49 protein-coding genes and 3 pseudogenes (1 of these 52 only partly in view) are annotated in these 57,671 nt (G+C 72.1%); 37 read left to right on the forward strand and 15 right to left on the reverse strand.

Annotated elements, in window-relative coordinates; genetic code table 11:
* From KUM40_RS41400 to KUM40_RS18175, 4 genes and pseudogenes are all read left to right on the forward strand, one after another.
* Positions 1 to 190, forward strand: a pseudogene (locus KUM40_RS41400) (ATP-binding protein); the annotation flags it as partial.
* 80 nt (positions 191 to 270) lie between these two features.
* Positions 271 to 573 carry a hypothetical protein gene (locus tag KUM40_RS18165; RefSeq protein WP_217167031.1) on the forward strand — a complete coding sequence of 101 codons (303 nt, stop codon included), beginning with the start codon at positions 271 to 273 and terminating at the stop codon, positions 571 to 573.
* Between the two features lie 630 nt (positions 574 to 1,203).
* Complete coding sequence (gene ltrA, locus KUM40_RS18170) at positions 1,204 to 2,976, forward strand: group II intron reverse transcriptase/maturase (RefSeq protein WP_217167032.1); 1,773 nt, start codon at positions 1,204 to 1,206, stop codon at positions 2,974 to 2,976.
* A 236-nt stretch (positions 2,977 to 3,212) separates the two neighbouring features.
* Positions 3,213 to 3,731 (forward strand): hypothetical protein, encoded by a 519-nt coding sequence (locus KUM40_RS18175; RefSeq protein WP_217167033.1) that lies wholly within the window; start codon positions 3,213 to 3,215, stop codon positions 3,729 to 3,731.
* Position 3,732: 1 nt separating this feature from the next.
* On the opposite strand, the gene KUM40_RS18180 is transcribed toward KUM40_RS18175, so the two are convergent.
* Complete coding sequence (locus tag KUM40_RS18180; protein ID WP_217167034.1) at positions 3,733 to 4,194, reverse strand: ASCH domain-containing protein; 462 nt, start codon at positions 4,192 to 4,194, stop codon at positions 3,733 to 3,735.
* 152 nt (positions 4,195 to 4,346) lie between these two features.
* Positions 4,347 to 5,792, reverse strand: a complete 1,446-nt coding sequence (locus KUM40_RS18185) for an NAD(P)H-hydrate dehydratase (RefSeq protein WP_217167035.1) — start codon at positions 5,790 to 5,792, stop codon at positions 4,347 to 4,349.
* A 97-nt stretch (positions 5,793 to 5,889) separates the two neighbouring features.
* Between KUM40_RS18185 and KUM40_RS18190 the strand changes: the two genes are divergently transcribed.
* On the forward strand, positions 5,890 to 6,528 hold the full coding sequence (locus KUM40_RS18190; RefSeq protein ID WP_217167036.1) for a helix-turn-helix domain-containing protein: 639 nt from the start codon (positions 5,890 to 5,892) through the stop codon (positions 6,526 to 6,528).
* 30 nt (positions 6,529 to 6,558) lie between these two features.
* Here KUM40_RS18190 and KUM40_RS18195 read toward each other — a convergent pair whose 3' ends face one another.
* Positions 6,559 to 6,930 (reverse strand): holo-ACP synthase, encoded by a 372-nt coding sequence (locus KUM40_RS18195; RefSeq protein WP_217167037.1) that lies wholly within the window; start codon positions 6,928 to 6,930, stop codon positions 6,559 to 6,561.
* A gap of 82 nt (positions 6,931 to 7,012) precedes the next feature.
* Between KUM40_RS18195 and alr the strand changes: the two genes are divergently transcribed.
* From alr to KUM40_RS18215, 4 genes are all read left to right on the forward strand, one after another.
* The gene (gene alr, locus KUM40_RS18200; RefSeq protein WP_217167038.1) at positions 7,013 to 8,188 is read left to right on the forward strand and encodes an alanine racemase; all 1,176 of its coding nucleotides are present in this window, start codon (positions 7,013 to 7,015) and stop codon (positions 8,186 to 8,188) included.
* 49 nt (positions 8,189 to 8,237) lie between these two features.
* Complete coding sequence (locus KUM40_RS18205) at positions 8,238 to 9,488, forward strand: alpha/beta fold hydrolase (protein ID WP_217167039.1); 1,251 nt, start codon at positions 8,238 to 8,240, stop codon at positions 9,486 to 9,488.
* A 102-nt stretch (positions 9,489 to 9,590) separates the two neighbouring features.
* Positions 9,591 to 10,154 carry a tRNA (adenosine(37)-N6)-threonylcarbamoyltransferase complex ATPase subunit type 1 TsaE gene (gene tsaE / locus KUM40_RS18210; RefSeq protein ID WP_302180874.1) on the forward strand — a complete coding sequence of 188 codons (564 nt, stop codon included), beginning with the start codon at positions 9,591 to 9,593 and terminating at the stop codon, positions 10,152 to 10,154.
* Between the two features lie 156 nt (positions 10,155 to 10,310).
* Positions 10,311 to 10,511 (forward strand): hypothetical protein, encoded by a 201-nt coding sequence (locus KUM40_RS18215; RefSeq protein WP_217167040.1) that lies wholly within the window; start codon positions 10,311 to 10,313, stop codon positions 10,509 to 10,511.
* A gap of 40 nt (positions 10,512 to 10,551) precedes the next feature.
* Here KUM40_RS18215 and KUM40_RS18220 read toward each other — a convergent pair whose 3' ends face one another.
* Positions 10,552 to 11,106: a hypothetical protein gene (locus KUM40_RS18220; RefSeq protein ID WP_217167041.1), complete on the reverse strand. Its 555-nt coding sequence runs from the start codon at positions 11,104 to 11,106 to the stop codon at positions 10,552 to 10,554.
* 198 nt (positions 11,107 to 11,304) lie between these two features.
* On the opposite strand from KUM40_RS18220, the gene tsaB reads away from it, so the two are divergent.
* The 8 genes from tsaB (at position 11,305) to KUM40_RS18260 (ending at position 18,023) form a co-directional block, all read left to right on the forward strand.
* Positions 11,305 to 11,958, forward strand: coding sequence for a tRNA (adenosine(37)-N6)-threonylcarbamoyltransferase complex dimerization subunit type 1 TsaB (gene tsaB, locus KUM40_RS18225; protein WP_217167042.1), 654 nt, complete (start codon positions 11,305 to 11,307; stop codon positions 11,956 to 11,958).
* Positions 11,959 to 12,011: 53 nt separating this feature from the next.
* Positions 12,012 to 12,497, forward strand: coding sequence for a ribosomal protein S18-alanine N-acetyltransferase (gene rimI / locus KUM40_RS18230; protein WP_217167076.1), 486 nt, complete (start codon positions 12,012 to 12,014; stop codon positions 12,495 to 12,497).
* Entirely contained in the window at positions 12,490 to 13,581 is a 1,092-nt protein-coding gene (tsaD, locus tag KUM40_RS18235; protein ID WP_217167043.1) for a tRNA (adenosine(37)-N6)-threonylcarbamoyltransferase complex transferase subunit TsaD, read from the forward strand. Before rimI ends, tsaD begins: the two co-directional genes overlap by 8 nt.
* Positions 13,578 to 13,850: a hypothetical protein gene (locus KUM40_RS18240; protein WP_217167044.1), complete on the forward strand. Its 273-nt coding sequence runs from the start codon at positions 13,578 to 13,580 to the stop codon at positions 13,848 to 13,850. The genes tsaD and KUM40_RS18240 overlap by 4 nt, the downstream gene beginning before the upstream one ends.
* Before the next feature lie 84 nt (positions 13,851 to 13,934).
* On the forward strand, positions 13,935 to 14,990 hold the full coding sequence (locus tag KUM40_RS18245; RefSeq protein ID WP_217167045.1) for a LacI family DNA-binding transcriptional regulator: 1,056 nt from the start codon (positions 13,935 to 13,937) through the stop codon (positions 14,988 to 14,990).
* Positions 14,991 to 15,164: 174 nt separating this feature from the next.
* Positions 15,165 to 16,220, forward strand: a complete 1,056-nt coding sequence (locus tag KUM40_RS18250) for an LCP family protein (protein ID WP_217167046.1) — start codon at positions 15,165 to 15,167, stop codon at positions 16,218 to 16,220.
* 110 nt (positions 16,221 to 16,330) lie between these two features.
* Positions 16,331 to 16,687, forward strand: a complete 357-nt coding sequence (locus tag KUM40_RS18255) for a YciI family protein (protein WP_217167047.1) — start codon at positions 16,331 to 16,333, stop codon at positions 16,685 to 16,687.
* A gap of 79 nt (positions 16,688 to 16,766) precedes the next feature.
* Positions 16,767 to 18,023, forward strand: a complete 1,257-nt coding sequence (locus KUM40_RS18260; protein WP_217167048.1) for an RNA polymerase sigma factor — start codon at positions 16,767 to 16,769, stop codon at positions 18,021 to 18,023.
* On the opposite strand, the gene KUM40_RS18265 is transcribed toward KUM40_RS18260, so the two are convergent.
* Positions 18,020 to 19,309, reverse strand: a complete 1,290-nt coding sequence (locus KUM40_RS18265; RefSeq protein WP_217167049.1) for a methyltransferase domain-containing protein — start codon at positions 19,307 to 19,309, stop codon at positions 18,020 to 18,022. The two genes, KUM40_RS18260 and KUM40_RS18265, sit on opposite strands and share 4 nt — an antisense overlap.
* Between KUM40_RS18265 and KUM40_RS18270 the strand changes: the two genes are divergently transcribed.
* The 4 genes from KUM40_RS18270 (at position 19,292) to groL (ending at position 23,496) form a co-directional block, all read left to right on the forward strand.
* Positions 19,292 to 20,308 (forward strand): polysaccharide deacetylase family protein, encoded by a 1,017-nt coding sequence (locus KUM40_RS18270; protein WP_217167050.1) that lies wholly within the window; start codon positions 19,292 to 19,294, stop codon positions 20,306 to 20,308. The genes KUM40_RS18265 and KUM40_RS18270 overlap by 18 nt on opposite strands.
* Complete coding sequence (locus KUM40_RS18275) at positions 20,305 to 21,060, forward strand: polysaccharide deacetylase family protein (protein WP_217167051.1); 756 nt, start codon at positions 20,305 to 20,307, stop codon at positions 21,058 to 21,060. The genes KUM40_RS18270 and KUM40_RS18275 overlap by 4 nt, the downstream gene beginning before the upstream one ends.
* Before the next feature lie 363 nt (positions 21,061 to 21,423).
* Positions 21,424 to 21,732 carry a co-chaperone GroES gene (gene groES, locus KUM40_RS18280; protein ID WP_003974211.1) on the forward strand — a complete coding sequence of 103 codons (309 nt, stop codon included), beginning with the start codon at positions 21,424 to 21,426 and terminating at the stop codon, positions 21,730 to 21,732.
* 141 nt (positions 21,733 to 21,873) lie between these two features.
* A complete protein-coding gene (gene groL / locus KUM40_RS18285) occupies positions 21,874 to 23,496 on the forward strand; it encodes a chaperonin GroEL (RefSeq protein WP_217167052.1) in 1,623 nt (540 codons plus the stop codon).
* Positions 23,497 to 23,649: 153 nt separating this feature from the next.
* On the opposite strand, the gene KUM40_RS18290 is transcribed toward groL, so the two are convergent.
* Positions 23,650 to 24,600: a hypothetical protein gene (locus KUM40_RS18290; protein WP_254395285.1), complete on the reverse strand. Its 951-nt coding sequence runs from the start codon at positions 24,598 to 24,600 to the stop codon at positions 23,650 to 23,652.
* 579 nt (positions 24,601 to 25,179) lie between these two features.
* A complete protein-coding gene (locus KUM40_RS18295; RefSeq protein WP_217167054.1) occupies positions 25,180 to 26,130 on the reverse strand; it encodes a hypothetical protein in 951 nt (316 codons plus the stop codon).
* Positions 26,131 to 26,715: 585 nt separating this feature from the next.
* On the opposite strand from KUM40_RS18295, the gene KUM40_RS41405 reads away from it, so the two are divergent.
* Positions 26,716 to 27,195, forward strand: a complete 480-nt coding sequence (locus tag KUM40_RS41405) for a hypothetical protein (protein ID WP_254395302.1) — start codon at positions 26,716 to 26,718, stop codon at positions 27,193 to 27,195.
* Between the two features lie 345 nt (positions 27,196 to 27,540).
* Here the strand turns inward: KUM40_RS41405 and KUM40_RS41410 are convergent.
* From KUM40_RS41410 to KUM40_RS18315, 4 genes and pseudogenes are all read right to left on the reverse strand, one after another.
* Positions 27,541 to 27,807 (reverse strand): annotated as a pseudogene (locus KUM40_RS41410) (ATP/GTP-binding protein); the annotation flags it as partial.
* A gap of 73 nt (positions 27,808 to 27,880) precedes the next feature.
* Positions 27,881 to 28,204, reverse strand: coding sequence for a hypothetical protein (locus KUM40_RS18305; RefSeq protein ID WP_217167055.1), 324 nt, complete (start codon positions 28,202 to 28,204; stop codon positions 27,881 to 27,883).
* 19 nt (positions 28,205 to 28,223) lie between these two features.
* A complete protein-coding gene (locus KUM40_RS18310) occupies positions 28,224 to 28,997 on the reverse strand; it encodes an SDR family oxidoreductase (RefSeq protein WP_217167056.1) in 774 nt (257 codons plus the stop codon).
* 54 nt (positions 28,998 to 29,051) lie between these two features.
* On the reverse strand, positions 29,052 to 29,720 hold the full coding sequence (locus KUM40_RS18315) for an MOSC domain-containing protein (protein WP_217167078.1): 669 nt from the start codon (positions 29,718 to 29,720) through the stop codon (positions 29,052 to 29,054).
* Positions 29,721 to 29,816: 96 nt separating this feature from the next.
* Here KUM40_RS18315 and KUM40_RS18320 point away from each other — a divergent pair, with 96 nt between their 5' ends.
* A complete protein-coding gene (locus KUM40_RS18320; protein ID WP_217167057.1) occupies positions 29,817 to 30,737 on the forward strand; it encodes a LysR family transcriptional regulator in 921 nt (306 codons plus the stop codon).
* Positions 30,738 to 30,780: 43 nt separating this feature from the next.
* On the opposite strand, the gene KUM40_RS18325 is transcribed toward KUM40_RS18320, so the two are convergent.
* The gene (locus tag KUM40_RS18325) at positions 30,781 to 31,119 is read right to left on the reverse strand and encodes a WhiB family transcriptional regulator (protein ID WP_029394253.1); all 339 of its coding nucleotides are present in this window, start codon (positions 31,117 to 31,119) and stop codon (positions 30,781 to 30,783) included.
* A 381-nt stretch (positions 31,120 to 31,500) separates the two neighbouring features.
* Here KUM40_RS18325 and KUM40_RS18330 point away from each other — a divergent pair, with 381 nt between their 5' ends.
* The 4 genes from KUM40_RS18330 to KUM40_RS18345 all read left to right on the forward strand — a co-directional run bounded on the left by KUM40_RS18330 (position 31,501) and on the right by KUM40_RS18345 (position 35,917).
* Positions 31,501 to 32,112 (forward strand): response regulator transcription factor, encoded by a 612-nt coding sequence (locus KUM40_RS18330; protein ID WP_003948568.1) that lies wholly within the window; start codon positions 31,501 to 31,503, stop codon positions 32,110 to 32,112.
* Between the two features lie 292 nt (positions 32,113 to 32,404).
* A complete protein-coding gene (locus KUM40_RS18335; protein WP_019329587.1) occupies positions 32,405 to 32,992 on the forward strand; it encodes a sigma-70 family RNA polymerase sigma factor in 588 nt (195 codons plus the stop codon).
* A gap of 162 nt (positions 32,993 to 33,154) precedes the next feature.
* The gene (gene guaB / locus KUM40_RS18340; protein WP_217167058.1) at positions 33,155 to 34,660 is read left to right on the forward strand and encodes an IMP dehydrogenase; all 1,506 of its coding nucleotides are present in this window, start codon (positions 33,155 to 33,157) and stop codon (positions 34,658 to 34,660) included.
* A 132-nt stretch (positions 34,661 to 34,792) separates the two neighbouring features.
* Positions 34,793 to 35,917: a GuaB3 family IMP dehydrogenase-related protein gene (locus KUM40_RS18345; protein WP_217167059.1), complete on the forward strand. Its 1,125-nt coding sequence runs from the start codon at positions 34,793 to 34,795 to the stop codon at positions 35,915 to 35,917.
* Positions 35,918 to 36,550: 633 nt separating this feature from the next.
* On the opposite strand, the gene KUM40_RS18350 is transcribed toward KUM40_RS18345, so the two are convergent.
* Positions 36,551 to 37,759: a nucleotide sugar dehydrogenase gene (locus KUM40_RS18350; protein WP_217167060.1), complete on the reverse strand. Its 1,209-nt coding sequence runs from the start codon at positions 37,757 to 37,759 to the stop codon at positions 36,551 to 36,553.
* Between the two features lie 365 nt (positions 37,760 to 38,124).
* Here KUM40_RS18350 and KUM40_RS18355 point away from each other — a divergent pair, with 365 nt between their 5' ends.
* The 9 genes and pseudogenes from KUM40_RS18355 (at position 38,125) to KUM40_RS18395 (ending at position 54,929) form a co-directional block, all read left to right on the forward strand.
* Positions 38,125 to 39,831, forward strand: coding sequence for a glycerol-3-phosphate dehydrogenase/oxidase (locus KUM40_RS18355; protein ID WP_217167061.1), 1,707 nt, complete (start codon positions 38,125 to 38,127; stop codon positions 39,829 to 39,831).
* 160 nt (positions 39,832 to 39,991) lie between these two features.
* On the forward strand, positions 39,992 to 42,214 hold the full coding sequence (locus KUM40_RS18360) for a serine/threonine-protein kinase (RefSeq protein ID WP_217167062.1): 2,223 nt from the start codon (positions 39,992 to 39,994) through the stop codon (positions 42,212 to 42,214).
* A gap of 153 nt (positions 42,215 to 42,367) precedes the next feature.
* The gene (locus KUM40_RS18365; protein WP_217167063.1) at positions 42,368 to 45,463 is read left to right on the forward strand and encodes a protein kinase; all 3,096 of its coding nucleotides are present in this window, start codon (positions 42,368 to 42,370) and stop codon (positions 45,461 to 45,463) included.
* A gap of 145 nt (positions 45,464 to 45,608) precedes the next feature.
* The gene (locus KUM40_RS18370) at positions 45,609 to 47,450 is read left to right on the forward strand and encodes a serine/threonine-protein kinase (protein WP_217167079.1); all 1,842 of its coding nucleotides are present in this window, start codon (positions 45,609 to 45,611) and stop codon (positions 47,448 to 47,450) included.
* 84 nt (positions 47,451 to 47,534) lie between these two features.
* Positions 47,535 to 48,686, forward strand: coding sequence for a serine/threonine-protein kinase (locus KUM40_RS18375; protein ID WP_217167080.1), 1,152 nt, complete (start codon positions 47,535 to 47,537; stop codon positions 48,684 to 48,686).
* Between the two features lie 81 nt (positions 48,687 to 48,767).
* A complete protein-coding gene (locus KUM40_RS18380; RefSeq protein ID WP_217167064.1) occupies positions 48,768 to 50,492 on the forward strand; it encodes a serine/threonine-protein kinase in 1,725 nt (574 codons plus the stop codon).
* Positions 50,492 to 51,280, forward strand: a pseudogene (locus tag KUM40_RS18385) (serine/threonine-protein kinase); the annotation flags it as partial. The gene KUM40_RS18380 and the pseudogene KUM40_RS18385, both read left to right, overlap by 1 nt.
* A 170-nt stretch (positions 51,281 to 51,450) precedes the next feature.
* Positions 51,451 to 53,064, forward strand: a complete 1,614-nt coding sequence (locus KUM40_RS18390; RefSeq protein ID WP_217167066.1) for a succinic semialdehyde dehydrogenase — start codon at positions 51,451 to 51,453, stop codon at positions 53,062 to 53,064.
* Between the two features lie 74 nt (positions 53,065 to 53,138).
* On the forward strand, positions 53,139 to 54,929 hold the full coding sequence (locus tag KUM40_RS18395; protein WP_217167067.1) for a GMC oxidoreductase: 1,791 nt from the start codon (positions 53,139 to 53,141) through the stop codon (positions 54,927 to 54,929).
* Between the two features lie 137 nt (positions 54,930 to 55,066).
* Here KUM40_RS18395 and KUM40_RS18400 read toward each other — a convergent pair whose 3' ends face one another.
* A complete protein-coding gene (locus tag KUM40_RS18400) occupies positions 55,067 to 56,107 on the reverse strand; it encodes an LAETG motif-containing sortase-dependent surface protein (protein WP_217167068.1) in 1,041 nt (346 codons plus the stop codon).
* Positions 56,108 to 56,517: 410 nt separating this feature from the next.
* Positions 56,518 to 56,871 (reverse strand): chorismate mutase, encoded by a 354-nt coding sequence (locus tag KUM40_RS18405; RefSeq protein ID WP_217167069.1) that lies wholly within the window; start codon positions 56,869 to 56,871, stop codon positions 56,518 to 56,520.
* A 332-nt stretch (positions 56,872 to 57,203) separates the two neighbouring features.
* On the opposite strand from KUM40_RS18405, the gene guaA reads away from it, so the two are divergent.
* A protein-coding gene (gene guaA / locus KUM40_RS18410) for a glutamine-hydrolyzing GMP synthase (RefSeq protein WP_217167070.1) crosses the window boundary here: on the forward strand, positions 57,204 to 57,671 show its beginning. Its footprint extends 1,113 nt past the window's final position; the window shows 468 of its 1,581 coding nt (coding positions 1-468); its start codon is at positions 57,204 to 57,206; its stop codon lies beyond the right edge, outside the window.

A 57,671-nucleotide genomic window follows, 5' to 3' on the forward strand; every position in this document is an offset into this window, starting at 1 on the left:
ATGGGACGCGGACCCGTCCCCGCCCGAGCCGCCGCTCCCGTTCGACCGGGGGCTGGACGCCGAGGAGGGACGGGGGCTGGCCCTGGTGTGGGCCTGCGCCGACGTATGGGGCTGGCAGCCGCTGGCCAGGGAGGGCAACCGCGGCAAATACATCTGGTGCGAACTCGGCTCTTCGGGGTCGGCGGCGTGAACGTTTCGTCGCCGCTCGAAAGGGTGAACGTACCGCGATCACCCGACAATCCGGTCCTACTCCAGAAATAGATTGCGCGCATGGTCACATCCACCCACGAGACCTCGCACCGGATCTTCCAGGATCATCCGGAGGTTCTCGCACCCATCTTCGAGGCGTTGGGTCTTCCGCCGCCCGCCAAGGCGGACATCGTGCCGCTGACCCCCGACGCCACGGAGCTGAAGCCGCTGGAGCGCCGTGTGGACACGGTGCTGCGGGTCGAACCGTCGGAGGGGGAGCCCTTTCTCCTCGCCGTCGAGGCCCAGACCCGTAAGGCGCCTGACAAGGGCGTCAACTGGGCGTATTACGTCGCCTACTGTGCGACACGATGTCGCTCGATTTGAGTAAGTGAGGCCGCGTGAAGGGTAGTTGATGCGGCCGAACTTCTGGTCTGTACTCGGACCGGTCCCCGCGCTCACATGCGTCGCTGGTAACGGCGGGGTGTGAAGCTGAACGTTCAAGCCCAAGGGTGCCCTGGCCATCGGGGAACTACAGGTGAGGGGAAGGCTGGACGGACGAACGCAAGTGAACCCCTGATGATGCCTCGTGAACGTAAGGCCGTGCGATGGCATGCGTGCGATGGTCACAGGATCTGGGCGTAGAGAAGCGTCAAGCGAACTCTGGGGAGGTATGCCCAGAGTGCGAGTACCGCTGATCCCGGGGTAAAGGGGGCGTCCACCCCAGCCGTATCTCAGTGGAGTGGAACGTGGAAACCCCGTCGAGGTCCGGGTGAATCCCCGGTAGGCCGACCGCGAGGAAGGCTCAAGTCCCCGGCGGGAACAGGATGATCCAAAAAGCAAATGCCGGCAAGCCGAAAGGTGAGAGGAAAACCGGGCGGGCCTTCACCCGTTTCGGCATAACTCGCCGAATACGGGCCCAGGTGGCTCGACCCGAAAGGGAGCCCACGTGGATCAGGTGAGCCTTTGATGAACCCTGGACAAGACCACTGGAACCGAAGGATAAGTTGGACGCCAATGGCAGACTTCACGGGATCGGCTCCGGCTGGATCTCCTAACGCCTTGGTGAACGGACCGGAGGGCGTACGCTTTCATGACTGGCACAGCATCGACTGGGCCTCGTGCGAGGAGAACGTACGGCGGTTACGGCAGAGGATCTTCAAGGCGACGCGGGAAGAGGACTGGAAGAAGGTCCGAAACCTGCAGAAGCTCATGCTGCGGAATCTTAGTAACACGCTGGTGAGCGTGAAGCGGGTGACGCAGCAGAGCAGCGGCCGCAAGACGGCTGGTATTGACGGGGAGCGAGCCCTCACGCCGAAAGCGAGAGGGAAATTGGCGGCAGAGATCCATCAGTCGTCCAGCCCCTGGAAGGCCAGACCGGTCAGGCGGGTGTTCATCCCGAAGAGCAATGGAAAGCAGCGTCCACTGGGAATCCCGGTCATCCGGGACCGGATCCTTCAGTCCCGCGTGAAGAATGCGCTGGAACCAGAGTGGGAAGCGCGGTTCGAACCAAGGTCGTACGGGTTTCGGCCCGGCCGAAGCTGTCAGGACGCCATCGGAGCGATCTACGTGACCGCGCGGGGGAAGTCCCCCCAGCGGCTGTGGGTCCTGGATGCCGACCTGTCAGCAGCGTTCGATCGCATCGATCACCGTCATCTGATGTCCTCGCTCGGACAGTTCCCCGCCAGGGACCTGATCGAGGGATGGCTGAGGGCAGGCGTGATCGACAGGGGGAGGATCGCACCGACCGACGAGGGAACACCTCAAGGCGGAGTGATCAGCCCCGTACTGCTGAACATCGCCCTGCACGGGATGGAACAGGCCGCGGGGTGCCGGTATGTGCAGCACGTGACCCGTGGGTTGCGTGCCGCGCCGGGCACTCCGGTGCTGGTGAGATACGCCGACGACTTCGTCGTGCTGGGGCACAGCGAAGCCGAAGTGCGTCAGGCCAGGCAGCGGCTGGAGAAATGGCTGGAACCGAGAGGCCTGCGCTTCAACGAGGAGAAGACACAGATCGTGCACCTCGCGAAGGGCTTCGACTTCCTCAGTTTCACCATCCGGCGGATACGCGGCAGCCTGATCATCAAGCCGAGCGCTACGGCCTGCGCGAGGCTCCGGGAACGGATGCGGACGGAAGTGAGGGCTCTGCACGGGGCCAACGTGGAAGCCGTCCTGCACAAGCTCGTCCCGATCGTTCGTGGATGGGCCGCCTACTACCGGGGAGTGGCGTCCAGCGAGACATTCACGTCGCTGGACCACTACATGTGGCGGTTGACCTGGAAATGGGCCAGACGTCGCCATCCGGAGAAGTCGAGGTATTGGGTTGCGGCCCGTTACTTCGGCAGATTCCATCCGTCCAGAGAAGACAGATGGGTGTTTGGCAACCGCGACAGCGGCGCCTTCCTCCCGAGGTTCTCCTGGACGAAAATCATCCGACGGCACATGGTCAAGGAGGCGGCATCACCGGATGATCCCGCTCTCCAGGACTACTGGCGGGAACGCCGACGCAAGAAGGCGGCCCCGCCCATGGACAGAATGAGTCTCGTCCTGGCAGTCAGACAGAAGGGTCTCTGCCCGCTCTGTCGGCAACCGCTCATCGCCGGAGCCGAGTACGAACCGGACAGCCCACGAGAGTGGATCGACTGGTTCGCGGCATCGAAGAAGTTGCTCCATAAGCACCACTTCACCTACCGGCGAAACGGTGGAACGGATGAAAGGAAGAACCTCCGCCTCGTGCACTCCGAATGCCATCGGCAGCATCACGCTGGAGATGGCAAACGGACCGAATGAACTGCAGGCCCACGAAGCCCTGGTGGCTTGCTTGAGCCGGATGCGGTGAAAGTCGCACGTCCGGTTCTGAGGGGGCCGGGACCCAGCAATGGGTCCCGGCTACCCGACTGCGGGCGAAGTTCGACCTGCCGGTGCTGCTCGTGGCCGTGTGCCGCAGCAGGGCCACGGCAAGCTGGGCCGCGGGCCCCTTCGAGTGCAAGGTCGGGCCCTGGTCGAGCCAGGTCACCCGCCCCTTCGTGCTCGGCCCGGACAGTGTTTCGGAGATCACCGACGAAACGCTGGTGGCACAGGAGCCGGCGCTGGCGACGTTCTCCGCGATCGTGCACAGCGAGAGCCGGGGAATCGACGCCATACTGAAACTACTTGCCCGCGGAATGCGCTCGTTCGACGTGGCCACGGCCAAGTACTGGTCGGAAATGCTGGAAGTGGGCTTGGAGAACACTCCGGCCCGAGACAGGTGGAGGGAGCTGGAAAAGATGGTCATTTCTTACTTCCCGGGTCGTGGGACGGTCTTCGAGGAGGCGTACTACGACGGGGAGGCCAAGGGCATGGCCAAGGGCATGGCCAAAGCGGTGTTGCGGGTTCTTGAGAATCGTGGCCTCGCTGTCCCCGACGACGTACGCGCCCGCGTCAGTGACTGCACGGATCTTGCCCAACTCGACGACTGGCTCGACCGGGCCGGAACGGTCGAGCAGGCGGAAGAGCTGTTCGCGGGGATGCCGGACGAGGCACAGGAAGTGCCGAACCCGGAGTGAGTCACCGTTCCGTGGGCTGAAGCACGGCGACGAGCCGGAAGCGCTCCAGTACCGCCGGCGTCGAGTCGTCCACGGTGAAGTCCGGGTCTCCCAGCGCCGCGCGCATCTCCTCGCCGTGCCAGAAGTGCTCGTGGCCCGCACGCCACTCGGCCACGCTCGTGTACCCCTCGCCCTCGTCGACCGCGTGGGCGAGGTCCACCTGGCCGACGGGGACCACGCGTACGTCCGTCACTTCGATGACCGCGACCGGGAGGTCCCCGGAGTCGACGACCACCTCGCGGCTCCCGACCTCCGGCAGCGGTTCGTCCTCGAGCGCGTAGTCGGCGACCAGGCCGGTCGTGGAGGTTTTCGAACCGTCGAGGATCGCCGCGACGAGCTGGTCGCGCAGGGGGCCGGGGAAGGCGAACTCGGCCCTGGGGAGCGAGTCGAGGTCTGTGGGGGTCGGGTTCGCGTCGGGGGCCATGCCGCCACACTACTGGCGTGGTGCAGCCGGTATGCGGGGGCGAGGGCCCGGATTGGACACTTTGTCCCGGCAACACGCCGACCTGAGCGTCGTTTTGGCGGGACGAACTGTCCAATCGTCCCGTGCACACGCGGCGCCGGGCGTCGAGCACGTCAGTCCCCCCGCACGTTCCGCCACGCCCGGGGGATCGCCCCCGCCACGTCATGCGCACCCGCCGGTGCCCCCTCCGACGCGAACCGGCCCGCCAGACCGTGGAGGTACGCCGCCGCGCTCCCCGCGTCCAGCGCCGGCAGACCCGTTGCGAGCAGGGAGCCCGCGAGGCCGGACAGCACGTCTCCGCTTCCGGCCGTGGCCAGCCATGACGTGCCCGTCGCGTTGACCCGGACCGGGCCCCCGTCCGGCGCGGCCACCAGCGTCGTCGAGCCCTTCAGCAGCACCGTCGCCCCGTACCGCGCCGACAGTTCGCGCACCGAGGTCAGCCGCGCGCCCTCGACCTCCTCCCGGCTCACCCCGAGCAGCGCCGCCGCCTCCCCGGCGTGCGGGGTCATCAGCGTCGGTGCCGTGCGCGCCCGTACCGCGTCCGCGTCGGCCAGCCGCAGGCCGTCCGCGTCGATCAGTACCGGCACCTCCGTCGCCAGCACCTCCGCCACCGTCGCCGCGTCGTCACCGGCCCCCGGTCCGACGACCCAGGCCTGTACCCGCCCCGCCCGCTTCGGCCCCTGGTCGGACACCAGCGTCTCCGGGAAGCGGGCGATCACCGCGTCCCCGGCCGGACCGACGTACCGCACCGCCCCGGCCCCGCCCCGCAGCGCGCCCGCGACGGCGAGTACGGCCGCGCCCGGGTAGCGGGCCGACCCGGCGGCGATGCCCACGACTCCGCGCCGGTACTTGTCGCTCTCGGCCGCCGGAACCGGCAGCAGGCGTGCCACGTCCGCGTGCTGCAAGGCCTCCAGTTCGGCCGCCTCGGCCGGCAGGGGCAGGCCGATGTCCACCAGGCGCACCGCACCGGTGTACTCCCGCGCCGGATCGATCAGCAGCCCCGGCTTGTGCGTCCCGAACGTCACTGTCAGGTCGGCCCGCACCACGTCCCCCCGCACCTGCCCGGTGTCCGCGTCGACCCCGCTCGGCAGGTCGACGGCGACGACGGTCGCCCGTGAGCGCGCGGCCGCGTCCGCCAGCGGCACCGCCTCCGCTCGCAGGCCGCCCCTGCCGCCGATCCCGACGACGCCGTCGAGGACCAGATCGGCCCGCGCGATCACCTCCTCCACAGCCGCCCCGGCGACGCGCCCACCCGCCCGCCGCAGCGCCGCCAGGCCTCCGCCGTGCGCCCGCTGGGGCGCGAGCAGCACCGCCGTCACGCCCGCGCCGCGCCGGGCCAGCCGCGCGCCCGCGTACAGGGCGTCGCCGCCGTTGTCCCCGCTGCCGACGAGCAGCACCACCCGGCTGCCGTAGACCCGCCCGGCCACCCGGCCCAGTACCTCCGCGCAGGCGGCGGCAAGACCGGCCGCGGCCCGTTGCATCAGCGCCCCCTCCGGCAGCCGTGCCATCAGCTCCCGTTCGGCGTTCCTGACCGTCTCCACGCTGTACGCAGTCCGCATGCCGTCGAGTCTTCCCCGTACGCCGGGAACACGCACGGCCCGCCCCTGCGGGATGCGGGATGCGGGATGAGGGCCAGCGGTGGGGGACAGTGGTCCCATGAGCGGCGGCGGCAGCGACGACGAGACGGCACAGGTGATGACCTCGCTCGGGGCACGCCTGCGCGCCATCCGGCAGGCCCGCGGGCTCACCCTCGCCCAGCTCACCGCCGCCACCGGCATCTCCGTGAGCACCCTGTCCCGGCTGGAGTCGGGGCAGCGCGAGCCGGGGCTGCGGCACCTGCTGCCGCTGGCCAGGGCCCACCGGCTGCCCCTGGACGAACTCGTCGGTTCGCGGACCGGCGACCCCCGGGTCCATCCCCGCCCCTTCACCCGGCACGGCCAGACCTGGGTCCCGCTCACCCGGAATCCGAACGACGGCCTGCACGCCTACAAGCAGATCCTCCCCGCCCCGGCGACCCCGCGGACCGAGTGGACACCGCGTCCCGAACAGGGGTCGCACGAGGGCCACGAGTGGCTCTACGTCCTCTCCGGCCGGCTGCTCCTCGCCCTGGGCGACCACGACCTCGTCCTGGCGGCCGGCGAGACGGCGGAGTTCGACACCCGCGTCCCGCACGGCATCGCCAACGCCGGGGACCAGCCCGTCGAGTGGCTCGCCCTGTACGGCGCGCAGGGCGAGCGCATGCACATCCGGGTCCGGCCGACCGCCGACCGAACGCCCGACACCCCCACTCCATAACCCGCCGCCGGCACGCCCCCCGGGCAGGCCCTAGCCCTCCGCGATCACCACCGCCGACGCCACCCCCGCGTCATGGCTCAGCGACACGTGCCAGGACGCCACCCCCAGCTCCGCCGCCCGCGCCGCCACCGACCCCGTCACCCGCAGCCGCGGTCGCCCGCTGTCCTCGACGTACACCTCGGCGTCCGTCCACAGCAGGCCCGCGGGCGCGCCCAGCGCCTTGGCCAGCGCCTCCTTCGCCGCGAAACGGGCGGCGAGCGAGGCGACGCCCCGGCGCTCACCGCTCGGCAGCAGCAACTCGCTCTCCAGGAAGAGCCGCCCCGCCAGAGCCGGTGTGCGTTCCAGCGACGCCCCGAACCGCTCGACCTCGGCCACGTCGATCCCGACCCCGATGATGCTCATGCCGGGCACCTTAACGAGTGCCGGGCGACGTCGGGCGGCGTCGGGCGAGGGTGGCCGGGTGCTCTGAGAGACTGGGGGCACGATGAGTGAGAGAGCTGCTCGGCGGGACGCGGACGCGGTACTGCGCGCCCGGGCCGAGATCGACCTGGCCGCCCTGCGGGCCAACGTACGCGCACTGCGCGAACGGGCCCCCGGGGCGGCTCTCATGGCCGTCGTCAAGGCCGACGCCTACGGCCACGGCGCGATCCCCTGCGCCCGCGCCGCCGTCGAGGCGGGCGCGACATGGCTCGGCACCGCCACCCCGCAGGAGGCCCTCGCCCTGCGCGCGGCGGAGGCGGGGCTGCCGGACGACGTACGGATCATGTGCTGGCTGTGGACACCGGGCGGGCCCTGGCGGGAGGCGGTCGAGGCCCGTCTCGACGTGTCCGTCAGCGGGATGTGGGCCCTGGAGGAAGTCACCGGGGCGGCGCGAGCGGCCGGGGTTCCCGCGCGCGTGCAGCTCAAGGCCGACACCGGACTCGGCCGCGGCGGCTGCCAGCCCGGCGAGGACTGGGAGGAGCTGGTCGGGGCCGCCCTGCGGGCCGAGAGGCAGGGGCTGCTTCGCGTCACCGGGCTCTGGTCCCACTTCGCCTGCGCCGACGAGCCCGGCCACCCCTCCATCGCCGCCCAGCTCACCCGCTTCCGGGAGATGACGGCCTACGCCGAGCAGCAGGGCGTACGCCCCGACGTGCGGCACATCGCCAACTCGCCCGCCACCCTCACCCTTCCCGACGCACACTTCGACCTCGTACGCCCCGGCATCGCGATGTACGGCGTCTCGCCCAGCCCCGAGATCGGCATCCCCGCCGACTTCGGGCTGCGCCCCGTGATGACGCTGGCCGCCTCCCTGGCCCTGGTCAAGCAGGTCCCCGGCGGCCACGGCGTCAGTTACGGGCACCACTACACCACCCCGGGCGAAACCACCCTCGGCCTCGTCCCGCTCGGCTACGCCGACGGCATCCCGCGCCACGCCTCCTCCACCGGACCCGTCCTCGTCGACGGCAAGTGGCGCACGGTCGCGGGGCGGATCGCGATGGACCAGTTCGTCGTCGACCTGGGCGGGGACCGGCCGGAGCCGGGCGCCGAGGCGGTGCTGTTCGGGCCGGGCGACCGCGGCGAGCCCACCGCCGAGGACTGGGCACAGGCGGCGGGCACCATCGCGTACGAGATCGTCACCCGGATCGGAAGCCGCGTCCCGCGCGTCTATGTGAACGAGTGACGCGTCCGGCGGTATCCGCACAGTGGCCCGGCGAAGAGGAGCGGTGTACGTGAGCGAGAGCAACGGGGAGGCCGTCGCGGCGGCCGTCGGCGCAGTCGCCGCCGGCGGCTGGCGCCGGGCGACCGGGATCGCCGGGGTCGCGATAGGCGTGGTCGCGGCGGGCGCCGCGGCCGGTGTGGCGATAGAACGGCTCACCGTCGGCCGCGGGATGCGCCAGAAGGCCCGGCTCGCCCTCGACTCGGCGGGACCGTACGGCGGGCTGCGCGGCACGCCCGGCAAGGCGTACGCCGAGGACGGCACCGAGCTGTACTACGAGGTCGACGAGGTCGACGACATCGATGCCGTCGACGGCATCGACCCGGAGGCGGGGTCCGCGCCCACCCGGCGCCGCCGGCGGCTGTTCGGCCGCAAGGCACCCGCCCCCGTGACCGTCGTCTTCAGCCACGGCTACTGCCTCAACCAGGACTCCTGGCACTTCCAGCGGGCGGCCCTCAGGGGCGTCGTGCGCACCGTGTACTGGGACCAGCGCAGCCACGGCAGGTCCGGGCGGGGCGTGTCCCAGGTGCGGGACGACCGGCCGGTCACCATCGAGGATCTGGGCCGCGACCTGAAGGCCGTCATCGACGCCGCCGCGCCCGCCGGACCGATCGTGCTCGTCGGGCACTCCATGGGCGGCATGACCATGATGGCGCTGGCCGACGCCTTCCCCGACCTGATCCGCGAGCGCCTCGTCGGCGTCGCCCTCGTCGGCACGTCCTCCGGGCGGCTCGGCGAGGTCAGCTTCGGACTGCCGGTGGCCGGTGTCAACGCGGTCCGGCGGGTGCTGCCGGGCGTGCTGAAGGCGCTGGGGCAGCGGGCCGAGCTGGTGGAGAAGGGGCGGCGGGCGACGGCCGACCTGTTCGCCGGGATCATCAAGCGGTACTCGTTCGCGTCCCGGGACGTCGACCCGGCCGTGGCCCGGTTCGCCGAGCGGATGATCGAGTCGACGCCGATCGACGTGGTCGCCGAGTTCTACCCGGCCTTCACCGATCACGACAAGACCGAGGCCCTCGCCCACTTCGCCGACCTGCCGGTCCTCGTGCTGGCCGGTGTACGGGACCTGGTGACGCCGAGCGAGCACAGCGAGGCGATCGCCGACATCCTGACGGGCGCCGAGCTGGTACTGGTGCCGGACGCCGGGCACCTGGTCATGCTGGAGCACCCGGAAGTCGTCACCGACCGCCTCGCCGATCTGCTCGCCCGCGCGGGGGCGCTGCCGTCAACCGCTACGGTTGACGGCTGTGACTCCGCCTCTTCCTGAGCGGAACCGGAACCGGAAGCGGCTGCCGGCCTTGCGGCTGCGTGCCGGCCCGAACCGACCCCTTGCGGGGTGCGACAAGTGTCCTACTGCGAGTGAGTGACGATGGAAGAATCCGCAAAGCCGCACACCCCGGCCGAGCCCGCCCGACCTGCCCCTGCCGGACCTGCCCCTGCCGGATCCGCCCCCGGCGTCGACATCACCGTCACCTCCCCCGAGCAGATGCGGGAACTGGGCCGCAGGATCGCCAAGCTGCTGCGCGCGGGTGACCTGGTGATGCTCAGCGGGGAGCTGGGCGCGGGCAAGACCACGCTGACCCGGGGGCTCGGCGAGGGCATGGGCGTGCGGGGCGCCGTCACCTCCCCGACCTTCGTGATCGCCCGCGTGCACCCCTCGCTCGGCGACGGTCCGCCGCTCGTCCACGTGGACGCCTACCGGCTGTCCGGCGGGCTGGACGAGATGGAGGACCTCGACCTCGACGTGTCGCTGTCCGACTCGGTGATCGTGGTCGAGTGGGGCGAGGGCAAGGTCGAGGAGCTGACCGACGACCGGTTGCGGGTCCGGATCGACCGTGCCGTCGGCGACACCACGGACGAGGTGCGGCACGTGACGGTCACCGGCATCGGTGCACGCTGGGCCACGGCCGACGTGAGCGTCCTCGGCGGCTGAGCCGCCTCGTCACGCCCCTCCCGGGGGCGATCCCGGGATGTTCCGACAAGGCGTCGGCAAGATATTGCGTTCGGGGTCTTGCGCGTGGTCACATGGTACCCAGTTCGTAGTTAGGCATGCCTTACTATGCCCGCCCCCGACCTTCAGGAGGCGTCCATGACCCAGCCGCAGCCGCAGACCCATCCCGAGCCCCAGCCGCAGGCCCGCCCGGGGCTCCGGTCGCCCGCGCCCAGCGGGGTGTCCATGCGTGACCTGCTCGCGTCCTGTGCCGCCGCGACGGCGGTCTCGACGCCGCCGCGCGCACCCGCCGAGCCGGAGGCGCGGCGACCCGTCCGGGAGCACCGCGAGGCCGCCTGACGCCAGGCGCGCCACGCGCGCGCGTGCGTGCGTGCGTGCATCAGGGGATGACGACGACCTGCCGACCGATCGTCGCGAACTCCCACGTCGCGTCGCCGTTCGCGCGCGACTCCCGGATGCCGCCGGTGCGCTTGTCCGGATCGGGCTTCGCCGTCGACCCGTCGACCGCGGCGCTGAAACCGATGGCCACGCCCTCGGTGCTGGTGAAGCGCACCACGTGCTCGACCGGGACGCCGTCGGACCCGGTGACCCGGTTGGAGCGGGACGTGACCGTGTAGGTGCCCGGCGCCGGATCGACCGTACTGGGCGTGACCTCGAAGGTGCGCCGCACCTTGTTCCCGGGGCCGACCAGCCACACGCGGTCGTCGTCCACCGAGTACACCACCCGTTCACCCTTTCCGGACCGCGCGGGCAGCGCGTCGGGGTGCCGACGGTCGCGCGGTGCCTTGGAGGCGCCCGGGGCGGGTGTGCTGCCCGCGTGGGTCCGGCGCAGGTCGGCCGGTGCGCTGACGGAGGCCTGGTGGGCGAGGACGCCGACCGTCACGAGGGCCGCCGTGGTCAGGCCGGTGACGATACCGGCGCTGCTACTTGCCACTGGCGACCACCTCGTCGTCGTACGTCGTACTCGTGCGTTCCGCGGTGCGGGGCATGTGTCTACCGACGGCGACGGTAGCAGTACGTGAGCAGGCGAACGCGTTGCGCGACACGGGGTGAGTGGCCCTGGCCGGTCGGGTGTCGCCGGGGTTGTCCACAGGGCGTCCGGCGGGGTCCCGTGGCGCCGTAGGCTGTTTGCGTGCTCTTGCTCGCTCTGGATACCGCCACGCCCGCCGTGACCGTCGCGCTGCACGACGGTACGGACGTCATCGCCTCGTCGAGTCAGGTGGACGCCCGCCGGCACGGCGAGCTGCTGCTGCCCGCCGTCGACCGGGTGCTCACCGGGGCCGGCCTGCGGCTCGACGCGGTCACCGCCGTCGTCGCCGGTACCGGCCCCGGGCCGTACACGGGGCTGCGCGTCGGCCTGATGACCGCGGACGCCTTCGGGCTCGCGCTCGGCGTGCCCGTCCACGGCGTGTGCACGCTGGACGGACTCGCGTTCGCCGCCGACCTGGAAGGCCCCTTCGTGGTGGCGACCGACGCCCGCCGCAGGGAGGTCTACTGGGCGCGGTACGCAGACTCGCGCACCCGTCTCACCGACCCCGCGGTCGACCGCCCCGCCGACATCGCCGAGCAGGTGGCCGGGCTCCCGGCCGTCGGCGCGGGCGCGCTGCTGTACCCGGACACCTTCCCGAAGGTCCACGAGCCCGAACACGTGTCGGCGGCCGCGCTGGCCCGGCTGGCCGCCGAGCGGCTGGCGGCGGGCGAGGAGCTGCCCGCGCCCCGGCCGCTGTACCTGCGCAGGCCCGACGCCCAGGTCCCCAAGAACTACAAGGTGGTCACCCCCAAGTGACCGAAGCCACCGAGCCCGTGACCCCGCCCGCGTCCGTCGCCGTACTGCGCGAGATGCGCTGGTGGGACATCGACCCCGTGCTCCGGATGGAGCGGGAGCTGTTCCCGGAGGACGCCTGGTCGCGGGGGATGTTCTGGTCCGAGCTGGCCCACGCGCGCGGACCGGGGGCGACCCGGCGGTACCTGGTCGCCGAGGAGGACGGCCATGTCGTCGGCTACGCGGGGCTGGTCACCTCCGGGGAGCAGGCCGACGTGCAGACCATCGCCGTCGCCCGCGACCACTGGGGCACCGGTCTCGGGGCGCGGATGCTGACCGAACTGCTGCGGGCGGCGACCGCCTTCGAGTGCACCGAGGTGCTGCTGGAGTGCCGGGTGGACAACACCCGCGCCCAACGGCTGTACGAGCGCTTCGGCTTCGAGCCCATCGGCTTCAGACGCGGCTACTACCAGCCGGGGAACGTGGACGCCCTGGTGATGCGCCTGACCGACCCTTCCACCTCCGTACCGGGAACCGAACGAGGAACCGACAACCATGCCTGACGAACCTCTGGTCCTGGGGATCGAGACCTCCTGCGACGAGACCGGCGTCGGTGTCGTCCGCGGCACCACCCTGCTGGCCGACGCCGTCGCGTCCAGCGTCGACGAGCACGCCCGCTTCGGCGGCGTCGTGCCGGAGGTGGCGAGCCGCGCCCACCTGGAGGCGATGGTCCCCACCATCGAGCGCGCCCTCAAGGAGGCGGGCGTCGGCGCCCGCGACCTCGACGGCATCTCCGTCACCGCGGGTCCCGGCCTCGCCGGCGCCCTGCTGGTCGGCGTCTCGGCGGCCAAGGCGTACGCCTACGCGCTGGGCAAGCCGCTGTACGGCGTCAACCACCTCGCCTCGCACATCTGCGTCGACCAGCTCGAACACGGCGCGCTGCCCGAGCCGACGATGGCCCTGCTGGTCTCCGGCGGCCACTCCTCCCTCCTGCTGTCGACGGACATCACCTCCGACGTCCGCCCGCTGGGCGCCACCATCGACGACGCGGCAGGCGAGGCCTTCGACAAGATCGCCCGCGTGCTGAACCTGGGCTTCCCCGGCGGCCCGGTCATCGATCGGTACGCGCGCGAGGGCGATCCGAACGCGATCGCGTTCCCGCGCGGGCTGACCGGTCCGCGCGACGCGGCGTACGACTTCTCCTTCTCCGGTCTGAAGACGGCCGTGGCCCGCTGGATCGAGGCGAAGCGGGCGGCGGGGGAGGGGGTTCCGGTGCGGGACGTGTCGGCCTCCTTCCAGGAGGCGGTCGTGGACGTGCTGACCCGCAAGGCGGTGCGGGCCTGCAAGGACGAGGGCGTCGACCACCTGATGATCGGCGGCGGCGTGGCCGCCAACTCCCGGCTGCGGGCGCTCGCCCAGGAGCGCTGCGAGGCGGCCGGTATCCGGCTGCGCGTGCCCCGCCCCAAGCTGTGCACGGACAACGGCGCGATGGTGGCCGCGCTCGGCGCCGAGATGGTCGCCCGGAACCGGTCCGCCTCCGACTGGGACCTCTCGGCCGACTCCTCCTTGCCGGTCACGGAACCGCACGTGCCGGGGCACGACCACGACCACGTCCATGAGATCAGCAAGGAGAACCTGTACCCGTGACCGCCGCCCTGATGTGGGAGGCGCGAGCCGTGCCCGGCCGGGGCGAGGAGCTGCTGGCGTGGGCCCGCGCCCAGCCGCTCGCCGGGGTCCCGCTCCGCCGGGAGACGCTGCGCGCCCCGCAGGACCGCGTCCTCGTCGTCACCTGGTGGGACGCCGCCTACGACGCCGAACTCCCGGAACTGCCCGAACCGGACGGGGACCTGGTGATGCGGGCGGTGCACCGGTGGCGGTTCGAGTCGGTCGGGAGCGAGAGCCGGCCGGTCGAATGATTCGGTTCCTGCGCCGAATGTTCCGAGAGGCTTCGGTGCACCGGACCCTTCGTCAGGTGGCCCCATGGGGTTACGATCGCCGCCATGACATCCCCGCAGCCCGCTGAAACCCCGACGCAAAAGCGGTCCGCGCAGACCGCGACCCTCGCCGAGATCGCGCGTGAGGCCGGTGTGTCGGCGCCGACTGTTTCGAAGGTGCTCAACGGCCGCGCCGACGTCGCCCCGGCGACCAGGGCCCGTGTGGAGGACTTGCTGCGCGCCCACGGCTACCGGCGCAGGCGGGCCGAGTCGAGCCGCTCGCCCCTGATCGACCTGGTCTTCCACGAGTTGGAGAGCGCCTGGGCGATGGAGGTCATCCGGGGCGTGGAGAACGTGGCGCGGGACACCGGGCTCAGCGTCGTGCTCTCCGAGAGCGCGGGCCGCCTCACCCCCGGCCGGACCTGGGCCGACCAGGTCGCCGCCCGCCGTCCGCACGGCGTGATCCTGGTCCTGTCCGGCCTCGACGAGTCCCAGCGGGCCCTGCTCACCAGCCGCTCCATCCCGTTCGTGGTGATGGACCCGGCCGGCGACCCCGGCGCCGACGTGCCGTCCATCGGCGCCACCAACTGGCAGGGCGGGCTCGCCGCCACCCGGCACCTGGTCGACCTCGGCCACACCCGCATCGGCGCGATCAGCGGACCCACCCGCATGATGTGCAGCCGCGCCCGCGTCGACGGCTACCGGGCCGCGCTGGAGACGGCCGGGCTGCCGGTCGCCCCGGACCTGATCCTGACCGGCGACTTCCACCACGAGGCCGGCTACCGGCAGGGCCTGGAACTGCTGCGCCGCCCGGACCGGCCGACCGCCGTCTTCGCCGGCAACGACCTCCAGGCGCTCGGGCTGTACGAGGCCGCGCGCGAGCTGGGGCTGCGCATCCCGCAGGACCTGAGCGTGGTCGGGTTCGACGACCTGCCGGTGGCCCGCTGGGTGGGCCCGCCGCTGACGACCGTACGGCAGCCCCTGATGGAGATGGCCGAGGCGGCGGCGCGGCTGGTCCTGGACCTCGGGCGGGGTGAGGGAGCCTCGACGGCGACGCGCGTCGAGCTGGCCACCAGCCTGGAGGTGCGCAGCAGTACGGCGCCGCCCCGAGAGGCACCGTAGGCGAGGGTGGGGGTCACCCCTCCCCGCCCGAAACGTTCGGCAGCCTCCGAAGTCTGAGAATTTCCGCAGAAGCCCGACCCACATGTTCCTGTTTCAATAATTCGGACTTATGTTCTTTCCGGCGGGGCATTCGCGTGGGGACGCGAACGGGACGGCACAGGCGGGGGCAGACGCATGGCGGCGCGGGACGGGCAGGGGGAGCAGGACGGGCAGGGGGAGCGGAGCGGCCGTTCGAAAGGGCTGAAAGTGGCCGCGCTGGCCCTGACCGGCGCCCTGCTGCTCGGCGCCGGGGCGGCGGGCTGGGCCTACTGGCACCTCAACGGCAACATCAAGAGCGTCGACATCAACAGCGCGCTCGGCGACGACCGCCCCGCACGACCGGTCACCGTCCCCTCCGCCTCGCCCTCCGCGTCCCCGGTGCCCACCGGCGCCCTGAACCTCCTCGTCCTCGGCTCGGACTCGCGCAGCGGCGAGGAGAACCAGGAACTCGGCGGCGGCGACAGCGGGGGCGCCCGCTCGGACACGGCGATGGTCGTCCACCTCGACGCGGGCCGCACCGCCGCCACCGTCGTCAGCATCCCGCGCGACACCCTCGTCGACCGGCCCTCCTGCCCGCTGCCGTCCGGCGGCACGACCCGGGAGGCGAGCGGTGCGATGTTCAACACCGCCTACGAGCTGGGCGGTCCGGTCTGCGCGGTCAAGACCGTCGAGTCGCTCACCGGCGTCCGCATGGACCACTACATCGAGATCGACTTCTCCGGCTTCGCCGACCTGGTCGACGCGCTCGGCGGGGTCACCGTCACCACGGACGTCGACATCGACGACGACAAGAGCCACCTGCACCTGGACGCGGGCACCCACCACCTCGACGGCACCCAGGCCCTCGGCCTGGCCCGCACCCGCTACGGACTTCAGGGCGGCAGCGACCTCGCCCGGATAGAGCTCCAGCACAAGCTCGTCAAGGCGCTGCTTGAGCAGATCTCCGCCACCGACCTGCTCACCGACCCCGCCCGGCTGTACCAGGTCGCCGACGCGCTCACCGGCAGCCTCACCACCGACACCGGCCTGGACTCGCTGGGTGAGCTGACGGGCCTGGGCCGCAGCCTCGGGGACCTCGCGGCGGACGACGTACGCACGCTGACGATGCCGGTGCTGCCCGCGCCCTCCGATCCCAACCGGGTGGTGGCGGACCAGCCGGACGCCGGTGACCTGTGGAAATCGCTGCGCTGAGAAGTTCTCCGGCAATTCTCGCGGCGGTGTCGATTCGCGGCCGGTCCGTTCGACGCAGGGGTGAGAGGCCCGGGAGCAGCCCGGCCACCGAACCATCCCGAGGAGTCACCATGCCCCGCTACCTTTCCCTGATCCGCATCGAGGAGTCCGACGCCCTCTCCGGCGGCCCCAGCCCCGAGCTGATCCAGCGGATGGAGAAGCTGATGGAGGAGATGACGAAGGCCGGCGTCCTGCTCGACACGGCCGGGCTGACCCCGACCGCCCAGGGCACCCGCGTCCACTACGAGGGCGGGCAGTTGTCCGTCACCGACGGGCCCTTCACCGAGTCCAAGGAGGTCATCGGCGGCTACTCCCTCCTCCAGGCCAAGGACAAGGCCGAGGCGGTGGAGTGGACCAAGCGCTTCCTGAAGGTGCACGAGGAGTACTGGACGGTGACCTGCGAGGTGCGGGAGCTGATGGAGGGCTGAGCCGACGGAGGACGGTCCGGGGGAGGACGGGCCGAGTCCCGCTTTGCCCCGGCTGCCCGAGGGTGTTGCATGGTGGGCTGTGAAGCCGCAGCCCACCGAGGCCCTCGAAACCGTCTTCCGGCTGGAGTCGCCCCGCGTCATCGCCGCCGTCGCCCGGCTCGTCCGCGACGTCGGTATCGCGGAGGAACTCACCCAGGACGCCCTGGTCGCCGCGCTCCAGCAGTGGCCCCGGGACGGCGTGCCCGACAACCCGGGCGCCTGGCTCATGGCCGCCGCCCGGCGCCGCGCCGTCGACCTGATCCGGCGCCGGGAGAACTACGCCCGCAAGCTCGCGGAGATCGGCCGGGACCTGCCCGCCTCGACGGCGCCGCCCGAGGAGCCCGCCGACCCCGAGGACATCGACGACGACCTGCTGCGGCTGGTCTTCACCGCCTGCCACCCGGTGCTGTCCGCCGAGGCCCGCATCGCCCTCACCCTGCGGCTGCTCGGCGGCCTGACCACGCCCGAGATCGCCCGCGCCTTCCTCGTGCCCGAGCCGACGGTCGCCCAGCGCATCGTGCGCGCCAAACGGACCCTTGCCGCCAAGAACGTCGCCTTTGAAGTGCCCTACGGCCCGGACCGCGCGGCCCGCCTCGGCTCGGTCCTGGAGGTCATCTACCTGATCTTCAACGAGGGCTACGCGGCGACCGCCGGCGACGACTGGCTCCGCCCCGGCCTGTGCGAGGACGCCCTGCGCCTGGCCCGCGTGCTCGGCGCGCTGATGCCCAAGGAACCCGAGGTCCACGGTCTGACTGCCCTGCTGGAGTTCCAGGCCTCCCGCACCGCCGCCCGCACCGGTCCTGGCGGCGAGCCGGTCCTCCTGCGGGACCAGAACCGCCGCCGCTGGAACCGCATGCTCATCGCCCGCGGCATCACCGCCCTGGATCACGCCCACGCCGTCACCGGCTCCGGCGCCCCGGGCCCGTACGTCCTCCAGGCCGCGATCGGCGCCTGCCATGCGACGGCGTACACCTACGACGAGACCGACTGGCCGCGCATCGCCACGCTCTACGGCCTGCTCGCGGCCCGAGCCCCGTCCCCGGTCGTCGAACTCAACCGCGTCGTCGCCGTGTCGATGGCCGACGGCCCGGCCCCCGCACTGGCCCTCGTCGACGCCCTCGCCGCCGAACCCGCCCTGCGCGACTACCACCTGCTCCCCAGCGTCCGCGGCGACCTCCTGCAACGCCTGGGCCGCACGGCGGAGGCGCGCACGGAGTTCGAAAGGGCCGCGTCCCTGGCCCGCAACGAACGCGAACGCACCCTCCTGACGCGCCGCGCGGAGGAGGCGGCCCGCTAGCGCGCCGGGTGCCCGATCAGCATGGCCGGTGCCCCCACGACCCGGGTCAGGAACACGGTCGCCGAGTTCGGCCCCTGCGGCCTGACCTTCTTGCGCAGCTCCTCCGGTTCGACCGCCGAGCCGCGCTTCTTCACGGTCAGCGTGCCGACCCGGCGCTCCCGCAGCAGCGCCTTCAGCTTCTTCACGTTGAAGGGCATCCGGTCGGTGATCTCGTACGCCGTGGCGTACGGCGTCGGCAGCAGTGCGTCGGCGGTGACGTACGCGATGGTCGCGTCGAGCAGCCCGCCGCCGACCTGTTCGGCGACCTCGGCGACCAGATGGGCGCGGATGACGGCACCGTCCGGCTCGTACAGGTACCGGCCGGGTGTGCGGACGTCCGGGTCGGGCAGGCCGGCGCCGGGCAGGGTGCGCGGCCCCGGCAGCAGCGTGGCCCGCACCGCCCCCGCCGTCGCGCCGGTGCCGAACCACAGCACGGCCTCCTTCACGTCCCCGCCGTCGGAGATCCACTCGGCCTCGGCGTCCTCGGGCACCGCCTCGTGCGGAATGCCGGGCGCGACCTTCAGCGCGGCGGCGCGGGACGCCGTACGGGCCGCCTGGACGGCCCAGGACAGCGGCGGCGAGTACGCCTCGGGGTCGAAGATCCTCCCCCGCCCACCCCGCCGCGCCGGGTCGACGAACACGGCGTCGTACCCGCCCGTGGCCACCTCCGTGACATCCGCCTCGCGCACCTCGATCAGGTCATCCAGCCCCAGCGCCGCCGTGTTGGCACGGGCCGCGGCCGCGGTGGCCGGATCGCGGTCGACGGCCAGGACCCGGATCCCGGCGCGGGCCAGCGCGATCGCGTCGCCCCCGATCCCGCAGCACAGGTCGGCGACGGAGGTCACGCCCAGGGCCGTAAACCGCCGGGCCCGGTACGCCGCCACACTCGCCCGCGTCGACTGCTCGACCCCGTTGGGCGTGAAGAACATCCGCCCGGCGTCCTCGGCCCCGAACTTCGCCACCGCCCGCTGCCGCAGCCGCGCCTGCCCGAGCGCCGCCGACACCAACTCGGCGGGATGCGTGCGCCGCAGCCGGGTGGCGACCGTCAACTCCTGCGCGGGGTCGGTGTCGCGCACCTCGTCGAGGAGGGCGCGGCCTTCGGGGGTGAGCAGGGTACGGAGGGCGTCTAGGTCGTTCACCGGGCCATTGTGGGCCAGTCGGTGGATCGTGTGCCTCCGGCGCGGTGTCGGGCGCGGTTCGGCGGCGGGGGACTGCGAGGATCCCGCTCCATGCGAGCAGTCGTACAAAATGACAAAAGTCGGGCGTCGGGGATGCTCCGGAAGCCGTCTCCCCCCGGACGCCGACGCCGGATGCGCGGCGCCCAAGCCACCACAACCACAACCCCCACCACCGCCACAACCCCCACCGCCACCGCGTCCGCCGTCCTGGTCCTCACCCTCGCCGCCCTCGCCTCCGGTTGTGCGCAGGACGACGGCCACGGCGTACGGGGCGCCGCCGGTCAGCAGCCCGCGCAGGCGCCCCCGGCCCGCGCGCTCGACGGCGCGGCCAAGGCGCGCGAGGCCCGGGCCGCCCTGGCTGCCGCCGCCAAGCGGTGGGACCTCAAGAAGGTGCCGCTGGCGGCCCCCGCGCCCCCCGTGAAGAAGCCGGAGATCAAGGCCCGCGAGGGCTTCGAGGTGGACGGTCAGGAGACGGAGAACCTCCCGCCGGTCTTCACCACCGTCCCCACCAAGGAGAAGATCGTCTTCCTCACCATCGACGACGGCTCCGAGAAGGACCCGGCGTTCCTGAAGATGATGAGCGAGCTGAAGATCCCGTACACCGTCTTCCTCACCGACGAGGAGATCAAGGACGACTACGGCTACTTCAAGAAGATGCAGGCCCAGGGCGTCACCCTCAACAACCACACCCTGAGCCACCCCTACCTCCCCGCGCTCTCCTACGAGGAGCAGAAGCGGGAGATCTGCGGCATGCAGGACGTGATGGAGAAGCACTACGGCAAGCGCCCCGTCCTCTTCCGCCCGCCCTTCGGCAACTACAACCACGACACCCTGCGCGCCGCGAAGTCCTGCGGCATCAAGTACGCCCCGATCTGGAGCGAGGAGGTGTACGTCGACCACTGGGAGTACCGCGAGTGGGACCAGGACCTGCACCCCGGCGACATCGTCCTCACCCACTTCCGGGGCAAGGGCGACTGGGACGGCACGATGACCGACATGGTCCGCCGCTTCCTGGACCGGATCACCGCCGACGGGTACGCGGTGGCCCGGCTGGAGGACTACCTGTGAGCCGAGGGCGGTTCCGGCCGGCCGGGGCCGCCCTCGCCGCCCTCCTGCTCGCCGGCTGCGCCCAGCTCACCGCCCCCGCCGAACACCCCGCGGCCGGAGAACCCGCCCGGGGAGTTGGCCATGACAGCGATCAGGGCGGGGATCAGGACAGCGACGAGGGCCGGAACCTGCCGCCCGTCGTGGACCACGTCCGCACCACCGACCCGGTCGTCTTCCTCACCTACGACGACAGCGCCGAGCGCGACCCCCGCTTCGCCGGCCTGATCCGCGAACGGCGGCTCCCGGTCACCCTGTTCCTCACCGACACCGTCGCGGGGCCGGCCTACGGCGACTTCGCCCGGCTGCGCTCGGTCGGCGCGAGCCTGCAGAACCACACCCTCGACCACCGCTCCCTGCGCGGCCTGCCCTACGCCGGCCAGCGGGCCGAGATCTGCGGCCAGCAGACCAAACTCAAGTCCCGCTTCGGCGTCCGCCCCCACCTCTTCCGCCCGCCCCACGGCACGTACGACACCACGACCCTGCGCGCCGCCGCCGACTGCGGCATCACGGCCGTCGTCCTGTGGCGGGCCACCCTCGACGCCGACGGCGCCCTCACCTACACCCGGGGCGACGACCGCCTCCACCCCGGCGACATCGTGGCCGTCGACCCCGACCATCCGACGGGCGCGGGCCTGACCGCCCGCACGGAGCGTCTGCTGAAGACGATCGAGGAGCAGGGACTGAGGGTGGGCAAGCTGGAAAACTACGTGTAGTCACCAGCCCGTCCGGCCCCTCTCCTCTCGACGCAGGCCGGTATTTCCAGCCCGTCCGGCGCTTGAGGACGAGGCCGTCCAGGCCGAAAGCGGGGGTCTGGGGGCGGCAGCCCCCAGCGACGCCCACACCCACGCAGGGTGCGACACACACCGGCGTTCACCCGAAATCACCCCCGACGCGCCGCCGGCATTGGCACTCCGCTTGACCGAGTGCTAATCGCGGTCATAGTGTCGACCCTGGCACTCCCCACTGGAGAGTGCCAACTACGCGACGGGCAGGTCCGGCACCCGCGACGACGGATCCACCTGGTCGCCACCTCAGACAGTTAACCCCGTGAGATCTCCGAAGGGGGAGGTCGGATCGTGACGACCACCAGCTCCAAGGTTGCCATCAAGCCGCTCGAGGACCGCATTGTGGTCCAGCCGCTCGACGCCGAGCAGACCACGGCTTCGGGCCTGGTCATTCCGGACACCGCCAAGGAGAAGCCCCAGGAGGGCGTCGTCCTGGCCGTTGGCCCGGGCCGCTTCGAGGACGGTAACCGTCTTCCGCTCGACGTCAGCGTTGGCGACGTCGTGCTCTACAGCAAGTACGGCGGCACCGAGGTGAAGTACAACGGCGAGGAGTACCTCGTCCTCTCGGCCCGCGACGTGCTCGCGATCGTCGAGAAGTAGTCGAGAAGTAGAGGCAACGCTTCACTTCACCGAAGCACCCTGCTTTCTAGCTGCGCCCCTGGCTCCCGCGACCATAAAGCCGGGCGTCGGGGGCGCAGTGCCGTATAACCCCAAGATTTCCGGAAGAGGGCTCACGCTGCCATGGCGAAGATCCTGAAGTTCGACGAGGACGCCCGTCGCGCTCTCGAGCGCGGCGTCAACAAGCTTGCCGACACCGTGAAGGTGACGATCGGCCCCAAGGGCCGCAACGTCGTCATCGACAAGAAGTTCGGCGCCCCCACCATCACCAACGACGGCGTGACCATCGCCCGCGAGGTCGAGGTCGAGGACCCGTACGAGAACCTCGGCGCCCAGCTCGTGAAGGAGGTGGCGACCAAGACCAACGACATCGCGGGTGACGGCACCACCACCGCCACCGTGCTCGCCCAGGCGCTCGTCCGCGAGGGCCTGAGGAACGTCGCCGCGGGTGCCTCCCCGGCGCTGCTGAAGAAGGGCATCGACGCGGCCGTGGCGGCCGTGTCCGGGGACCTCCTCGCGACCGCCCGCCCGATCGACGAGAAGTCCGACATCGCCGCCGTCGCCGGTCTGTCCGCCCAGGACCAGCAGGTCGGCGAGCTGATCGCCGAGGCGATGGACAAGGTCGGCAAGGACGGTGTCATCACCGTCGAGGAGTCCAACACCTTCGGTCTCGAGCTGGACTTCACCGAGGGCATGGCCTTCGACAAGGGCTACCTGTCGCCGTACTTCGTGACGGACCAGGAGCGCATGGAAGCCGTCCTGGACGACCCGTACATCCTGATCAACCAGGGCAAGATCTCCTCCATCGCGGACATGCTGCCGCTGCTGGAGAAGGTCATCCAGGCCAACGCCTCCAAGCCGCTGCTGATCATCGCCGAGGACCTGGAGGGCGAGGCGCTCTCCACCCTCGTCGTCAACAAGATCCGCGGCACCTTCAACGCGGTGGCCGTCAAGGCCCCCGGGTTCGGCGACCGCCGCAAGGCGATGCTCCAGGACATGGCCGTCCTCACCGGTGCCACGGTCATCTCCGAGGAGGTCGGCCTCAAGCTCGACCAGGTCGGTCTCGAGGTGCTCGGCACCGCCCGCCGCATCACCGTCACCAAGGACGACACCACCATCGTCGACGGTGCCGGCAAGCGCGACGAGGTCCAGGGCCGCATCGCCCAGATCAAGGCCGAGATCGAGTCCACGGACTCCGACTGGGACCGCGAGAAGCTCCAGGAGCGCCTCGCGAAGCTGGCCGGCGGCGTGTGCGTGATCAAGGTCGGCGCCGCCACCGAGGTGGAGCTGAAGGAGCGCAAGCACCGTCTGGAGGACGCCATCTCCGCGACCCGCGCCGCGGTCGAGGAGGGCATCGTCTCCGGTGGTGGCTCCGCGCTGGTCCACGCCGTCAAGGTCCTCGAGGGCAACCTCGGCAAGTCCGGCGACGAGGCCACCGGTGTCGCGGTCGTCCGCCGCGCCGCCGTCGAGCCGCTGCGCTGGATCGCCGAGAACGCCGGCCTGGAGGGTTACGTCATCACCTCCAAGGTCGCCGAGCTCGACAAGGGCCAGGGCTTCAACGCCGCCACCGGCGAGTACGGCGACCTGGTCAAGGCCGGCGTCATCGACCCGGTGAAGGTCACCCGCTCCGCCCTGGAGAACGCCGCCTCCATCGCCTCCCTCCTCCTGACGACCGAGACCCTGGTCGTCGAGAAGAAGGAAGAGGAAGAGCCGGCCGCAGGCGGCGGCCACGGCCACTCGCACTGAGCTCTGAGCTCTGAGCTCTGAGCTCTGAGCTCTGAGCTCTGAGCGCGCAACGCTGAACGCTGAGCCGAGTTGAGCTGAGCCGAGCTGAGCTGAATCGACGGTGCCCAGTCCCCTGAGGGGGCTGGGCACCGTTTCTTTGTCACCGGTGAGCCGTCACAGCAGCCCGCTCAGCGGCAGTACTCGCTCGGCGAGCCGCCCCCGCAGCCGTCCCCCGGTGATGTCGACCTCCTCCGCGAGCCATCCGGCGGCGACCAGCAGCCCCGCGTGCTCGGCGACCTCCTCGGGCCGTACGGCGCAGAACGACGCGACTGTGTCCAGCGCGAGGCCGGCGTCCTCACCGGAGTCTCCGAGACGCCCGTCGGGACGGCTGTGGGCGGCGGTGTACACGGCGAGGAGCCGCGTGGCAGCCCCCGCCTTCTTCTTCCGCAGCTTCCGGTCGCCCACCACCTTCTGCGCCCACCCCGACAGCCGCGCCCGGGTGACCTTGCCGAAGAAGAACGGGCGGGGCTCGGTGGGCACCAGCGTGGGAACCGTGACCTGAGTGGGTTCCTCGGGCCGGGACGTCAGCGCGTCGTCGGCCGTGACGTCCTCCGGCAGCCGCAGCCAGCCGACGTCGGCCAGCTCCTGGAGGACCCGCTCGGCATCTCCCTGCAGCCAGCCGACGAGGTCCTGCCCCGTGACGTTCCCGGTACCGGCGCGGGCGGCCCGCAGGGTGAGCATCAGCACCGCGAGCCGCGCCTCGGCCGCGGGGAGCGGGGACCCGACCCGCACGTGTTCCAGCACACCGCGGGCGTGGATGCCCTGCCCCCGGGTCAGCAACCGCTCGATCACCGGCCCCTCCCCGTCCTCGCCCGTCGGAACACAACGGCGGTTGGTGTTCATCTCGCGGGTGGTCCGCGCCGCCGTCTCCGCCCGCTCCGCCTCCTCCCGCAGGGACGCGTCCTCGGTGACGGTGGCCCACACGGAGAAGGCGCGGGCCTTGCGGTCGTGCAGTTCGGCGAGGACGGCGAGGTCCGGTTCCGGGCGCCGCTGGTATGCGCGGAAGGCGTCCCCGAGCTCGATCAGCTCCAGCCGCAGTACGTCGGGCTGAAGGTCGTCCGGCACGATCCGCTGCGCGATCTTCGCCCAGCGCCCCGCACTCCGGGCCCTGGCGGGGACACCGCCGGGCCGGGGACGCGGGGTGGTCCGGGGGTGCGGGACGGAGGCAGCTCCGGCACCGCCGGTGGCATCGGTGACACCAGGGCGTGCCGATGCCGATGCCGATGCCGATGCCGGAGCCGGAGCCGATGCCGCCGACGGTGACCCACCCCCACCGCCGGGAGCATCGGAGAACAACACTGTCCCCCCGCCGGTCACCGACCCCCGGCCTGTCTTCTCTCTGTCCGTACGCCCCCCGCCCGTGCCGTCGACGAACACTTCGCCCCGGTCACCAGTGCTCGCGTTCACGCGATGCCGCCCTTTCCCTCGCCGAACCTGCGACCTCCCGCCCGCTGCGGGCGCAGCCACCCGACGCTACGACGCACCGGGTCCCACCAGGGAACGGATGGGGATGGACCACACGTTCGGGTGACGCCGCCGTCCGGGATCCGGAGCGGGACGTCCTGCTGACCGCGTGTCGGTACAGGGCCCTCGCGGCGGAGCACAGGGTGCGACGTGACCTTGGTCGAGAACCGAGCACGACCGTCAGCGGCAGCGGAGGCAGTGGGTCTCGTCGTCCACGGGCCTGAAGAGCAGCGGCTGCACGTGGTCGCCCGCGCACTCGCGGGTGCCCGCGAGGCGGCTGGACAGGTGAGGATGATCGTCCGCGTGCGGCGGCGCCGTGGCAGCGGGCCCGGGAGGCGGCGGTGGCGGTACGTCGTGGAGCAGGTGGCGCAGGAGGCCACCGGGGCGGCGTACGGGGCTTCCGTCGTCGGGCAGGCTGCGCAGGATGTGCGTGCGGACGGCGGTGGGCGGATGCCCGGCGGCCAGCCAGCACGCGGTGAGCTTCGTCAGCTCGGTGCGCATGGCACGGGGGATGTGACGCAGGTCGGGGGAGAGGGCGGGGAAGGCGTCGACGAGGGCGCGGGCTGCGGTGAGGTGGGACTCGGCGGGCGCGTTGTCGTCGCCGTCCGGCTGTGCGGCCTGCGGTTCGGGTGCGGGGGGCTTGGGGGGTTGGTTGGAGGTGTTTCCCTCCTGGTCTTGGGGTGGACAACCGTCGGTGGGCGGAGGGGTCGGCTCACCGACGGCCGGTGAACGACGACCCGGTGCGAGCTGCGGTGGCGGTGCCGCGCGCTCGGTGGTGGTCGTCCCGGCCGGGCCCACGGGCATCTGCGCGAGCAGCTTGAGGGCTTCGGCCCCGCTCAAGGGCACGTTGGAGACGAGCTGTTGGGTGACCCAGAGCCCGCCGGGCCCCTGGAGCCGCCGTTCGTGCACGAATCCCTCGTCCTTGAGCTGCCGCTTGGCCCGGGTGAAGGCACAGCCACCGATACGGGCACGTTCAGCCGTACGGGAGAGGGATTCCCGGGTACCGGGAGGGAGCGAGAGCTGCCAGGTCAGGAGCCGAACGGCGTCGGAGGACAGCCGGGGATGCCGGATGAGGTCGTGCGAGAACTGGGTGAAGGCGCGCGGGGGCGCGATAAAGTGCCGGTAGATCACGGTGGAGGCTCTTCCACTAGTGGTTGAGGCCCTTGCCGACGGGTCCTAAGCCGTCGGTGAGGGCTGCTCTGTGTGGTGACGCTGAGATGGACGGTAGCGCACGGAATGTGTCCGTATCGCCGCGTTGAGTGAAGAAAGCTTTCGCTGATCGCCGTTCACTCACACGAGGCAACTTGCCCGCTCGGAACCCCCGTTGACGCACGCACGTCCTGGTGACGGCATGGACGCGGGAGCGTATGCGGGCGGGACGGAACCGGACTCCAGCGTCCGAGGGGGCTCATGATTGGACAGTTTGTCCCGGCGACACGCCGCCGAAGTGGCGCTTATGCCGGGACAGACTGTCCAAACACCGACTGCTACGGCATTTGCCAACGGCTCCGCTGTGGACGGCACCGTTACAGAAAGGCGAAAAATGTGCTGCACGAGCGTCACGGGTCTTCGCTGCTTGGCGTGCAGGGCAACCGCCGGGCCCCGGTTCGCTGTCTCTGGGCAGCGAGGGGATCAGCTCGTCACAGCGGGTGACAGGCGGTAGTCCCGACCCGGAGAAGGACACGGGCCACCGGTCCTTCTGTGTAAGGAGAACGGATGCACGGCACGGGAACGGCCCGAACTGGACGCCCGAGAGAAGTGGAAACGGCCTTCACGCTTTCGCTCGTGACGATCGCCGTCAATGTCGCCGCCTGGGTGCTGGGGGCGTTCGTCCTCTCCCCGACGGGGTTCGATGAGTTGCGCGGCGAGATGGGGCAGCGCGGCGCGGTGGTGCAGATACTGACGTCCGCCGGTTTCCTCCTGGTCGTCACCACGCTGCGGCTGGTCTTCGCCTTTCGGGTGCGCGCGGGCCGCAACTGGGCACGGTTCGTGGTGACCCTCATCGGCGTTCTCGGTATGTTCTTCCTCCTCGCCAGCATGAGCATGGACGGCCTCGGGTGGCAGACGGTGACCGAGGATGTCGGTGACCTGCCGCTGTTCGACATGTTCCTGAGCCTGCTGGACGCCGGCGTCATCGTGCTGTTGTTCCTGCCGGCGGCCAACGCCTACTTCTCCGCGGGGTCCCGCACCGACTGACGCCACGTTGTCGGGGTGTGGTGGAGCCAGGCCAGGGCCAGCATGCTTCCTTGCGTCACGAATCATCGGGCGTGGAGGCCACCCGTCGCGGTAGCGGGCGAATCCGAATTCGCGGGCCGCCTTGTTGTAGTTCGGGTGGTGGGCAGTCAGGTGCCGCTTGGCCTGTCCGTATCCGCTGATGTTGGCTCGGTGGCCACGGAAGTGGAGAAGGAGCCAGAGCTCGAAGCACGGGTCCACTGACGCCAACAAGCCTTTCAGGTAGGCAGGTTCCGTGTTCCTCGCGCCGCAGACCACCAGGATCGGCACGCGGATGTCCTCGCCCGCCTTGCGGCCGAGCAGGCTCGCGTCATGGCTGGTGAAGAGGAGCTGCGCGCCGTGGGGGTTGCGCTCCGGGGCCTGGAAGAGGCCCGAGGAAGGCGCCCAACCGGGGTGCAGGCTGCTGTCGAACTCGTCGGCGACGAGGGTGCCGCCGGTGCGGGTGACTCCCTCCAGGACGATGGCGTAGTCCACGATCGCGCGGGTGCCCTGGGACTCGGCAGACAGGGGCAGCTCGAAAACCAGCAGCTCGGCCGGCTCATTGAGAGCACCCAGGAAGAGACCGTTCAACGACACGGCGGTCGCCTCGTACCGCTCCGCCAGGGCCTCGGCGAGGCCCGGCAACTCCCCGCCCTTCAGCGTCAGAGCGTCAGAGCGAGGAACCCCCCGCGGCGATGCTGCCCTGAGCGGCGGCGTAGAGGGAACCGGTGCTGGTCAGCACCGAGTACGACAGCACCGGTCGGCTGCCAGTACCGTCCCGCTGCTGCGGCACGGACCGGCGCCGGTCCGGGGCGTAGAGGAGGGGGAAGTCCGCATCGTCCAGGGCCTGGACACGGGACAGGAGGTCCTCGGTACCGATCCCGATCCCGATCCCGGACCCGGACCCGGGCCGCACGGCCGCCGGAGCCTGCGAGACGCGCAGGGCACGCGCCAGGGTGAGCGTGAGCGGAGACAGCTCCAGCCTCGGGGACACGGCGACGCCGCCCCTGCCCCTACCGCGGCCCGTACTTGCGCCCCGTCCGCGAGGTGATCCCGCCCAGCAGCCCCCGGGGCACCAGCTTCGCGGCGCCCATCAGGGTCTTGTAGCGGGGGTCGGGGATGGACAGGGACTTCCCGCGGGCCAGGTCGGCGAGGCCCGCCGCGACGACCTTGTCCGCGTCGAGCCACATCCAGTTCGGGATGCTGTCCGTGCCCATGCCGGCCCGCTCGTGGAACTCCGTGCGGACGAAGCCGGGGGCCAGGGCCATCAGGCGTACGCCGCTGCCGGCCAGGTCCTTCGCCACACCCTGGGTGAACTGCACGACCCACGCCTTGGAGGCGCCGTAGGTGCCGCGCGGGACGAAGGCGGCGACCGAGGCGACGTTGACGACGCCGCCGCGGCCCCGCTCGCGCATCGCCTCCACCGCCGCCGAGGTCAGCCGGAGCACCGCCTCGCAGTGCACCTTGAGCATGGTCAGTTCGTCGGTCATGGGGACGTCGAGGAAACGGCCCTTGTTGCCGAAACCGGCGTTGTTGATCAGCAGGTCGACGGGGTTCCTGCGCGCCCCCAGCCGGGCGGTCACCGTGTCGATGCCGACGTCCGTCGACAGGTCCGCCGTCAGGACCTCCGCCTCGATGCCGTGCCGGTCGTGCAGTTCGGTCGCCTGTTCGCGCAGCCGCTTCGTGTCGCGGGCCACCAGCACCAGGTCGTGTCCGTCGGCCGCCAGCCGACGCGCGAACGCGGCGCCGAGGCCCGCCGTCGATCCCGTAATCAATGCCGTTGTCATGGCGCAAGATTAGGGCGCGGCGTCATGGGGCCGGACCGAGCAGGTCCGCTTCGCTCAGGCGCCGTACCGCGCCACGTACGTCCGCGCCGACGCCAGCGCTTCCGGGTGCAGCGCCCCGCCCGCCGCGAGCAGCCGGGGGAGCAGGTCCCGCTGGGTCGTCACCGCCCGGAACTGCAGGGCGACCGTGACCTCGTGGGCGGGCCGGTGCACGATCCGCACCGGGTCGCCCGCCCGGATCTCGCCGGGCTCGACCACCCGGAAATACGCGCCGGGCGCGCCCTTCTCCATGAAGCGCTTCATCCAGCGCTCCTCACCCATGTGACCCTGGAAGGTACGGCAGGGGATGCGTCCGGACGTCACTTCGAGCAGCACCTCGGGGCCGACCCGCCAGCGCTCGCCGATCAGGGCGCCCGAGACGTCCAGGCCGGTGGTGGTGAGGTTCTCGCCGAACGAGCCGTTCGGCAGCGGACGGCCCAGTTCGCGCTCCCAGTCGTCCAGGTCCTCGCGCGCCATCGCGTACACCGCCTGGTCGTCGCCGCCGTGATGCCGCGTGTCGCACACCGAGTCGCCGGCCAGGCCGCTCGCCCCGACGCCCTTCGACCCGGGCGCCGCCACCCGTACGGGGCCGTCGGCGGGCCGCTTGTCGATGCCGGTGACGCCCTCGGGCTGGTCCGTGTACGGCACGGCCTTCGCGCGGCCCAGGTTGACGGACAGGAGCTGCATGGCGGAACGGTTCATGGAGGAACGGTAGGACAGTCCTTGTCAAAGCGTCGACGCATTATTCGCCGTCCGGTCAAAGCGTCGCTTATCATCGGTGGTGTGATCGAGGCCCGTCATCTCCGCGTGCTGCGCGCCGTGGCATCCACCGGTTCCTTCTCCGCCGCGGGGCGTGAGCTGGGCTGCACCCAGCCCGCCGTCAGCCAGCAGATGAAGGCCCTGGAGTCCTCCGTCGGCACCCCGCTGCTCGTGCGAACCGGGCGCGAGATGCGGCTGACCCAGGCCGGTGAGGCGCTGGCGCGGCACGCCGCCGGGATCATCGCCGGGCTCACGGCGGCCGAGGAGGAGGTCGCCGCGATCGCCGGGCTGCGCGCCGGGCGGGTGCGGCTGGTCTCCTTCCCCAGCGGCAGCTCCACCCTCGTACCGACGGCCCTGGCCGCGCTGCGTGCCGCGCACCCCGGCACCCGGGTCTTCCTGGAGGAGGCCGAGCCGCCGAAATCCGTCGGGCTGCTGCGCGAGGGCGACTGCGACGTGGCCCTCGCCTTTCGCTACGAGGGCGCGGCCGGCGCGGAGGAGTGGGACGACCTCGTCGTACGGCCGCTGCTGACCGACCGCCTCGTGGCGCTGGTGCCCGAGCGGCACCGGCTCGCGCGCACGGAGGGCGCCGGGGCCGTGGCCATCGGGGAGCTCGCCCGGGAGGCTTGGATCGCGGGCTGCCCGCGCTGTCGCGGCCAGCTCGTCGAGGTCTGCGAGGGCGCCGGCTTCACCCCCCGTATCGACTTCGCGACCGACGACTACCCGGCGGTGGTCGGCCTGGTCGGCGCCGGCCTGGGCGTGGCCGTCCTGCCCCAGCTCGCCGTCGAGTCCGTACGGCCCCGGGGTGTACGCACGGTCGCGCTGGAGCCGGCCGTGCGGCGGGAGATCGTCGCGTTGACCCTGCCCGACCTGGCCCAGGTGCCGGCGGTGGCGGCGACGCTGGACGAGCTGGCCAGGGCGGGCGAGCGCCAGCCGGCGGCACGCTGAGCCCACCCTCCCCGGGTCGAAGTCTCTTCGAAGAAACGTTCCTTCAGTGAGGTGCGGCCGCCTCCCCGCCGGCCGACGCCGATGCCGTCGCCGCCACCAGGCGGTTGCGTGCCCGTCCCATCAGCTCCTCGCGCTCGTCCTCGGTCAGCCCGCCCCAGACGCCGTACGGCTCACGCACCGCCAGTGCGTGCGCCGCGCACTCGGCGCGGACCGGGCACCTCATGCAGACCTCCTTGGCCGAGTTCTCGCGAGCACTCCGCGCCGCACCGCGTTCGCCCTCCGGATGGAAGAAGAGCGAGCTGTCCACCCCGCGGCACGCAGCCAGGAGCTGCCAGTCCCACAGGTCCGCGTTCGGTCCGGGAAGGCGGGAGAAATCTGCCATTGCGTGACCCCTTGTAGCCGTTCTGGGTGGATACGGTGTCCACGACCGTACAACTACGATCTAAGGAGATGAAAATATGACTCATTGCGAATCTAGCCGCAGACACCAGCGAAGTGGAAGAAAAGCGGCTAAATGGGGCACCGGTTGTGATGAAACGGGGCGGGTCCGGGGCGCGTGACTGCTGCGTGGCCGCCCCCTCACGTAGAGTGCCGAAGACGACACACAGCCCCGTAACTCTTTCGAGTGACCATCGTTGAGAGTGCGGAGGCGGTTGAAGGAACAAGTGCTCGGGCGGGCGTCCGGGACGGTCGACCGCACAGGTGACGATTTCGTACCAGCCTGGAGGCTCAACGTGACGCGCAAGAGCTGCGGAGGACGGCCATGACTTCCGTCCTCGTCTGCGACGACTCCCCGCTTGCCCGAGAGGCGCTCCGCCGCGCGGTCGCGACCGTGCCCGGTGTCGAGCGCGTGACGACGGCGGCCAACGGCGAGGAAGTCCTCCGCCGCTGGGGTGCCGACCGCTCGGACCTGATTCTGATGGACGTGCGCATGCCCGGTCTGGGCGGCGTCGAGACCGTCCGGCGGCTGCTGTCCGCCGACCCCGGCGCGCGCATCATCATGCTCACCGTCGCCGAGGACCTGGACGGCGTGGCCCTCGCGGTCGCCGCCGGTGCCCGCGGCTATCTGCACAAGGACGCCTCGCGCGCCGAGCTGCGCGCCACCGTTACGCAGGCCCTCGCCGACCCGACCTGGCGGCTCGCCCCGCGCCGGCTGCGCTCGGCCGAGATGGGTGCCGCGCCCACGCTCACCGCCCGCGAGATCCAGGTCCTGGAGGGCATGAGTCACGGCCGCTCCAACGCGGAGATCGGCCGCGAGCTGTTCCTCTCCGAGGACACCGTCAAGACCCATGCCCGTCGGCTCTTCAAGAAGCTCGGCGCCTCGGACCGGGCGCACGCGGTGGCGCTCGGCTTCCGGTGGGGCCTGGTCCGCTAGGGGCACCCCGTGCGGTGGAGGTCTCAGCAGAGGCCGAAAGGGCCCGTCGGGGACGTCACGATCCCCGCTTATCGCGAGGTGAGCGGGGGTGACAAGGCGACCCGCCGGGTGCCCGCTGCTCGTTTCGCCGCGGATGACGCATCCTTGAGGTGTGGAGTTCCTCGGGGACGAGTCGGTCGAGCGGAAGGGGAGGGCGCAGGGGATGAGTTCCGGCGCACCTGCTCATAACGCTTCGGTGCACAACAACGGGCACGGAGCCACGGATCGGACAGCCGCAAGGCACCATGGACCGATGCGTGACGACGAGGCTGCCCCTGACCAAGGGACGGTCGGTGGGCTCGTTCACCGCGCCGTCGACGGGGACGAGCAGGCCACGCACGACCTGCTCGCCCATGTCCACCCCTTGGCGCTGCGCTACTGCCGCACGCGGCTGTCCCGGCTGCCCGGCGACGCCCGGCACTTCGTCGAGGACCTCGCCCAGGAGGTCTGCGTCGCGGTGCTGCTCGCGCTGCCCCGCTACAAGGACACCGGACGCCCCTTCGAGGCGTTCGTCTTCGCCATCGCCGCCCACAAGGTCGCCGACCTCCAGCGCGCGGCGATGCGGCACCCCGGCTCGACGGCCGTCCCGTCCGACGAGATGCCCGAGCGGCCGGACGACTCACTGGGCCCCGAGGAGCGGGCGCTGCTCAACAGCGACGCCGCCTGGGCCAAGAAACTGCTGGCCAACCTGCCCGAGAACCAGCGCGAGCTGCTCCTGCTGCGCATCGCGGTCGGGCTCACGGCCGAGGAGACCGGACAGATGTTGGGAATGTCACCAGGTGCCGTGCGGGTCGCACAGCACCGGGCGCTGAGCCGGCTGCGGGCACTGGCGGAGCAGTAGCCGCAGTCCTGAACGGGAGGTGACCGCTGTCCTGAACGGGCGGTGACCGTCGTCCGTACGAAGCTACGAAGAGCGCGGGCTGCCCCGATCGTGGAATGAGCCACCCCCACTTCCCGTTAGCATGGACATCCGCACCGATCAAGGCCATTTGGGGAAGGTGTCATGACTGCCAACGTCGACGGAGTGCCCGAGAAATTCGCGACGCTCGGGCTGACCTACGACGACGTGCTGCTGCTGCCGGGTGCATCAGAGGTGCTCCCCAACGTGGTCGACACCTCGTCCCGCATCTCGCGCAACGTCCGGGTGAACATCCCGCTGCTCTCGGCGGCGATGGACAAGGTGACCGAGGCCCGCATGGCGATCGCCATGGCCCGTCAGGGCGGTGTCGGTGTCCTGCACCGCAACCTCTCCGTCGAGGACCAGGTCAATCAGGTGGACCTCGTCAAGAGGTCCGAGTCCGGCATGGTCACCGACCCGATCACGGTGCACCCCGAGGCCACGCTGACCGAGGCGGACGCCCTGTGCGCCAAGTTCCGCATCAGCGGCGTCCCGGTCACCGACCCGGCCGGCCGGCTGCTCGGCATCGTCACCAACCGCGACATGGCCTTCGAGTCCGACCGCACGCGCCAGGTGCGCGAGGTCATGACGCCGATGCCGCTGGTCACCGGCAAGGTCGGCATCTCCGGCGTGGACGCCATGGGGCTGCTGCGCCGCCACAAGATCGAGAAGCTTCCGCTGGTCGACGACGAGGGTGTCCTCAAGGGCCTCATCACGGTCAAGGACTTCGTCAAGGCCGAGCAGTACCCCCACGCCGCCAAGGACTCCGAGGGCCGGCTGCTGGTCGGCGCCGCCGTCGGCGCCAGCCCCGAGGCACTGGAGCGCGCCCAGGCCCTGGCCGCCGCGGGCGTGGACTTCCTGGTCGTCGACACCTCGCACGGCCACAACAGCAACGCCCTGAGCTGGATGGCGAAGATCAAGTCCAGCGTCGGCGTGGATGTGATCGGCGGCAACGTCGCCACCCGTGACGGCGCCCAGGCCCTGATCGACGCCGGCGTCGACGGCATCAAGGTCGGTGTCGGCCCCGGCTCCATCTGTACGACCCGCGTCGTCGCCGGCATCGGCGTCCCGCAGGTCACCGCCATCTACGAGGCCTCCCTGGCCGCCCGCGCCGCCGGTGTCCCCCTGATCGGCGACGGCGGCCTCCAGTACTCCGGCGACATCGGCAAGGCCCTGGCCGCCGGTGCCGACACGGTGATGCTGGGCAGCCTGCTCGCGGGCTGCGAGGAGTCGCCGGGCGAGCTGCAGTTCATCAACGGCAAGCAGTTCAAGTCGTACCGCGGCATGGGCTCGCTGGGCGCCATGCAGTCCCGCGGCCAGGGCCGGTCGTTCTCGAAGGACCGCTACTTCCAGGCCGAGGTCGCCTCCGACGACAAGCTCGTGCCCGAGGGCATCGAGGGCCAGGTGCCCTACCGCGGCCCGCTGGCCAACGTGCTGCACCAGCTCGTCGGCGGCCTGCGCCAGACCATGGGGTACGTGGGGGCCGCCACGATCGGGGAGATGGAGTCGAAGGGCCGCTTCGTGCGGATCACCTCCGCGGGTCTCAAGGAGAGCCACCCGCACGACATCCAGATGACGGTCGAGGCGCCGAACTACAGCCGCAGCAAGTAGGCACAAGAAGTAGGCAGAAAAAAGTAGGCAGAACGCCTTCCAGGGCGGTCCCGGGAGCATCCGGGGCCGCCCTCGGTGTGCCCGTCGGGGATACTGGGAGGCGCTGCAACGCATCAGGGAAAGGCCACAGACGTGACTGAGATCGAGATCGGGCGCGGCAAGCGCGGCCGCCGGGCGTACGCCTTCGACGACATCGCCGTCGTCCCCAGCCGCCGTACCCGGGACCCGAAGGAGGTCTCGATCGCCTGGCAGATCGACGCCTACCGTTTCGAGCTGCCGTTCCTGGCCGCTCCCATGGACTCGGTCGTCTCCCCGGCCACCGCCATCCGCATCGGCGAGCTGGGCGGCCTCGGCGTCCTCAATCTGGAAGGGCTCTGGACGCGGCACGAGGACCCGCAGCCGCTGCTCGACGAGATCGCCGGTCTTGACACGGACAACGCGACCCGCCGCCTCCAGGAGATCTACGCCGCTCCCATCAAGGAGGAGCTGATCGGGCAGCGCATCAAGGAGGTCCGCGACTCCGGCGTCGTCACCGCCGCTGCGCTCTCCCCGCAGCGCACCGCCCAGTTCTCCAAGGCCGTCGTGGACGCGGGCGTCGACATCTTCGTCATCCGCGGTACGACGGTCTCGGCGGAGCACGTCTCCGGCTCGCACGAGCCGCTGAACCTGAAGCAGTTCATCTACGAGCTGGACGTCCCGGTGATCGTCGGCGGCTGCGCCACCTACACCGCCGCCCTGCACCTGATGCGCACCGGCGCGGCGGGCGTCCTCGTCGGCTTCGGCGGCGGCGCCGCCCACACCACGCGCAACGTGCTCGGCATCCAGGTGCCCATGGCGACGGCGGTCGCGGACGTGGCGGCGGCCCGCCGCGACTACATGGACGAGTCCGGCGGCCGGTACGTGCACGTCATCGCCGACGGCGGCGTCGGCTGGTCCGGCGACCTCCCCAAGGCCATCGCCTGCGGCGCCGACTCCGTGATGATGGGCTCCCCGCTGGCCCGCGCGACCGACGCGCCGGGCAAGGGCCACCACTGGGGCATGGAGGCCGTCAACGAGGAGCTGCCGCGCGGCCAGAAGGTCGACCTCGGCACGGTCGGCACCATCGAGGAGATCCTCACCGGCCCGTCCCGCAACCCCGACGGCTCGATGAACTTCTTCGGCGCGCTGCGCCGGGCGATGTCGACGACCGGGTACAGCGAGCTGAAGGAGTTCCAGCGCGTCGAGGTGACGGTGGCGGACTCGCAGCACCGGCGGTAGCCGCCTGACGGCTTCGAGGAGGCCGGTCGCCCCGACGGGGGTGACCGGCCTCTTTCGCGTGCTCAGGGGCTCGTGAGGGGGCGCGTGACGTGGCGCGGGGGCGTGCGGTGGCGTTCGGGGCGAATACGCGGGGGAGGGCCGTGCCGGATCGGTAATGTCCCTGCTCGGCGACCCGCTCTCTGGGGCGCCCCCTTCCAAGGAACCGTTCCGGACCCCGCTCCTCGGGGCCCGGCCCGAATTCCAGACGGACCGCCTACCGGGATATGGGCGGCATCGTGGAAGGGGGCGCGCCATGGGCCGTCACCGCAAGCCCACCCGCTGGGACCGGATCCGTCTGCGGACGGTGAAGTTCCGGAGGAGGTGCATCTTGTGGATCTACGGGAAGTGAGCGGCCGCCCCCATGTGAACTAGGGGCGGACACTCCGATCACTTCTCTGGAGCCTGCCTCAGTATCCGGCTGCGGTGGGCTCCACCCTTCCGGACGGTGAGCGGCCGTCCCTACGAGAGTTAAGGGCGGACACCCGTTGCCCGGCCGCACATCCCTGCGGTGGGCTCCATCCGCTCCCACCGTACCGGCGCAGCCGCCCTCCCACCACCAACCCCGTGGCACGGTCACCCCCGTGCGCCCCCGCCTCACAACCGGTGCGCCGCCCCCGTGGGCGTGGCCCCCCGCGTGTCCAGGAGGAGCTGGGCCTTGACCGACAGGCCCTGGAGGTCGTACGTGCGGTGCTGCTGGAGGAGGATCGTGAGGTCGGCGTCGGCGGCGGCCTCGTAGAGGGAGTCGGCGCGGGGGACGGGGCGGTCGGCGACGTTCCAGGACGGGATGTGCGGGTCGTGGTAGCTGACGGCGGCGCCCATGGACATCAGGCGGGTCGCGATCTCCTCGGCCGGGGTGGCCTGCTGGTCGGCGAGGTCGGCCTTGTAGGTGACGCCGAGGAGCAGGATCCGGGCGCCGCGCGCGGACTTGCCGTGCTCGTTGAGGAGGGCGGCGGCGCGCTGGACGACGTAGCGGGGCATCTGGGAGTTGACCTGCTGGGCCAGCTCCACCATGCGCAGGCTGTGCGGGGCCCGGCCGGTCAGGTCCTGGGGGACGGAGTGGCCGCCGACGCCGGGTCCCGGGCGGAAGGCCTGGAAGCCGAACGGCTTGGTCTCCGCGCAGCGCAGGACGTCCCACAGGTCGACGCCGAGGTCGTCGCAGAGGACGGCCATCTCGTTGACGAGGGCGATGTTGACGTGCCGGAAGTTGGTCTCCAGGAGCTGCACCGTCTCCGCCTCCCGCGGCCCCCGCGCGCGGACCACCTTGTCGGTGAGGCGGCTGTAGAAGGCGGCGGCGGACTCGGTGCAGGCGGGGGTGAGGCCGCCGATGACCTTCGGGGTGTTGGCCGGGGTGTGGTCGCGGTTGCCGGGGTCGACGCGGCTGGGGGAGTACGCGAGGTGGAAGTCGCGGCCGGCGCGGAGCCCGGAGCCTTGCTCCAGGATCTGGCGCAGGAACTCCTCCGTCGTCCCCGGCCGGACGGGCGACTCCAGGATGACGGTGGTGTGCGGGCGCATGTGGGCGGCCAGGGTGCGGGCCGCGGCCTCCACCTGGGCGAGGTCCAGGCCGCCGTCCGCGCCCGGCGGGGTGGGGGCGCAGATGACGGCGGTGCGGACACGGCCCAGCTCGGCCGGTCCTGCGGGGGTCCGGAAACCCGTCGCGAGCATCCGGCGCACCTCGGCGGGGGTGAGCGGGTCGGCCTCGGGGCCGGTGCGGTAGCCGAGGGTGGGGATGCCCGCGGCGACGGCGGCCTGGGCCAGGGGCAGGCCGTACGGGCCGAGTCCGATGACGGCGAGATCTGCGGGCATGGCGTGGGCCGTCCTTCCCAGTAGCCGAAGCGGGACAGGTGCGCAAGCCCGGTGGACAGGATGGGCGAGCACAACGTCAGACTAGGAGTAAATATGACCGATTTGCGGTATTGATCTGCCGAGTCTCGGCGAGTGTCGAGCGCCGACGGTGAGCTGTGCGGGACGGCGGGGCAGCGGGGCAGCGGTGGAAGTCGCGGGAATGCCGCGGCGAGGTCGCGGGAAAGCCGCGGGGAAGTTGTCCACAGGCTGTGGCCGTGCGGCGGCCGATGTCGGGCAGGTCGGTAAGAATCTGGGCATGGTGGGTACCAGGAACCGGGCTTCGCCCCCACGGGTGCGGCCGACGCTACCGACAGCGGGAGGCAGCAGTGAGGACAGCGACCCTGGGGCCGGCGCAGCGCGCCGAGTCGCTCGCGGCCATGGCCGAGCGCGAGCTTGACGTACTGGTGGTGGGCGCCGGTGTGGTCGGCGCGGGCACGGCGCTCGACGCCGTGACGCGCGGCCTGTCCGTCGGCCTGGTCGAGGCGCGGGACTGGGCGTCGGGCACCTCCAGCCGGTCCAGCAAGCTGATCCACGGCGGCCTGCGCTATCTGGAGATGCTCGACTTCGTGCTCGTACGGGAGGCGCTCAAGGAGCGCGGGCTGCTCCTCGAACGGCTCGCACCGCACCTGGTGAAGCCGGTTCCGTTCCTGTACCCGTTGCAGCACAAGGGCTGGGAGCGGCTGTACGCGGGCTCCGGCGTCGCGCTCTACGACGCCATGTCCATGGCCCGCGGCCACGGCCGGGGGCTGCCGCTGCACCGGCACCTGAGCCGCTCTCACGCCCTGCGCGTCGCACCCGCCTTGAAGAAGGACGCGCTGGTCGGCGCGTTGCAGTACTACGACGCCCAGATGGACGATGCCCGGTTCGTGACCACGCTGGTGCGCACGGCGTCGGCGTACGGCGCCCAGGTCGCCAACCGTGCGCGAGTCACCTCCTTCATTCGCGAGGGCGAACGCGTGGTCGGTGCGCGGGTGCAGGACGTCGAGGCGGGCGGGGAGTACGAGGTCCGCGCCAAACAGGTGGTGAACGCGACCGGGGTGTGGACCGACGACACCCAGTCGATGGTGGGCGAACGCGGCCAGTTCCACGTGCGGGCCTCCAAGGGCATCCACCTGGTCGTGCCCAAGGACCGCATCCACTCCAGCACCGGCCTGATCCTGCGCACCGAGAAGTCCGTGCTGTTCGTCATCCCCTGGGGCCGGCACTGGATCATCGGCACCACCGACACCGAATGGGACCTGGACAAGGCCCACCCGGCCGCGTCCAGCGCGGACATCGACTACCTCCTCGAGCACGTCAACTCGGTGCTGTCGGTGCCGCTCACGCGCGACGACGTCGAGGGCGTGTACGCCGGTCTGCGTCCGCTGCTGGCCGGCGAGTCGGACGCCACCAGCAAACTGTCGCGCGAGCACACCGTCGCGCACCCGGTGCCCGGCCTGGTCGTCGTGGCGGGCGGCAAGTACACGACGTACCGGGTGATGGCCAAGGACGCCGTGGACGAGGCGGTGCACGGACTGGACCTGCGGGTCGCCGAGTGCGTCACCGAGGAGACTCCGCTGCTCGGCGCCGAGGGCTACCACGCGCTGTGGAACGCGCGGGCGCGGATCGCCGCGCGCACCGGACTGCACGTGGTGCGCGTGGAGCACCTGCTGAACCGGTACGGCGCGCTCACCGAGGAACTGCTGGAACTCGTCACCGCCGACCCCTCGCTGGGCGAACCGCTCGGCGCCGCCGACGACTATCTGCGCGCCGAGGTCGTCTACGCGGCCTCGCACGAGGGCGCCCGGCACCTGGACGACGTACTGACCCGCCGCACCCGCATCTCCATCGAGACCTTCGACCGGGGAACGCGCAGCGCCCGCGAGGCCGCCGAGCTGATGGCACCGGTGCTGGGCTGGGACAAGGGCCAGGTCGAACGGGAGGTCCAGCATTATGAGAAGAGGGTCGAGGCCGAGCGGGAGTCGCAGCGCCAGCCGGACGACCTGACGGCCGACGCGGCCCGGCTGGGGGCGCCGGACATCGTGACGCGGTAGGGGATCCCGCGGCGGGTGCGACAGGAGGCGGGCCCGCCGCGCCCCGTCGCCCGTCGCCCGCCCCCGAGTCCGTCGGGCCCCATGGGCACCCTGGGCGTCGAGCACTTGTCGGGTGAGGGACAATGAAGGCTCTGTCAGGGCGGGTTGCATGAGGGGACGCATGTCGGAGGCGGAGCGGGCGGGGACATCCCGTACGGACAAGAGCGCACGTCTCCTCGCCGGGCGGTACCGGCTGGGAGACGTGCTCGGCCGCGGCGGCATGGGGACGGTGTGGCGGGCGGAGGACGAGACCCTCGGACGCACGGTCGCCGTCAAGGAGCTGCGGTTTCCCGGGAACATCGACGAGGAGGAGAAGCGGCGCCTGATCACGCGCACGCTGCGCGAGGCGAAGGCGATCGCGCGGATCCGCAACAACAGCGCCGTCACGGTCTACGACGTCGTCGAGGAGGACGACCGGCCGTGGATCGTGATGGAACTCGTCGAGGGCAAGTCGCTCGCCGAGGCCATCCGTGAGGACGGTCTGCTGGAGCCCAGGCGCGCCGCCGAGGTCGGCCTCGCCGTCCTGGACGTACTGCGCTCCGCACACCGCGAGGGCATCCTGCACCGCGACGTGAAGCCGTCGAACGTACTGATCGCCGAGGACGGCCGGGTCGTGCTCACCGACTTCGGCATCGCCCAGGTCGAGGGCGACCCCTCCATCACCTCCACCGGCATGCTCGTCGGCGCCCCCTCCTACATCTCCCCCGAGCGCGCCCGCGGCCACAAGCCCGGACCGGCCGCCGACCTGTGGTCGCTGGGCGGACTGCTGTACGCCGCCGTCGAGGGCACCCCGCCCTACGACCGGGGCTCGGCGATCGCCACGCTCACCGCGGTGATGACGGAGAACCTGGAGGAGCCGAAGAACGCCGGCCCGCTGCGCGACGTCATCTACGGGCTGCTCACCAAGGAACCCGCCCAGCGGCTCGACGACGCGGGCGCCCGCGCGATGCTCAACAAGGTCCTCCACGCCCCGGAGAAGGCGGCCGAGGCCGAACCGCTCGACGCCACCAGAGTCGTGCCGCTGCCCGCGCAGCCGGGCGGGCGCAGGCGCCGCGGCGGTTCCGGTTCCCCCGGCACCGGCACCGGCACCGGCACCGGCACCGGCACCGGCACCGGCACCGGCACTGGCACCGGCGGCAAGCGGGCCGAGGAGGCCGGGGAGCGGTTGCGCGGGGCGCTGCGTTCCGTGCGCAAGGCCGCCGTCGGGGCCGGTGCGGCCGGTGCGGCTGCCGCCTCGCGGGCCCGGGCGGGCGACGGCGGCGGGACGGCGTCGGGGACCGCGGGTGCGACGTCGGCCTCCGGGACCGCGGGGGCGACATCGGCCACCGGAACCGGGGGTGCGACCGCCGCCCCCGGGACTGTCCCCGGTACGGCCGCTCCGGGGACCGCCGGTACGCCGGCCGTCGCGCCGTCGCCCAGGGCGGGATCAGGCGCGGGTGCCGCGGGTGCGGGTACGCGTGCCGGAGCAGGTGTCGGCGCGGGCGTCGGCGCGGGGCCCGGTGCGCCGGACGCCCCGGCGGGAGCGCGGAGTTCCGGCTGGCCCGTCGTACCGCCGCCGGACCTGCCGGCCCGGCCCGTGCGCCGGGCGCCGCTCACCGACGTGGTGCCGCGCCGGACGCTGATCATCATCGCGGTGATCGTGGCGCTCGCCGTGCTCGGCACCGTACTGGCCCTCACGCTCGGCGGTGGCGACGACGAGAAGGGCGCCGAGGGCGGCAGCGGTGGCAAGGCCGTCGCCTCCACCGGACCCAGCGGCGAGACCAAGCACGACGAGGGCAGCGGAACCGGCACCGACGGCTCCGCCTCCGACCCGGCGGCCGACGGGGGCGCGACCGGCGCCCCGGACGGCACAGCGAGCGCGTCCGGCGACGGGAGCGGGTCGGGCGACGCCGGAAAGTCCGACGCCGCCGCCGACGTAGCCGCCACCCACCAGGGCGGCCAGGGCTACAGCATCGGGCTGCCCAAGGGCTGGAAGTACGACTCCAAGGGCGCCTCGGGCGACCGGTTCACCGGACCCGGCGGGCAGAAGCTGCTGGTCGCCTGGACCTCCACGCCCAAGGACGACCCGGTCGCCGACTGGAAGAACCAGGAGCAGTACATGGTTCGCTCGAACTACAAGAAGATCCGCATAGAGAAGGTGGGCTACCGGGGCTGGAACGCGGCCGACTGGGAGTTCACCTACACCGACGGCGGCACCAAGTACCGCACCGTGGACCGTGGATTCGTCGTCAACGACCACCAGGGCTACGCCCTCATGTACACCGCGAAGGCCGGTGACTGGGACAGCGACCTGCGCCGGGACACCTGGCGCACCCTGTCGAAGACCTTCGAACCCAAGTCCTGAGCGGGCGAGGCCCGGGTTTGAGCGGTCCGATATCTGGCATCAGCTCTTTGCGGGTTGCCTCCGGCACGTATCGTGAGTGCTTGCGGACCGTACGCAGCCGGAACGGCCCGCCGGGCGAACGGAATTGACCGACGGGCTGCCGGGGGTGGCGACGTGGACGACTATGCGGGACGGGTACTCGCCGACCGCTACCGCCTGCCCCTGCCGCCGTCCGACGAGTACGAACTCACCGAGACCCGGGCCTTCGACACCTACAGCGGCCAGGAAGTCCTGGTCCGGCAGGTGCCGTTGCCGGAGGTCGTCGAGGCCGAGGTGCTCGACGCGGACGGTCTGCCCGACGGCTTCACGGCCCGGGACGGCGGCGCCAGGCACCCCGGCGCCCGGCACCCGGGCAGGCGGCCGCCCTCCGCGGGCGGCAGCACCCGGCGGCCGGCCGACCCGGTGGTGCGGCGGGCCGTCGAGGCCGCGCAGGCCGCGGCCGCCGTCCCCGACCATCCGCGCCTCGACCAGGTCTTCGACGTCTTCGCCGAGGGCGGTTCGCTGTGGATCGTCAGTGAGTTGGTGGCCGCGAGGCCGCTGGCCGCTCTGCTCGCCGAACAGACACTGACGGCGTACCGGGCGGCCGAGGTGGCCTCCGACGTCCTCCTGGCGCTGCGGGTGCTGCACACGTACGGCTGGGTGCACCGCAACATCACCGCGCGCACCGTGCTCGTCTGCGACGACGGGCGGGTGATGCTGACCGGCCTGGCGGTCGGAGCCGCGGAGGAGGCGCTGTGCGGGTACGACCCGGTGCCCGCGCCCGACGAGGACCCCGCCCCCGCTCCCGCTCCCGCCGCGGTCGATCCGAACGGAACCTTCGGTCCGGGCGGCGGCGTCGGGACCGTGACGCGCGGCCCCGGGAGCGGGGCCCTGGGGCCCGGCGGTGCGCGGGCCGGGATCTTCGGCCCGGGCGACGCCGACCCCGAGGCCGCCCGGCGGGCCGCCATCGAGGCGCGGAGCGTCGGCGACCTTCCGGTGCCCGGGGCGCCGGGGCCGAGCGGAGTCCCCGCCGGGATCGCGCCCGCGTCGCTCGACACCACCGGGGACGCGCGCGCCGCCCGCGCCGGGGCGATCGCCGCGTACCGCGCGGGCGCCCGGGCCGCGGCCCGCGTCCAGGAGGCCCAGAACGGCCAGGCGGCCCTGCCGAGCGCCCGCCCCGCCCCCGACAAGACGGCGCACACCGCCGGCCCGGGCACGGGAAGCGACTCTCCGTACGGCGACGACGCCAGCCGGCCACCGCACGACCCCGGCCGGCCACCGCACGATCCTGGCCGGCCACCGCACGATCCTGGCCGTCCACGGCACGACTCCGGCCGGTCTCCGCTCGCCGGTGGCCCGGGCTCTGGGGGCAGTTCTTCGTACGGCGACGACCCCGGCCCGCCACCGCACGACCCCGGCCGGTCACCGCACGACCCCGCGTCCGGTGGGGCGAGGGCCGGCTACGGCGTCGAGGCGGGCGGAGGCGCGTACGCGGCCGGGCCCGGTGGGGGAAGTGGGCGCGGCTACGGCGTCGAGGCGGGTGGAGATGCGCAAGACGCCGGGCGTCGTACAGGAAGCGGGCGATCGGGCTTCGCCTCCGGTCCCGGGCGGTCTCCGTACGGCATCGGTGCCGAGGGCGTGTCCGGTGTCCCTGGGGCCGACGACGGCGCCGGTCACGCCTCCGCCTCCTCGTCAGGTGCTGCCCTCCCACCCGGCCAGATCGCCGACCCCTACGGCGTGGGCACGACCTCCTGGCACGGCGCCACACCCCGTCGCACCGACGACCCGGCCTTCTCCACCCCCCGTCCACCCGGCGAACCGCGCACCGGCTCCGCTCCGGCCACCGGGCGGGCCCTGCCCGCCGCGCGGCAGGAGGACACCGCCGGACCCGCCGCCCCGCAGCAGGAGAGCGGCGCCGCGCCCGCCGCGCGCTGGGACGACCTGGTCGCCCGGGCTCCCGCGCCGCGCGGTCCGGCCACCGCGCTCGCCGCCGAGCGGGCCCGGCAGACGCGGATGGCCGTGGTCGGCCCCGTGACCGAGCGCTGGGCGCCGGAACAGGCCGGTCCGGTGCACGAGAACTGGCAGCTAGCCGCACCCATCGGCCCCGCCACCGACCTGTGGGCGCTGGGCGCGCTGCTCTTCCGCGCCGTACAGGGGCACGCACCCTACCCGGAGGAGTCGACCGCCGAGCTGGTGCAGATCGTGTGCGCGGAGCCGCCCGCGTTCGCCGAGGAGTGCGGGCCGCTGCGGCCGGTCGTGGAGTCGCTGCTGCGTCAGGACCCCACCGAACGTATCGACTTCGAGGAGCTGCGCGGCTGGCTGCGCTCACTCGTGCGCTCCGCGCCCGAGCCGGAGGCCGGCCTGCACGTCATCTCGGCGCCTCCCGCCGAGACGGGCCGCAGCCGGCTGCCCATCGTGCGCCGCCGCGGCGAGCTGGTGCGCAGGCGGCGTGCCGGGCTGCCCGCGCACCACGGACGGCACAAGCGCGGCAGGCCGGAGCCGGACCGCTCCCCGCGCAGCCTCGGCCGGACCCTGCTCCTGCTGATACTGCTGGCGATGGCCGGCGCGGTCGCGTACGCCATGTTCTTCATGCCGAAGAGCGACACGAACGGCACGGGCACCGCCGACCGCACCGGCGCCGCCGGCGAGGCGAGCCAGGCACCGCCCGCGAAGTCACCGGACGTCAGCAGCGAGCCCCGGCCCGAGCAGACGTCCCCGAAGCCCGACCCCGGCGCCTCCCGGACGGCGGGCGGCTCCACCGAGACCCAGTCCAACGTCGCCGACGGCTTCACCCTGCGCAAGGACGCGGAGGGCTTCCGCGTCGCCGTCGCCGAGGGCTGGAACCGCACGCCCCGCAACGGCAGCGGCCAGGTCGTCTACAGCAAGGGCGACTTCGAACTCATCGTCGTACCGGGCCGGGACCGCACGTCCGAGTTCGGCGACGACCCGATGGCCTACCAGCGCGACAGCGAACCCGAGTTGGCGTCGTACCGTGCCTCAAGTTGGGCCACCTCCAGCGGGCTGAAGACCATCGAGGTCGGCGGACGGACCATGGCCGAGGGGCAGTTCACCTGGACCGGCGCCAGCGGCGGCGAGCTGTACGTGCGCAACGTCGCCATCCTCATCGACGGCCGCTACCACGTGGTGCAGGTGCGCGGTCCGGAGGCGGAGCGTGACGAGGTGACCCGGCTCTACGAACAGGCCTCGGCCACCTACCAGTACACGGGCTGAACGCAGTTCGGCCCGATGGTTGCCTGCCGTCACAGAAAGCGACAACCGTCACAGAGCGGTTTCCATACCACCCCACCCGTTCCCCGGAGGGGGGCCGGTCCCTAGTCTGACCCTGACAAGACCATTGCGGGGCAACGTGAATCAGATGCAGGGCCGGCTCGTCGCGGGCCGATACCGGCTCGGGGAAGCCATCGGCAGCGGCGGCATGGGCCGGGTGTGGCGCGCACACGACGAGGTGCTGCACCGAACCGTCGCGATCAAGGAGTTGACCGCCGCGCTCTACGTCTCGGAGAGTGACCAGGCGATACTGCTGGCGCGCACCCGGGGCGAGGCGCGCGCGGCGGCGCGGATCAACCACTCGGCCGTCGTCACCGTGCACGACGTACTCGAACACGACGGCCGGCCCTGGATCGTGATGGAGCTGGTCGAGGGCCGTTCGCTGGCCGACGCGGTCAAGGAGGAGGAGCGGGTCGACCCGCGGGAGGCGGCCCGCATCGGCCTGTGGGTGCTGCGTGCGCTGTGCGCCGCGCACGCCGCCGGCGTCCTGCACCGCGACGTCAAGCCCGGCAACGTGCTGCTCGCCGACGACGGCCGCGTGCTGCTCACCGACTTCGGCATCGCGCAGATCGAGGGCGACTCCACCATCACCCGGACCGGAGAGGTCGTCGGCTCCGTCGACTACCTCGCGCCCGAGCGCGTCCGCGGTCACGACCCCGGTTCCTCCTCCGACCTGTGGGCGCTCGGCGCGACGCTGTACACGGCGGTGGAGGGCAGGTCGCCGTTCCGCCGCACCTCGCCGCTCACCACCATGCAGGCGGTCGTCGAGGAGGAGGCCACCGAGCCCCGGTACGCCGGTGCGCTCGGGCCCGTCATCAGCGCCCTGCTGCGCAAGGATCCGGCCGAGCGGCCCGACGCGACCGAGGCCGAGCACATGCTCGCCCAGGCGGCGGAGGGACGGCGCCCGGACGCGGCCCAGGCGTACGTGCCGACCACCCACTACTCCGGCCCGTCCCCCTCGGGCCCGCCGCGGCAGGACGACATGGTCCAGCAGGGGCCCACGGGTCCGGCGGGCGGGACCACCGCGACGCCGTACCCGCCGGTGACAGGCCCGACGGCGGTCGGTCCCGCGGCGGTCAGCCCCGCGGCGACGGGACACACCGCTTCGGGATACGCGGAGTCCGGTCACGCGGCGGCGGGATACGCGGAGCCGGGTCACTCGGCGGCGGGTTACGGGGCGCCGGGTCACCCGGCCGCGGGCCCCATACCGGCGGGCGCCGCCGCTCCCCGGCGCCCCCGGCGGGGCCGCCTGCGCACGCTCGCCCTGGTCGTCGCCGTCGCCGCCCTCATCGGCGCGGGTACCGCCGTGATGCTGCAACAGGGCGACACAGGCGACACAGGCGACACAGGCGGCTCGTCGGCCGGCTCCGACCCCACCGACTCCTCCCCGTCCACCTCCACCTCCAGCTCGCCCTCCGCCTCCGCCACCACCGGCAAGGGCCCCGGCGGTTCCGTTCCGGCCGACTGGGTACGCCGCGACGACCCGCTGGGTTTCGGCCTGTACCTGCCCAAGGACTGGCAGCGGACGGACTTCGACGGCGACAGCGGTGAACTCCGGCAGATCGACTACACCCCCGACGGCGGGAAGCACGTCCTGCGCATATCCGTCGACTCCGCCCCCGACTTCAACGACCCCTACGCACACCAGCTCGACCTGGAGGTGCAGCTCCAGCGGCTGGTCGACTACCAACGCGTCACCCTGGAACGCGCCGACTACCGCGACCGCGACAGCGCCCGGTGGGTGTACACCTGGACCGCACTGGCGAAGGACACCTCCTTCCCCGGCCCGCGCCGCGCCGTGTCGCAGACGTACATGTCCCGGGACGGCGTCGAGTACGCCCTCAACATGTCGGGGCCCGCGAGCGACTGGGCGGCCACGCAACGGCGGTTCAAAGCGGTGCTGCAGAGCTGGCAGGAGAAGACCGGCTGACCTCCGTCGCGACGCCCGCCCGCACGTCGGTTGTCGGCCACCCGTGTGACGGCGACCCGGAGCCGGTGCGTCCGGTGGGGCATGATGGGGCGCATGGTGACCGAGGGGGCGGGCGGGCGTGTCATCGCGGGCCGTTACCGGCTCCATGAGCGGCTCGGCCGCGGCGGCATGGGCATCGTGTGGCGGGCCACCGACCAACTGCTCGCCCGCGAAGTGGCCGTGAAGGCGCTCCCTCTCGACGAGACCCTCTCCGCGGCCGAGGCCCGGCGCCGCCGTGAGCGCACCCTGCGTGAGGCCCGCGCGGTCGCACAGTTGCGGCATCCGCACGTCATCGTCGTGCACGACGTCGTCGAGGACGACGAACGCGCGTACATGGTCATGGAACTGGTCGACGGCGGTTCGCTCGCCGACCGCGTCCTCACTCGCGGTCCGGTCGACGCCGGCGAGGCCGCCCGCATCGGCATCGCCCTGCTCGACGCCCTGCGCACGGCCCACACCGCCGGCATCCTGCACCGGGACGTGAAGCCGTCCAACGTGCTGATCGCCGAGGACGGCCGGGTCGTCCTCACCGACTTCGGCGTCGCCCAGGTCGCGGGCGCCACCACCCTCACCGAGAGCGGCTCCTTCGTCGGTTCCCCCGAGTACACCGCACCGGAGCGGATGTCCGGTGCCGGAACGGGGCCGGAGTCCGACCTGTGGTCGCTCGGCGTACTGCTGTGCGCGGTCCTCAGCGGCGCGTCCCCCTTCCACCGCGACTCGCTGGGCGGTGTCCTGCACGCCGTGGTCACCGACGAGATCCGGCCGCCCGCGCAGGCCGGGCCGCTCCTCCCGGTCGTACGGGGCCTGCTGGAGCGCGATCCGCGACGGCGGCTGGACGCGGCCTCGGCGCAGCGGATGCTGCGCGCCTTCCTCAGCACGGGCCGTACGCCCGCGACGCCTGCGTCGCCCGGGACCGGCGAGCTCCGGCGCGTGAAGCGAAGCGTGAAGCGAAGCGCGGAGCGGCGAGTGGAGCGGCACGTGAAACGCCGCGTGCTCATGGCGGTGCTGCTGGTCGTCGTGGCGGCGGGCGCGGGCATCTCGGCGGCCGCGTTGCTCGCGGACGGGGGCGGCGACGGGGGCGGTACGCCGACGCGCTCGGTGCCCGTGACGCCGACGACCGATCCCGACACGTCGGCACCGGACTCGCCCGCACAGGGCTCGTCGGAGTCCGCCGCATCGGACCTAAACAGGAGATAAGCGGCAACCCGCGTCACGGGTCTGTGACCGCCGCGCACCGGCGGTGGAAACGGACGCGTCCGGCGCGATATGGATGGACCCATGAGCAGCAACGGGGGACCCCGCAGCGGGTCGGACGAGCCGACGAGTTTTGACCTGCAACCGCCGAACCAGCCCGTCGCCGTGCCGCATCCCGGCAACCCGTACGCGGCACCCACCCAGGTCGTACCGCCGCGGTCGCAGGGCACGTCGTCGGCCCCGGCGCCCGCCCCGGCGCCCGCCCCGGCGCCCTCCTCGCCGGAGGCCGCGCCGGACCCGGGCGCCGGGCGGCTCATCGCCGGGCGCTACCGGCTGCTCGCCAAGCTCGGGCACGGCGGCATGGGCACGGTGTGGCGGGCGAAGGACGAGACCGTGGACCGCGAGGTCGCCGTCAAGGAGCCCCGCGTCCCCGACCACCTTCCCGAACGCGAACGGGACAACGCCTTCGAGCGGATGCGCCGCGAGGCGCGCGCCGCGGCCCGGCTCGACCACCCCGCGGTGGTCGACGTGCATGACGTGGCGGTCGTGGACGAGCAGCCGTGGATCGTGATGGAACTCGTGCGCGGGCGCTCGCTGGGCGACGCCCTCCAGGAGGGCACGCTGGGCGCGCGCGAGGCGGCCAGGATCGGCCTGGAGGTGCTCGGTGCCCTGGAGGCCGCGCACGCCGCCGGCATCCTGCACCGGGACGTGAAGCCGGACAACGTCCTGCTCGGCCGCCACGATCGGGTCGTCCTCACCGACTTCGGCATTGCCCAGATCGAGGGCGAGACCAACCTCACCGACACCGGAGGCTTCGTCGGCTCGCCCGAGTACATCGCCCCGGAGCGGGTCCTCGGCCAGCGCCCGGGCCCGGCGAGCGACCTGTGGTCGCTGGGCGTGGTGCTGTACGCGGCGACGGAGGGCGTCTCGCCGTTCCGCCGCAGCAACACCCCCGCCACGCTCCAGTCGGTGCTCAACGCCACGCCCGCGCCGCCCGCCTCCGCGCAGGGCCCGCTGGCCGAGGCGATCACGGGCCTGCTGGACAAGGACCCGGCGCGCCGCCCCGACGCGGCCCGGGTACGTTCCCTCCTTGACGCCACCGCGAACCCGCCCGCGCCGCCGCCCACCCAGGTGGTCCGGGTCGACGGGCCCCAGGGGGCGGGCGGGGCTCCCCCGTCCCGGTGGAGCGTCCGGCTGGGCCGCAACGCCTGGATCACCCTCGGCGCGGTGGTCGTCGCGGCGGCGGTGGCGTCGTACCTGGTGGTCGCGGATCCCTTCGCGGGGTCCCTGCCGGAGGGCTGGAAGCAGCAGAAGCTCCCCGCCAAGATCGGCATGAGCGTCGGTGTGCCGTCCGAGTTCGTGAAGGCGAAGCACCCGGAGGACTGGGACGGCACCAACGAGACCTTCGTCGACCCGAGCGGCGCGGTCACCGTCCTCGTGGACCGGGACATCAAGGCCGACGACAAGGACAACGAGATCCCGGACACCGCCGGCGCCAACGCCTGGGCGGACTGGGAGATGCTCAAGGACGGCGAGTACTCCTGGAATTTCGCCGACAAGCCCGCGCCCAAGGGTGAGCCGCGCGACACCGAGTACAAGGGCGAGAAGGCCGCCGAGAACACCATCGAGTACACGACCGCGGACACGCAGAACCCCCGCGCCCGCGAGTTCCACATCCTCTACTACCGGGCCGACAACGGCGACATGTACAAGGTGTCGATCGACTACCCCCGCAAGGGCTACTTCGCCGACGAGGGACGGGACATCGCCCGGACGGTGATCGCCAACTGGGAGGTCGACAAGCTCTGATGGAACTCCAGGGCCAAGGCCGGGGCCAAGGTCAGAGCCAGAGCCAGAGCCAGAGCCAGAGCCAGGGCCAGGGCCAGGGCGGCCAGGGCCGGTTGGTCGGTGAGCGCTACCGGCTGCTGCGGCGCGTCGGTTCCGGCGCCTCGGGCACCGTCTGGCACGGTCTCGACGAGGCCGCGGACCGCGAAGTCGCCGTCAGACGGCCGCGGTTGCCCGGTGACCCCGCCGACGAGACGTACCGCAGGGCCGCCCACCGCCTCTACCGCGAGGCCCGTGCCGCCGCCCGTGTCGACCACCCCGCCGCGGTGCGCATCCACGACGTGGTCGTGGAGGAGGCCGGGCCCGACGGACTGCCCTGGATCGTCATGGAGTGGGTCCCCGGCGAGTCCCTGCACGAGATGCTCCTGCGCGGGCCGCTGGAGGCGCCCGAGGCCGCCCGCATCGGCCTCGCCGTCCTCGGAGCCCTGCGGGCCGCGCACGCCGTAGGCATCGTGCACCGCGCGGTCCGGCCCGCCAACGTGCTGCTCGGCGCGCACGGCCGCGTCGTCCTCACCGACCTCGGCACCGCCCACGTGCCGGGCGAGGGACCCCGCCGGGGTGCGGGGCCCGCGGCCGACCTGCGGTCCCTGGGCGTCCTGCTGCACACCGCCGTCGGGGACGGGACACCGGCCGGGCCGCTGGGCCCGCTGATCGAACGGCTGCGAGTGCCGGACGCCGGATCGCGGCCGGACGCGGAGGAGGCCGCCGCGTACCTGGGGGCGGTGGCGGGCGATGTTCCGGCGGCCTCTCCCGGGAGAAAAGAAGTGATCAGGTCCATCGGGTCCCTCCCTTCCGTGTAACGCCCTGATCAGCCGGTTTGTTGCCAGCGATCACTGGCGTCGTGTGAGCACTCGGTGAATCACGGTGAATCCCCATTACCGACGGGTACACAAAGCCCTCGCGGCGTCATACCCTGCGGCTCATGACGGACGCGCAGGCCCCGGAACTCACCGGCACGAACCCCCTCGCCCCCACCCCGGAGGGCGCCCGCACCGCTGCCGACGTGGTCACACCCGAGCTGGTCGCCCAGCTCACCAAGGGCGTGGCCGGCTCCGGCCGCACCGCCAACCACACCCCGTTCACCGGCGAGAAGCTGGCCGACCTGCCCGAGTCGACGCCCGAGGACGTGGCGGGCGCCTTCGAGCGGGCCCGCGCCGCCCAGGCCGTGTGGGCGCGTACGCCGGTCCGGCAGCGCGCCGCCGTCCTGCTGCGCTTCCACGACCTGGTCCTGGAACGCCAGGCCGAGGTCCTCGACCTCATCCAGCTCGAGACCGGCAAGGCACGCCTGCACGCCCACGAGGAGGTCCAGGCCGTCGCCGTCGCCGCCCGGCACTACGGGCGCAAGGGGCCCGCGTACCTGCGCCCCAAGCGGCACACCGGCGCCGTGCCGACCCTCACGAAGGTCACCGAGCTGCGCCACCCGCGCGGGGTCGTCGGCCAGATCGCCCCCTGGAACTATCCGCTGGAGCTGTCCGTAGGTGACGCGATCCCCGCCTTCGTCGCGGGCAACGCGGTCGTCATGAAGCCCGACACCGAGACCTGCCTGACCGCCCTGTGGGCCCGCGACCTGCTCATCGAGGCAGGCCTGCCCGCCGAGGTCTTCCAGGTCGTGCTCGGCGACGGACCGGTCGTCGGCCCCGAGGTCGTCAAGCACGCCGACTACGTCTCCTTCACCGGCTCCACCCGCACCGGCCGCGAGGTCGCCCAGGGCGCCGCCGCCCGTCTCGTCGGCGTCTCCCTCGAACTCGGCGGCAAGAACGCCATGCTGGTCCTCGAGGACGCCGACATCGAGAAGGCCGCGGCGGGCGCCGTCCGCGCCTGCTTCTCCTCGGCCGGCCAGCTCTGCATCTCCATCGAGCGGCTCTACGTCCACGAGTCCGTCGCCGACGCCTTCCTGGACCGCTTCGCCGCCCGCACCAAGGGGATGCGGCTCGGCACCTCCCTCTCCTACGGCGCCGACATGGGCTCGCTGGTGGGGGAGCGGCAGTTGGAGACCGTGAAGGCGCACGTGGCGGACGCCGTCGAGCGGGGCGCGAAGCTCGTCGCCGGCGGTGTCGCCCGCCCGGACATCGGCCCGTACTTCTACGAGCCGACCATCCTCGACGGCGTCGCGGCGCCCATGACCGTGTGCGCCGAGGAGACCTTCGGCCCCGTCGTCTCCGTCTACCGCTTCAAGACCGAGGACGAGGCCGTCGAGCACGCCAACTCCACACCGTACGGCCTGAACTCCGCGGTCTGGACGAAGGACGCCCGGCGCGGCCGCGACGTCGCCGCCCGGCTGCGCACCGGCACCGTCAACATCAACGAGGGGTACGCCTCCGCCTACGGCAGCGTCCAGTCCCCGATGGGCGGCATGAAGGACTCCGGCCTCGGCCGCCGGCACGGCTCCGAGGGCATCCTCAAGTACACCGAGGCCCAGACGGTCGCCCACCAGCGGCTGCTGCCGATGGCACCGTCGCTGGGGATGGACGACGAGAGGTACGCGGCTTTCATGAGCCGCAGTCTCCGGCTGATGAAGGCGTTCCGGTTCAAGTGACCCACCTTGGGGGCGCGGGGCACTCCGCGACCAGCCACAGACGACCCGCACGTGAACTCAAAGAGGAGACCCCCGTGCCCAAGGACGCTTACGACTACGACGTCCTGATAGTCGGCTCAGGCTTCGGCGGCTCCGTCTCCGCCCTCCGCCTCACTGAGAAGGGCTACAAGGTCGGCGTCCTGGAGGCCGGCCGCCGCTTCACCGGCGAGTCGCTGCCCAGGAACTCCTGGGACCTCAAGAACTACCTCTGGGCGCCGAAACTCGGCATGTTCGGCATCCAGCGCATCCACCTGCTCGGAAATGTCATGGTCCTGGCGGGGGCGGGCGTCGGCGGCGGTTCCCTCAACTACGCCAACACCCTCTACGTGCCGCCGAAGCCCTTCTTCGACGACCCCCAGTGGCGGGACATCACCGACTGGCACGACGAGCTGACGCCCTACTACGACCAGGCCCGGCGCATGCTCGGGGTGCGGCTCAACCCGACGATGACCCCGTCCGACGTGCACCTGAAGGCGGCCGCCGAGCGGATGGGCTGCGGCGACAGCTTCCACATGGCGCCGGTCGGCGTGTTCTTCGGCGACGGCGAGGACGCCGACGGCAAGGCGAAGGCCAAGGCGGGCGAGCAGGTGCCCGACCCGTACTTCGGCGGCGCGGGGCCCGACCGCAGGGCCTGCAACGAGTGCGGCGAGTGCATGACCGGCTGCCGGCACGGCGCGAAGAACACCCTCAACGAGAACTACCTGTACCTCGCCGAGAAGGCCGGCGCCGTCGTGCACCCGATGACGACGGCGCTCTCCGTCACGGACGACTCGCGCGGCGGGTTCGCCGTCGCCACGCTCCCCACCGACCGGCGGAAGACGGACGCCGGCCGCACGTTCACCGCCCGCCGGGTCGTCCTCGCCGCCGGCACCTACGGCACCCAGACCCTGCTGCACCGTATGAAGGCGGGCGGTCAGCTCCCCCACCTGTCGGACAGGCTCGGCGAGCTGACCCGCACCAACTCCGAGGCCCTGGTCGGCGCCCAGACCGACGACCGGCGCTACCGCAGGGCCACCGGCGACTCACGGGCCGACTTCACCCGCGGCGTCGCCATCACGTCCTCGATCCACCCGGACGCCGACACGCACATCGAGCCGGTGCGTTACGGCAAGGGCTCCAACTCGATGGGCGGCCTGTCGATCCTCCAGGTCCCCTACGCCGGGCAGACCGCCTCGGGCGCGTCCCGCGTCCTGGGCTTCCTGGGCCACGCGGCCAGGCACCCGCTGCTGGTCCTGCGTTCCCTGTCCAACCGCAAGTGGTCGGAGCGGACCATCATCGGCCTGGTCATGCAGTCCCTGGACAACTCCCTGACCACGCACCTGAAACCGACCGGTGTCGGCAAGGGCCTGCTCACCGCACACCAGGGCCACGGCTCGCCCAACCCCAAGCAGATCAAGGCCGCGACCGAGGGCGCCTCCGCACTCGCCGCCGAGATCAACGGCTTCCCCGGCTCCAACGTCGGCGAGCTGGTGGGCACCCCGCTCACCGCGCACTTCCTCGGCGGCTGCCCGATCGGCGCCTCCCGCGAGACCGGCGTCATCGACCCGTACCACCGGCTCTACGGCCACCCCGGCATCTCGGTGGTCGACGGCGCCGCGGTCTCGGCCAACCTGGGCGTCAACCCGTCCCTGACCATCACGGCGCAGGCCGAGCGGGCGATGTCGTACTGGCCGAACAAGGGCGAGAGCGACCCGCGCCCCGCACAGGGCACCGCGTACGAGCGTCTGGCCGCCGTCGAGCCCGAGTCCCCGGCGGTCCGGGCGGAGGCCTTCGGCGCGCTGCGGCTGCCGTTCCTGGGCATGCCGGCGGTGCCGCCGAAGAAGTAGCGGCGGCGGCCGAGAGGCGGAAGGCCTGCCGGGAGACGGAAGGCCTGCCGAGAGGCGGACAAGGCGAGAGGGACCCGCACCCCCCTCCGAGCGCGGGTCCCTCTCACCCAGCCTGTGTTGCGCCGCCTACGCGGATGTCACGCGTCCGAGCCGGCCCTGCGGCGCCGCACCACGAACACCGCACCGCCGCCCACGACGACGGCGAGCCCGCCGACGAGGCCGATCATCGGCAGCGCCGAGCTGGAACCGGTCTGGGCGAGACTGCCGGTGACCTCCGGGGTGTTGACGGCCGGCTTCTCGACGGCGACCGGCGCCTTGCCGCCTTCCTGAGGCTTGGTGCCCTCCGTGTCCGAGCCGGGGGCCACGATCCGGAACTTGTAGGCGACGTCGCCGAAGCCGGTGCACTCGCCGTCCGCGTCACCGTAGATCGTCGCGCCGAGCGTGAAGCCCGCGCCGACCGGGGCGCCGGCCCGCACGTTGAGCCGCATCGGGATGTGGACCTCGTAGTCGGGCGCCAGCTCGTCGGTGTAGCCGATGTAGCCGACGGCGTAACCGAGTTCGTTGAGGTCCTCCCAGATCTTGTCCTCCGGGTTCCAGGCCTGGAGGCCGACCTTCTTGCTCTCGAACAGCTCCTCGCCGTCGCGGTCGGCGGACGCGCCCGCCAGGTACTCGAGGTTCTCCAGCGTGGAGCCGGAGTTGTTGGCGACGTTCAGCGAGAACTTGTGCCAGCCGCTGCCCGCCGCGATCTCGCCGGGCAGGCCCTCGATGTCGACGTCGACCTTGGAGTCCTCGCACACGGACGGCTCGGGGTCCGGGGTCTCGGTCTCCTCTGGCGTGGAGGTGCTCGGTGACGGGTCCGCGGGTGCGGACGTGGTCGTCTCGGACCCGCCGGGCGCGGGAGTGCCCTCGTCGTCCGTCTCGCTCGGGGAGTCCGGAGAACCCGGGGAGGTGGTCGTCGAGTCACTCGGAGCCGGTGTGGTCTCGCTCGTCGACTCGTTCTGGGACGGCGACTCACCGGTGGACGGGTTCGAGTCGGGCCCGCCCGTGGAGTCGTCCGACGAGGCGGACGGGGACGGCGACGTGCCGTCGGTGGCGTAGGCGGTCGGGGCCGCGAGGAGCGCGGCGGGGGCGATCACCGCTGTGACGGCGGCTGCGGCCAGGGCGCGACGAAGCTTCATGCCCCTTTGATCAGTTGAACCTGTGAATGGTTGTCCTCACATTCACAGAATCTTTATGTGGCCTGCGTCACTGACGGAGGGCCCCGCGGGACTGCCGCTTGCCTCGGATGCTTGTGTTGAAGATGCCTGTGTTGAAGGTGCTTGTGTTGAACGAGGGACCCGTTCCGTCGGCCGGTCCCGGGCGTCCCCGGAACCGGCCGTTCTCTTGGGTGACCGGGCTGCTGTCCCCTGCCGTCCGGTCACTACCCGGAGCGAGGTCCCACGACGTACGGCACGATGCGTACGTCTCATCGCTCCAGGCGAGCCACGCGTGGTTCTTTCGGGCCCGCCCCTGGCTGACACGGACACCGGGACCAACGAAGCCGCTCGCGCACCGGTCACGCTCCGTACGGGTGAGAAGGCGCCCGAACTCAGATACGACCCCGGCACAGCTCCAGCATCGTCATCGCCAGGGCCGTGCCCGGCTTGCCCAGCGCCTGCCGGTAGTGGTCGAGGACCTCCATCTCGCGGGAGAGGTTCACGCGCCGGCCGCCCGAGGTGATCCGCGCGTCCTGGATGACGGCCGAGACGGCCATCCGTTCCTGGATCAACCCGATGATCCGGTCGTCCAGGGCGTCGATGCGCTCCCGGGCGCCGGTGATCACGCCGGCGGCCTCGGTGGTACGGGCGCCGGTCTTGTCCGCTGCGGCGGCCTTGCCGTCTGCGGTGACGACCTTGCTGCCGTGTGTGGTGACGACCTTGCTGTGGTCTGCGGTGACGGTCATGTCGGTGGCTCCTCGCCGAAGAGTGGCGGCGCCCGGGACCGGCGGGGTCCGAAAACGCCAGGCGCCCCGGACCTTGTCGGCCCGGGGCGCCTGGGAAGTCGCTTGTCAGTTGCTCAAGCAGCACGACCGTGGCAGCCGGTGGGCCGGTTGCCATAGGTAAACAGGAACGCCTGGTGCGTGAGCATGCGCCCAGTATGCCGTGGGTGCGCACGGTGTCCAAGCCGGTTCGGATGGTGAGACGTACCGGCGCTCGGGCGGGCGGGCCGTCGCACCCGCCCACCTCGGTAGAATCGGCAGCACAAGCCCCCCGCCCGACCGCCGGAAGGCACCCCGTGTCATCAGCGACTCCCGCTGCCACCGCCCCCGACACCGTCCTGGTCGTCGACTTCGGCGCGCAGTACGCCCAGCTCATCGCCCGTCGTGTCCGCGAGGCGCGGGTCTACAGCGAGATCGTGCCGAGCTCCATGCCGGTCGAGGAGATCCTCGCCAAGAACCCGGCGGCCATCATCCTCTCGGGCGGCCCCTCCTCGGTGTACGAGCCGGGCGCCCCGACCCTCGACCGCTCCCTGTTCGAGGCCGGCGTCCCCGTCTTCGGCATGTGCTACGGCTTCCAGCTCATGGCGCGGACCCTCGGCGGCACCGTCGACAACTCCGGCGCCCGTGAGTACGGCCGCACCGAGCTGTCGGTCTCCAAGACGTCCTCCACCCTCTTCGAGGGCACCCCGGCCGAGCAGGCCGTGTGGATGTCGCACGGCGACGCCTGCTCCGCCGCCCCCGAGGGCTTCACCGTCACCGGCTCC

The organism is Streptomyces sp. AC512_CC834 (assembly GCF_019049325.1).
GTDB lineage: Bacteria > Actinomycetota > Actinomycetes > Streptomycetales > Streptomycetaceae > Streptomyces.

Coding starts and splice junctions, on each gene's coding strand:
- KUM40_RS18165 (WP_217167031.1), top strand. CDS start 271: ATGGTCACATCCACCCACGAGACCTCGCACCGGATCTTCCAGGATCAT.
- ltrA (WP_217167032.1), top strand. CDS start 1,204: ATGGCAGACTTCACGGGATCGGCTCCGGCTGGATCTCCTAACGCCTTG.
- KUM40_RS18180 (WP_217167034.1), bottom strand. CDS start 4,194: ATGGCCCCCGACGCGAACCCGACCCCCACAGACCTCGACTCGCTCCCC.
- KUM40_RS18185 (WP_217167035.1), bottom strand. CDS start 5,792: ATGCGGACTGCGTACAGCGTGGAGACGGTCAGGAACGCCGAACGGGAG.
- KUM40_RS18190 (WP_217167036.1), top strand. CDS start 5,890: ATGAGCGGCGGCGGCAGCGACGACGAGACGGCACAGGTGATGACCTCG.
- KUM40_RS18195 (WP_217167037.1), bottom strand. CDS start 6,930: ATGAGCATCATCGGGGTCGGGATCGACGTGGCCGAGGTCGAGCGGTTC.
- alr (WP_217167038.1), top strand. CDS start 7,013: ATGAGTGAGAGAGCTGCTCGGCGGGACGCGGACGCGGTACTGCGCGCC.
- tsaE (WP_302180874.1), top strand. CDS start 9,591: ATGGAAGAATCCGCAAAGCCGCACACCCCGGCCGAGCCCGCCCGACCT.
- KUM40_RS18215 (WP_217167040.1), top strand. CDS start 10,311: ATGACCCAGCCGCAGCCGCAGACCCATCCCGAGCCCCAGCCGCAGGCC.
- rimI (WP_217167076.1), top strand. CDS start 12,012: ATGCGCTGGTGGGACATCGACCCCGTGCTCCGGATGGAGCGGGAGCTG.
- tsaD (WP_217167043.1), top strand. CDS start 12,490: ATGCCTGACGAACCTCTGGTCCTGGGGATCGAGACCTCCTGCGACGAG.
- KUM40_RS18245 (WP_217167045.1), top strand. CDS start 13,935: ATGACATCCCCGCAGCCCGCTGAAACCCCGACGCAAAAGCGGTCCGCG.
- KUM40_RS18250 (WP_217167046.1), top strand. CDS start 15,165: ATGGCGGCGCGGGACGGGCAGGGGGAGCAGGACGGGCAGGGGGAGCGG.
- KUM40_RS18255 (WP_217167047.1), top strand. CDS start 16,331: ATGCCCCGCTACCTTTCCCTGATCCGCATCGAGGAGTCCGACGCCCTC.
- KUM40_RS18270 (WP_217167050.1), top strand. CDS start 19,292: ATGCGAGCAGTCGTACAAAATGACAAAAGTCGGGCGTCGGGGATGCTC.
- groL (WP_217167052.1), top strand. CDS start 21,874: ATGGCGAAGATCCTGAAGTTCGACGAGGACGCCCGTCGCGCTCTCGAG.
- KUM40_RS41405 (WP_254395302.1), top strand. CDS start 26,716: ATGCACGGCACGGGAACGGCCCGAACTGGACGCCCGAGAGAAGTGGAA.
- KUM40_RS18310 (WP_217167056.1), bottom strand. CDS start 28,997: ATGACAACGGCATTGATTACGGGATCGACGGCGGGCCTCGGCGCCGCG.
- KUM40_RS18315 (WP_217167078.1), bottom strand. CDS start 29,720: ATGCAGCTCCTGTCCGTCAACCTGGGCCGCGCGAAGGCCGTGCCGTAC.
- KUM40_RS18325 (WP_029394253.1), bottom strand. CDS start 31,119: ATGGCAGATTTCTCCCGCCTTCCCGGACCGAACGCGGACCTGTGGGAC.
- KUM40_RS18330 (WP_003948568.1), top strand. CDS start 31,501: ATGACTTCCGTCCTCGTCTGCGACGACTCCCCGCTTGCCCGAGAGGCG.
- KUM40_RS18335 (WP_019329587.1), top strand. CDS start 32,405: ATGCGTGACGACGAGGCTGCCCCTGACCAAGGGACGGTCGGTGGGCTC.
- guaB (WP_217167058.1), top strand. CDS start 33,155: ATGACTGCCAACGTCGACGGAGTGCCCGAGAAATTCGCGACGCTCGGG.
- KUM40_RS18350 (WP_217167060.1), bottom strand. CDS start 37,759: ATGCCCGCAGATCTCGCCGTCATCGGACTCGGCCCGTACGGCCTGCCC.
- KUM40_RS18360 (WP_217167062.1), top strand. CDS start 39,992: ATGTCGGAGGCGGAGCGGGCGGGGACATCCCGTACGGACAAGAGCGCA.
- KUM40_RS18370 (WP_217167079.1), top strand. CDS start 45,609: ATGCAGGGCCGGCTCGTCGCGGGCCGATACCGGCTCGGGGAAGCCATC.
- KUM40_RS18375 (WP_217167080.1), top strand. CDS start 47,535: ATGGGGCGCATGGTGACCGAGGGGGCGGGCGGGCGTGTCATCGCGGGC.
- KUM40_RS18380 (WP_217167064.1), top strand. CDS start 48,768: ATGAGCAGCAACGGGGGACCCCGCAGCGGGTCGGACGAGCCGACGAGT.
- KUM40_RS18390 (WP_217167066.1), top strand. CDS start 51,451: ATGACGGACGCGCAGGCCCCGGAACTCACCGGCACGAACCCCCTCGCC.
- KUM40_RS18400 (WP_217167068.1), bottom strand. CDS start 56,107: ATGAAGCTTCGTCGCGCCCTGGCCGCAGCCGCCGTCACAGCGGTGATC.
- KUM40_RS18405 (WP_217167069.1), bottom strand. CDS start 56,871: ATGACCGTCACCGCAGACCACAGCAAGGTCGTCACCACACACGGCAGC.